General features: G+C 71.3%; 42 protein-coding genes and 5 tRNA genes. 29 read left to right on the top strand and 18 right to left on the bottom strand.

From position 1 onward, the window contains the following. Positions 1–2,234 (bottom strand): sensor histidine kinase (locus ACX6XY_RS24830; RefSeq protein WP_460334917.1); only part of this gene is annotated, 2,234 nt, incomplete at its 3' end. Positions 2,235–2,835: 601 nt separating this feature from the next. Between ACX6XY_RS24830 and ACX6XY_RS24825 the strand changes: the two genes are divergently transcribed. From ACX6XY_RS24825 to ACX6XY_RS24785, 9 genes are all read left to right on the top strand, one after another. Beyond that, positions 2,836–3,021: a hypothetical protein gene (locus ACX6XY_RS24825; protein WP_460334914.1), complete on the top strand. Its 186-nt coding sequence runs from the start codon at positions 2,836–2,838 to the stop codon at positions 3,019–3,021. A gap of 138 nt (positions 3,022–3,159) precedes the next feature. Further along, entirely contained in the window at positions 3,160–3,963 is an 804-nt protein-coding gene (locus tag ACX6XY_RS24820; RefSeq protein ID WP_460334911.1) for a fumarylacetoacetate hydrolase family protein, read from the top strand. After that, the gene (gene gltX / locus ACX6XY_RS24815) at positions 3,956–5,437 is read left to right on the top strand and encodes a glutamate--tRNA ligase (RefSeq protein WP_460334908.1); all 1,482 of its coding nucleotides are present in this window, start codon (positions 3,956–3,958) and stop codon (positions 5,435–5,437) included. The genes ACX6XY_RS24820 and gltX overlap by 8 nt, the downstream gene beginning before the upstream one ends. Positions 5,438–5,508: 71 nt before the next feature. Then, complete coding sequence (locus ACX6XY_RS24810; RefSeq protein WP_460334905.1) at positions 5,509–6,249, top strand: HAD family hydrolase; 741 nt, start codon at positions 5,509–5,511, stop codon at positions 6,247–6,249. 85 nt (positions 6,250–6,334) lie between these two features. Then, positions 6,335–6,406, top strand: a tRNA-Gln gene (locus tag ACX6XY_RS24805). Positions 6,407–6,427: 21 nt separating this feature from the next. Next, a tRNA-Glu gene (locus tag ACX6XY_RS24800) sits at positions 6,428–6,500 on the top strand. Positions 6,501–6,585: 85 nt separating this feature from the next. Further along, positions 6,586–6,658, top strand: a tRNA-Glu gene (locus ACX6XY_RS24795). An 18-nt stretch (positions 6,659–6,676) separates the two neighbouring features. Further along, positions 6,677–6,748, top strand: a tRNA-Gln gene (locus ACX6XY_RS24790). Positions 6,749–6,794: 46 nt separating this feature from the next. Further along, a tRNA-Glu gene (locus ACX6XY_RS24785) sits at positions 6,795–6,867 on the top strand. Positions 6,868–7,091: 224 nt separating this feature from the next. On the opposite strand, the gene ndgR is transcribed toward ACX6XY_RS24785, so the two are convergent. After that, positions 7,092–7,808, bottom strand: coding sequence for an IclR family transcriptional regulator NdgR (gene ndgR / locus ACX6XY_RS24780; protein ID WP_460334902.1), 717 nt, complete (start codon positions 7,806–7,808; stop codon positions 7,092–7,094). 185 nt (positions 7,809–7,993) lie between these two features. Between ndgR and leuC the strand changes: the two genes are divergently transcribed. From leuC to ACX6XY_RS24760, 4 genes are all read left to right on the top strand, one after another. Next, complete coding sequence (gene leuC / locus ACX6XY_RS24775; protein WP_460334899.1) at positions 7,994–9,421, top strand: 3-isopropylmalate dehydratase large subunit; 1,428 nt, start codon at positions 7,994–7,996, stop codon at positions 9,419–9,421. An 8-nt stretch (positions 9,422–9,429) separates the two neighbouring features. Then, complete coding sequence (gene leuD / locus ACX6XY_RS24770) at positions 9,430–10,023, top strand: 3-isopropylmalate dehydratase small subunit (protein WP_460334930.1); 594 nt, start codon at positions 9,430–9,432, stop codon at positions 10,021–10,023. 319 nt (positions 10,024–10,342) lie between these two features. Then, positions 10,343–10,588, top strand: coding sequence for an SCO5555 family protein (locus tag ACX6XY_RS24765; RefSeq protein WP_460334896.1), 246 nt, complete (start codon positions 10,343–10,345; stop codon positions 10,586–10,588). A 125-nt stretch (positions 10,589–10,713) separates the two neighbouring features. Further along, positions 10,714–11,355: an HU family DNA-binding protein gene (locus ACX6XY_RS24760; RefSeq protein ID WP_460334893.1), complete on the top strand. Its 642-nt coding sequence runs from the start codon at positions 10,714–10,716 to the stop codon at positions 11,353–11,355. A gap of 96 nt (positions 11,356–11,451) precedes the next feature. Here the strand turns inward: ACX6XY_RS24760 and ACX6XY_RS24755 are convergent, their stop codons facing one another. Together ACX6XY_RS24755 and cofC are read right to left on the bottom strand one after the other, a co-directional pair. Continuing rightward, a complete protein-coding gene (locus tag ACX6XY_RS24755) occupies positions 11,452–11,697 on the bottom strand; it encodes a hypothetical protein (protein ID WP_460334890.1) in 246 nt (81 codons plus the stop codon). A gap of 10 nt (positions 11,698–11,707) precedes the next feature. Then, the gene (cofC, locus tag ACX6XY_RS24750) at positions 11,708–12,385 is read right to left on the bottom strand and encodes a 2-phospho-L-lactate guanylyltransferase (RefSeq protein ID WP_460334887.1); all 678 of its coding nucleotides are present in this window, start codon (positions 12,383–12,385) and stop codon (positions 11,708–11,710) included. 179 nt (positions 12,386–12,564) lie between these two features. Between cofC and ACX6XY_RS24745 the strand changes: the two genes are divergently transcribed. From ACX6XY_RS24745 to ACX6XY_RS24735, 3 genes are read left to right on the top strand one after another with little or no spacing between them, the layout of a single operon-like run. Then, positions 12,565–13,353 (top strand): lysophospholipid acyltransferase family protein, encoded by a 789-nt coding sequence (locus tag ACX6XY_RS24745; RefSeq protein WP_460334884.1) that lies wholly within the window; start codon positions 12,565–12,567, stop codon positions 13,351–13,353. Beyond that, complete coding sequence (locus ACX6XY_RS24740) at positions 13,350–14,360, top strand: NAD(P)H-dependent glycerol-3-phosphate dehydrogenase (RefSeq protein ID WP_460334881.1); 1,011 nt, start codon at positions 13,350–13,352, stop codon at positions 14,358–14,360. The genes ACX6XY_RS24745 and ACX6XY_RS24740 overlap by 4 nt, the downstream gene beginning before the upstream one ends. Before the next feature lie 34 nt (positions 14,361–14,394). Continuing rightward, positions 14,395–15,567, top strand: a complete 1,173-nt coding sequence (locus tag ACX6XY_RS24735; protein ID WP_460334878.1) for a D-alanine--D-alanine ligase family protein — start codon at positions 14,395–14,397, stop codon at positions 15,565–15,567. 29 nt (positions 15,568–15,596) lie between these two features. Here ACX6XY_RS24735 and ACX6XY_RS24730 read toward each other — a convergent pair whose 3' ends face one another. Continuing rightward, entirely contained in the window at positions 15,597–16,085 is a 489-nt protein-coding gene (locus ACX6XY_RS24730; protein WP_460334875.1) for a DUF3515 domain-containing protein, read from the bottom strand. A 20-nt stretch (positions 16,086–16,105) separates the two neighbouring features. Next, positions 16,106–16,339 (bottom strand): Lrp/AsnC family transcriptional regulator, encoded by a 234-nt coding sequence (locus tag ACX6XY_RS24725; protein ID WP_161694282.1) that lies wholly within the window; start codon positions 16,337–16,339, stop codon positions 16,106–16,108. Positions 16,340–16,551: 212 nt separating this feature from the next. Between ACX6XY_RS24725 and ACX6XY_RS24720 the strand changes: the two genes are divergently transcribed. Both ACX6XY_RS24720 and thiD read left to right on the top strand, forming a co-directional pair. Continuing rightward, on the top strand, positions 16,552–17,517 hold the full coding sequence (locus ACX6XY_RS24720) for a thiamine-phosphate kinase (protein ID WP_460334871.1): 966 nt from the start codon (positions 16,552–16,554) through the stop codon (positions 17,515–17,517). Between the two features lie 11 nt (positions 17,518–17,528). Next, on the top strand, positions 17,529–18,329 hold the full coding sequence (gene thiD, locus ACX6XY_RS24715) for a bifunctional hydroxymethylpyrimidine kinase/phosphomethylpyrimidine kinase (RefSeq protein WP_460334868.1): 801 nt from the start codon (positions 17,529–17,531) through the stop codon (positions 18,327–18,329). A 243-nt stretch (positions 18,330–18,572) separates the two neighbouring features. Here thiD and rnc read toward each other — a convergent pair whose 3' ends face one another. From rnc to ACX6XY_RS24675, 8 genes are all read right to left on the bottom strand, one after another. After that, on the bottom strand, positions 18,573–19,391 hold the full coding sequence (rnc, locus tag ACX6XY_RS24710) for a ribonuclease III (protein WP_460334865.1): 819 nt from the start codon (positions 19,389–19,391) through the stop codon (positions 18,573–18,575). Positions 19,392–19,398: 7 nt separating this feature from the next. Next, positions 19,399–19,572, bottom strand: coding sequence for a 50S ribosomal protein L32 (gene rpmF / locus ACX6XY_RS24705; protein ID WP_381837144.1), 174 nt, complete (start codon positions 19,570–19,572; stop codon positions 19,399–19,401). Between the two features lie 2 nt (positions 19,573–19,574). Next, on the bottom strand, positions 19,575–20,213 hold the full coding sequence (locus tag ACX6XY_RS24700; RefSeq protein WP_460334925.1) for a YceD family protein: 639 nt from the start codon (positions 20,211–20,213) through the stop codon (positions 19,575–19,577). Between the two features lie 212 nt (positions 20,214–20,425). Beyond that, positions 20,426–21,478 carry an ATP synthase subunit B family protein gene (locus ACX6XY_RS24695; RefSeq protein ID WP_460334860.1) on the bottom strand — a complete coding sequence of 351 codons (1,053 nt, stop codon included), beginning with the start codon at positions 21,476–21,478 and terminating at the stop codon, positions 20,426–20,428. 75 nt (positions 21,479–21,553) lie between these two features. Beyond that, entirely contained in the window at positions 21,554–22,033 is a 480-nt protein-coding gene (coaD, locus tag ACX6XY_RS24690) for a pantetheine-phosphate adenylyltransferase (RefSeq protein WP_460334923.1), read from the bottom strand. A 26-nt stretch (positions 22,034–22,059) separates the two neighbouring features. Next, positions 22,060–22,656, bottom strand: coding sequence for a 16S rRNA (guanine(966)-N(2))-methyltransferase RsmD (gene rsmD / locus ACX6XY_RS24685; RefSeq protein WP_460334857.1), 597 nt, complete (start codon positions 22,654–22,656; stop codon positions 22,060–22,062). Positions 22,657–22,805: 149 nt separating this feature from the next. After that, complete coding sequence (gene recG / locus ACX6XY_RS24680) at positions 22,806–25,004, bottom strand: ATP-dependent DNA helicase RecG (RefSeq protein ID WP_460334854.1); 2,199 nt, start codon at positions 25,002–25,004, stop codon at positions 22,806–22,808. A gap of 44 nt (positions 25,005–25,048) precedes the next feature. Continuing rightward, positions 25,049–26,800 carry a DAK2 domain-containing protein gene (locus ACX6XY_RS24675; protein WP_460334851.1) on the bottom strand — a complete coding sequence of 584 codons (1,752 nt, stop codon included), beginning with the start codon at positions 26,798–26,800 and terminating at the stop codon, positions 25,049–25,051. A gap of 230 nt (positions 26,801–27,030) precedes the next feature. Here ACX6XY_RS24675 and rpmB point away from each other — a divergent pair, with 230 nt between their 5' ends. Together rpmB and mutM are read left to right on the top strand one after the other, a co-directional pair. Further along, a complete protein-coding gene (rpmB, locus tag ACX6XY_RS24670; protein ID WP_030195073.1) occupies positions 27,031–27,216 on the top strand; it encodes a 50S ribosomal protein L28 in 186 nt (61 codons plus the stop codon). Between the two features lie 105 nt (positions 27,217–27,321). Next, positions 27,322–28,191 carry a bifunctional DNA-formamidopyrimidine glycosylase/DNA-(apurinic or apyrimidinic site) lyase gene (gene mutM / locus ACX6XY_RS24665; protein WP_460334848.1) on the top strand — a complete coding sequence of 290 codons (870 nt, stop codon included), beginning with the start codon at positions 27,322–27,324 and terminating at the stop codon, positions 28,189–28,191. Between the two features lie 47 nt (positions 28,192–28,238). Here the strand turns inward: mutM and ACX6XY_RS24660 are convergent, their stop codons facing one another. Further along, positions 28,239–29,276 (bottom strand): CAP domain-containing protein, encoded by a 1,038-nt coding sequence (locus tag ACX6XY_RS24660; protein ID WP_460334845.1) that lies wholly within the window; start codon positions 29,274–29,276, stop codon positions 28,239–28,241. Between the two features lie 130 nt (positions 29,277–29,406). Here ACX6XY_RS24660 and ACX6XY_RS24655 point away from each other — a divergent pair, with 130 nt between their 5' ends. The 4 genes from ACX6XY_RS24655 (at position 29,407) to ACX6XY_RS24640 (ending at position 35,868) form a co-directional block, all read left to right on the top strand. Further along, positions 29,407–29,688 (top strand): acylphosphatase, encoded by a 282-nt coding sequence (locus tag ACX6XY_RS24655; RefSeq protein WP_460334842.1) that lies wholly within the window; start codon positions 29,407–29,409, stop codon positions 29,686–29,688. 384 nt (positions 29,689–30,072) lie between these two features. Beyond that, on the top strand, positions 30,073–30,273 hold the full coding sequence (locus ACX6XY_RS24650; protein WP_460334839.1) for a hypothetical protein: 201 nt from the start codon (positions 30,073–30,075) through the stop codon (positions 30,271–30,273). Between the two features lie 251 nt (positions 30,274–30,524). Then, the gene (locus ACX6XY_RS24645; RefSeq protein WP_460334836.1) at positions 30,525–34,202 is read left to right on the top strand and encodes an AAA family ATPase; all 3,678 of its coding nucleotides are present in this window, start codon (positions 30,525–30,527) and stop codon (positions 34,200–34,202) included. 238 nt (positions 34,203–34,440) lie between these two features. Then, the gene (locus ACX6XY_RS24640; RefSeq protein ID WP_460334833.1) at positions 34,441–35,868 is read left to right on the top strand and encodes a sugar porter family MFS transporter; all 1,428 of its coding nucleotides are present in this window, start codon (positions 34,441–34,443) and stop codon (positions 35,866–35,868) included. Between the two features lie 84 nt (positions 35,869–35,952). Here the strand turns inward: ACX6XY_RS24640 and ACX6XY_RS24635 are convergent, their stop codons facing one another. Both ACX6XY_RS24635 and ACX6XY_RS24630 read right to left on the bottom strand, forming a co-directional pair. Continuing rightward, complete coding sequence (locus ACX6XY_RS24635; RefSeq protein WP_460334830.1) at positions 35,953–36,948, bottom strand: LLM class flavin-dependent oxidoreductase; 996 nt, start codon at positions 36,946–36,948, stop codon at positions 35,953–35,955. Positions 36,949–37,042: 94 nt separating this feature from the next. Next, positions 37,043–38,536: a cytosine permease gene (locus tag ACX6XY_RS24630; protein ID WP_460334827.1), complete on the bottom strand. Its 1,494-nt coding sequence runs from the start codon at positions 38,534–38,536 to the stop codon at positions 37,043–37,045. 207 nt (positions 38,537–38,743) lie between these two features. On the opposite strand from ACX6XY_RS24630, the gene ftsY reads away from it, so the two are divergent. Beyond that, complete coding sequence (gene ftsY / locus ACX6XY_RS24625) at positions 38,744–39,976, top strand: signal recognition particle-docking protein FtsY (RefSeq protein WP_460334920.1); 1,233 nt, start codon at positions 38,744–38,746, stop codon at positions 39,974–39,976. A gap of 153 nt (positions 39,977–40,129) precedes the next feature. On the opposite strand, the gene ACX6XY_RS24620 is transcribed toward ftsY, so the two are convergent. Then, on the bottom strand, positions 40,130–40,795 hold the full coding sequence (locus ACX6XY_RS24620; RefSeq protein ID WP_460334824.1) for a bifunctional DNA primase/polymerase: 666 nt from the start codon (positions 40,793–40,795) through the stop codon (positions 40,130–40,132). A gap of 442 nt (positions 40,796–41,237) precedes the next feature. Here ACX6XY_RS24620 and nsdA point away from each other — a divergent pair, with 442 nt between their 5' ends. From nsdA to ACX6XY_RS24600, 4 genes are all read left to right on the top strand, one after another. Then, positions 41,238–42,722 (top strand): transcriptional repressor NsdA, encoded by a 1,485-nt coding sequence (gene nsdA, locus ACX6XY_RS24615; RefSeq protein ID WP_460334821.1) that lies wholly within the window; start codon positions 41,238–41,240, stop codon positions 42,720–42,722. A gap of 372 nt (positions 42,723–43,094) precedes the next feature. After that, positions 43,095–44,384 (top strand): ammonium transporter, encoded by a 1,290-nt coding sequence (locus ACX6XY_RS24610; RefSeq protein WP_460334818.1) that lies wholly within the window; start codon positions 43,095–43,097, stop codon positions 44,382–44,384. Next, positions 44,381–44,719 (top strand): P-II family nitrogen regulator, encoded by a 339-nt coding sequence (locus ACX6XY_RS24605; protein ID WP_460334815.1) that lies wholly within the window; start codon positions 44,381–44,383, stop codon positions 44,717–44,719. The genes ACX6XY_RS24610 and ACX6XY_RS24605 overlap by 4 nt, the downstream gene beginning before the upstream one ends. 103 nt (positions 44,720–44,822) lie before the next feature. Continuing rightward, a partial coding sequence (locus tag ACX6XY_RS24600; protein WP_460334812.1) for a [protein-PII] uridylyltransferase family protein occupies positions 44,823–45,901 on the top strand: 1,079 nt, incomplete at its 3' end.

The raw sequence follows: 45,901 nt of genomic DNA, 5'->3' as shown, positions 1-45,901 counted from the left end.
GCCGCGGCCTGCGCCACCGCCGGCCCGCCGGACGGCGCGGGCGCGCCGCCGGGGCCGCCCGGAGCCTTCTTGCCCTGGGCGACGTCGACGGGAAGCATGACCAGCGCGGTGGTGCCGCCGGCGTCGGACGGACGCAGCTGGATGCGGATGCCGTGCCGCTGCGAGAGACGGCCGACCACGAACAGACCCATCCGCCGGGACACCGAGACGTCCACGGTGGGCGGCGCGGCGAGCCGCTCGTTGATCGCCGCGAGGTCCTCGGGCGAGAGACCGATGCCGGTGTCGTGGATCTCCACGAGCACCCGGCCGTCGGGCAGCGCGTGACCGGTGACCTTGACCTTGGTCTGCGGCGAGGAGAAGGAGGTGGCGTTCTCGAGCAGCTCGGCGAGCAGGTGCACGAGGTCGTTGACGACGCGCCCGGCGACCTCGGTCGCCGGGACCGCGGCCAGCTCGATGCGCTCGTACTGCTCCACCTCGGACGCGGCGGCGCGGAGCACGTCGACCAGCGGGACCGGGCGGGTCCAGCGGCGGCCGGGCTCCTCGCCCGCGAGAACGAGGAGGTTCTCGCCGTTACGGCGCATACGCGTGGCGAGGTGGTCGAGCTTGAACAGCGAGGAGAGCTGGTCCGGGTCGGCCTCGCGGGACTCCAGCTCGGAGATCAGCGAGAGCTGGCGCTGGATGAGACCCTGCGAACGCCGCGAGAGGTTGGTGAACATCGCGTTGACGTTGCCTCGCAGCAGCGCCTGCTCGGCGGCGAGGCGGACCGCCTCGCGGTGCACGTCGTCGAAGGCCGTGGCCACCTGGCCGATCTCGTCCCTGGAGTGCACGCCGACCGACTCGACGGAGGTGTCGACGTCCTGCGGGTCGGACTCGGAGAGCTGCTTGACCAGCTCCGGCAGGCGGTCCTGGGCGACCTTGGTCGCGGTGTCCTGGAGGCGGCGCAGCGAGCGGATCATCGAGCGGGCCACCACGAAGGCGCCGACCAGCGAGACGCCGAGCACGAGCAGCAGCAGCGCACCGTTGAACAGCGCGGCCTGCTCCGACTCCTCCCGCAGCTTGCGGGCCTCCTGCTCCATGTCGTCCAGCAGCGTCAGCTCGATGAGCGACATCTGCTTCAGCTTGGTGGAGGCGGCGTCGCCCCAGTCGGGGTAGGAGCGCTTGTCCGCGTTCTCCAGCCCCTTGGGGTTGTCCAGGACGCGTTCGGCGAAGCTGTTCGCGTCCTTGATGACGGGGTTGCTGTCGTCGATCGACTTGAGCAGCTCCTCGGCGTTGCCGCCGGTACCCGCGTAGGACCGCTTGAAGTTGTTGAGGTCGGCGTCCTCGTTGCGCCAGGCGGCCAGCGCGTAGAGCCGGTCGGAGTCGGAGAGGTCGCCGTACTTCTCCCGGTTCTCCGGCAGCGCGGCCGCGATGACGGCACGCTGGATGGACGCGTTCTCCTTGGCGGAGGAGAAGGCCGACAGCGTACGGGTGCGCTGGATCATCTCCGGGTTGCTGGTCGCGAGGGCCATGTCGCGGGAGAGGCTGAGCAGCTGCTGGATCAGCTGGTTGTAGTTCGCGACCGTCTGCGAGGTCGGTATTTTCTCGTCGTAGGCGGTGCGCCGGATGTCCTTGAGCGTGTTCAGCTGGGTCGAGATGTTGAGGACGTTCGCGCGGATGCTGTCGATGGCCTGGTCGCCGCGGGCGTCGTCGATGTCCGCGGTGCCGGCGATGAACGCCTTCTGGGCGCGGTTGGTCTTGTCCCGCGGGCCCTTGACCGTGAAGTCCGACTCCGCGACGCCGTGCGCGAGCGGGCCGGCCGACTTGTCGCGCTCGTCCTGGAGCGCGGCGGCGAGCTCGGTCGCCTGCTTGGTCATCTCGGTGAGCAGCTTCATCCGGTCCAGCTGCTCGATCTCCTCCATCGAGTCGCTGATCCGGATCACACCGAGCGAGGTGGCCACGACGACGGGCAGGGCGAGCAGCGACACCAGACGCGTGGAGATACGCCAGTTGCGCAGCGCGAGCCGGGAGCCGGTGGCACTCGGCTTCTTGCCGCGGCCCTTCGCCGGAGCCTGGGCGCCGTCACCGGACTTGCCCGACTCCGTACCGGCCTTCGCGCCCGCGGGGCGGTCGTCGGCCGGCGCCGGGCCGGAGCTCGGGGCGCGCTGGGGCGAGGAACTGCCGGTCATGGGGCTGTTCCCACCGTGCGCCTCCGGCTCCGCCGCAGCGCTGCCATCCCTCTTGAAACGTCCCTGCACTAGCGTCGCAACCTCTGGACCAGGCGTCTGCCCGCGCGAGCGGACGAGACGGTGTCGGCGTCGTGGGGCCCGTAAGGCCCCGTGGGTGGTCGTGAGTGACCGGCGCGGCTCCCCGTTTCGCACCGCCGCTCGGCGCTGCGTTGCGCCCTTTGCGCGCCGGTTCATACCCGCGGCGGTCCCGCGAATTCCAGCACAGCACGGGATCTCCAACAAGGGCCGGGTACCCGACCGTGACCTCCGTGACGGCGTGTGAGTGCCGGGTCACGAGACGTGGAGCGGGATTCCCTGCATTCCGGACTATTGGGTACGAGCCGCTTGCGGAGCCGGGGTGTCCCAGTCGCCATGATCAGGAGCGGAATGATGTCTTCCATGGAGGAATGTCCGTTCCTGAGTGGCTGTTTGGCAGTCCGGTTTACCCCTTTCACCCCTCGGCTCGTGAGCAAACTCACATGAAGATCGTGCGGAGTTCGCTGCTTTGGCGGGAATTTGAATGTTTAGCCTGACGCTTTACAGCCACGGCCAGTCCGCCAACCGGCGAACCACCTGGCGAACCCATCGCAGACACACAGGCAACAACAGACAACAGGGGTCCGAACCGCCGATGAAGACGACGACGATGTTCCGCAACATAGCCAACCCGCGGCGCACCACGCTGGCGCACCTCACGGACGCCGACGAGCTGCGGACCGCGGCCGAACAGCCGGAGCACTCCGCCGACCTTCCGACGAGCACGGCCAACCCGCGCCGCACGATCCTGATGGACGCCCCGGTCGCCGCCGCGCAGTAGCCCGGCCGCCCCGCGCGGCAGGCCCGGAGCGGCAGCGCGCGATCGCCCGCCGCACGCGCGATAGCCTGGAGCGTCAGTCTCCAGCCAGCTCCCGGCCCACCGGCCCTGGGATACGTAAGTAGAGGGGCCCCGCATTCCGTGCGCATCGCCAGGTTCTCCATCGACGGCAATGTCGCCTTCGGCGCGGTCGAGGGCGACAACCCCGACGAGCTCGTCCTCGACATCATCAAGGGCATTCCGTTCGCCGACTTCGAGCTCTCCGGCACGAAGGTTCCGCTGAACCCCGCCGATTCCCAGGCCAGGGTCCGGCTGCTGCCGCCCGTGCTCCCCAACAAGGTCGTGGCCATCGGCCGCAACTACGCGGAGCACGCGGCGGAGCTCGGCCACGAGATCCCCGCGGCCACGGACGCCCCCATCACCTTCTTCAAGCCGTCCACCTCGGTGATCGGCCCCGGTGACGCGATCGCGTACCCCTCCTTCTCGCAGGAGCTGCACCACGAGGCCGAACTGGCCGTGGTCATCGGCCGGATGTGCCGCGAGGTACCCCGCGAGCGCGTCAAGGACGTGATCTTCGGCTACACCTGCGCCAACGACGTCACCGCGCGCGACGTCCAGCGGCGCGAGAAGCAGTGGGCCAGGGCCAAGGGCTTCGACACCTCGTGCCCGCTCGGCCCCTGGGTGGAGACCGAGGTCGACCCCGCCGACCTGACTGTCCAGTGCACGGTCAACGGCGAACAGCGCCAGCTCGGCCGCACCACCGACATGATCCGCTCCATCGAGGACCTGGTCGTCCACATCACCGAGGCCATGACGCTGCTTCCGGGCGACGTCATCCTCACCGGCACCCCCGCCGGGGTCGGCCCCCTCACCGTCGGCGACGAAGTCGCCGTCACCATCGAAGGCATCGGCACTCTCACCAACAAGGTGATCAAGCGTGGCTAACGCGACGAACGTCCGCGTACGTTTCTGTCCCTCCCCGACCGGCAACCCCCACGTGGGCCTGGTCCGCACCGCCCTGTTCAACTGGGCCTACGCCCGCCACACCGGCGGCGCCATGGTCTTCCGTATCGAGGACACCGACGCGGCCCGCGACTCCGAGGAGTCCTACCAGCAGCTCCTGGACTCGCTGCGCTGGCTCGGCCTGGACTGGGACGAGGGCCCCGAAGTCGGCGGCCCGCACGCCCCGTACCGCCAGTCGCAGCGCATGGACCTCTACCAGGAGATCGCGGGCAAACTCCTGGCAGGCGGCTACGCCTACCCCTGCTACTGCACCACCGAAGAGCTGGACGCCCGCCGCGAGGCCGCCCGCGCCGCGGGCAAGCCGTCCGGCTACGACGGCCAGTGCCGCTCGCTGAGCGCCGAGCAGAAGGCCGCCTACGAGGCCGAGGGACGCTCCCACATCATCCGCTTCCGGATGCCGGACGAGCCGATCACCTTCACCGACCTGGTACGCGGCGAGCTCACCTTCACCCCGGAGAACGTCCCGGACTTCGGTATCGTCCGGGCCAACGGCGCGCCCCTCTACACGCTCGTCAACCCCGTCGACGACGCTCTGATGGAGATCACCCACGTCCTGCGCGGCGAGGACCTGCTCTCCTCGACCCCGCGCCAGATCGCGCTCTACCGGGCGCTGATCGACCTGGGCGTCGCCAAGGAGGTCCCGGCCTTCGGCCACCTCCCGTATGTGATGGGCGAGGGCAACAAGAAGCTCTCCAAGCGCGACCCGCAGTCCTCGCTCAACCTCTACCGCGAGCGCGGCTTCCTCCCCGAGGGCCTGCTCAACTACCTGTCGCTGCTCGGCTGGTCCTTCTCCGCCGACCAGGACGTGTTCTCCGTCGCGGAACTGATCGAGAAGTTCGACGTCGCCGACGTCAACGCCAACCCGGCCCGCTTCGACCTGAAGAAGGCCGAGGCGATCAACGCCGACCACATCCGCCGCCTGGACCCGAAGGCCTTCGCCGAGGCCTGCACCCCGTGGCTGAAGGCCCCGCACGCCAACTGGGCGCCCGAGGACTTCGACCAGGCCGCCTGGGAGGCGATCGCCCCGCACGCCCAGACCCGCCTCCAGGTCCTGTCCGACATCACCGCCAACGTCGACTTCCTCTTCCTGAAGGAGCCGGTCGAGGACGAGGCGTCCTGGACCAAGGCGATGGGCAAGGGCGACCCGGCGGCCCTGCTGACGACGGCCCGCGCCAAGCTGGCCGACGCCGACTGGACCAGCCCCGAAGCCCTGAAGAACGCCGTCCTGGCGGCGGGCGAGGAGCACGGCCTCAAGCTCGGCAAGGCCCAGGCCCCGGTCCGCGTCGCCGTCACCGGCCGCACGGTCGGCCTCCCCCTCTTCGAGTCCCTCGAAGTCCTCGGCAAGGACCGCGCCCTCACCCGCATCGACGCGGCCCTGGCGAAGCTGGCCGGGTAGCGCGCCCGCCGCGACACCCAGAGGACCGGAAGCCGCCACGGCTTCCGGTCCCTTCGCGTAGCGTCGGCGTCATGCCGGTCAAAGCCGTGGTCTGGGACATCGATGACACGCTCTTCGACTACGCGCGGGCCGACCGCTCCGGGATGGGCGCGCATCTCGCCGCCGAGGGGCTGCTGGACCGCTTCGGCGGCGCGCGCCAGGCGCTCGACCGCTGGAAGGCGGTCGGCGACCGGCACTGGGCCCGCTTCGTCGCCGGCGAGACCGGGTTCCCGGAGCAGCGCCGGGACCGGGTACGGGACTTCGTCCGGGCACCGGAGCTGACCGACGCCGAGGCCGACGCCTGGTTCGACCGCTACCGCGGCCACTACGAGGCGGCCTGGTCGCTCTTCCCCGACGCCGTGCCCGCGCTCGACGCGCTCGCCGGCGACTACCGGCACGCCGTGCTCTCCAACGCCGCCACCGCACCCCAGGAGCGCAAACTGCGCGCCCTGGGCGTGCGGGACCGGTTCGAGGCGGTGCTGTGCGCGGCGGAGCTCGGCGTGGCCAAGCCGGACGCCGGGGCGTTCCTGGCCGCGTGCCAGGCGCTGGGTCTCGCGCCCGGCGAGATGGCGTACGTGGGGGACCAGCCCGAGACCGACGCGCGCGGCGCGCGCGACGCCGGGCTGTGGGGCGTCTGGCTCGACCGGAGCGGTGCGCCGCGGGACGGCCGGCGGGAAGTCCCGTGGGGCGTACACCGGATCGAGAGCCTCGCGGAGCTGCCCGCGGTATTGAGCGGCGATACCCGTTTTGGAGCGCCGTCCACCTTCGGGTAATGTTCTTTCTGCGCCGCCCACCGGGCCGACAGGCCGGGCAGGGGGCGCAAGCCGAACAAAATCTCCTCCGGGGGTTGCGTTTTGGTGGCCTATGGTGTAATTGGCAGCACGACTGATTCTGGTTCAGTTAGTCTAGGTTCGAGTCCTGGTAGGCCAGCTCGCAGAGCTCATCTGCAAAGCCCCCGTTGTGTAGCGGCCTAGCACGCTGCCCTCTCAAGGCAGTAGCGCCGGTTCAAATCCGGTCGGGGGTACAGATCCATCCTGCGGATCACCTGGGTCGCTCCCGGTGTGCCGCGGTGACATCCGTCCGGCTCCTGTCGGGCGGGGATCGCTAGGGCCCCCGTTGTGTAGCGGCCTAGCACGCCGCCCTCTCAAGGCGGTAGCGCCGGTTCAAATCCGGTCGGGGGTACTCACTGGTCTATACCAGTGGCCTATGGTGTAATTGGCAGCACGACTGATTCTGGTTCAGTTAGTCTAGGTTCGAGTCCTGGTAGGCCAGCGCAGTACAAGCAACACAAGCAGTACGGCAAGACAAGTGCAGACAAGCCCCCGTTGTGTAGCGGCCTAGCACGCCGCCCTCTCAAGGCGGTAGCGCCGGTTCGAATCCGGTCGGGGGTACGCATCCGAAGAGGCCCTTCCCGCATGGGGAGGGCCTCTTCGCTGTTACCTGTTCCCTGTTTCCTTGCCCGGAGCGGCGGTTGGGCCGCCGCTCCGGGCAACTGCGGATCGGATCTGGCGAGTTGCTGCGCCCTGTGGACGGGCAGGGCGCCCGACGGTCCCGCCGCGGCGTTGAGGCGGGCTCCGGTGTGCGGTGGTACGGATGGTCAGCCGGTAGGTACGGGTCAGCCGGTGCGGCGCAGGGCCTCGGAGAGCCTGCCCGCGGCGTCGATGATGGCCTGCGCGTGCATCCGGCCCGGATGCCGGGTCAGCCGCTCGATCGGCCCGGACACCGAGACGGCGGCGACCACGCGGTTCGACGGCCCGCGCACCGGCGCCGAGACCGAGGCCACCCCCGGCTCCCGCTCACCGATCGACTGCGCCCAGCCCCGGCGCCGTACGCCGGACAGCGCGGTGGCCGTGAAGCGGGCGCCCTGGAGACCGCGGTGCAGCCGCTCCGGCTCCTCCCAGGCCATCAGGATCTGCGCCGACGAACCGGCCTTCATGGTCAGCGTGGAGCCGACCGGCACGGTGTCCCGCAGTCCGGACAGGCGCTCCGCCGCGGCGACGCAGATGCGCATGTCGCCTTGGCGGCGGTAGAGCTGCGCGCTCTCGCCGGTCACGTCACGGAGATGGGTCAGCACCGGGCCCGCGGTCGCCAGCAGGCGGTCCTCGCCCGCCGCGGCGGCCAGCTCGGCCAGCCGGGGGCCGAGGATGAACCGGCCCTGCATGTCCCGCGCCACCATCCGGTGGTGTTCAAGTGCCACGGCGAGGCGATGTGCCGTGGGTCGAGCGAGTCCGGTGGCCGACACCAACCCGGCGAGGGTGGCGGGACCGGACTCCAGGGCGCTCAAGACAAGGGCTGCCTTGTCGAGAACGCCGACGCCGCTAGAGTTGTCCATGCAACGATATTCACGTCTCACTCTGTGAAACGCAAGTTCAATTTTCCGGTGATCTTGCCACCCTGTACGGACAGCGCCCGCAAACCAACGGGCCAGGCGTCGCACCTGCCCGGTACGAGGGGCACGGGCGCCGATGATCACCTCTCTAGCGGGGCCGAGGCATCACGTCGGCCGAAGGGAAAGCGATGGGTAGGACACTCGCGGAAAAGGTCTGGGACGACCACGTCGTCCGGCGCGCGGAGGGCGAGCCCGACCTTCTCTTCATCGATCTGCACCTGCTGCACGAGGTCACCAGCCCCCAGGCCTTCGACGGGCTGCGGCAGGCCGGACGCCAGGTGCGGCGGCTGGACCTGACCATCGCCACCGAGGATCACAACACCCCGACCCTCGACATCGACAAGCCGATCGCGGACCCGGTGTCCCGCGCCCAGCTGGAGACCCTGCGCAAGAACTGCGCGGAGTTCGGCGTACGACTGCACCCGCTCGGCGACGTGGAGCAGGGCGTCGTCCACGTGGTGGGACCGCAGCTGGGCCTGACCCAGCCCGGCACCACCGTGGTCTGCGGCGACTCGCACACCTCGACGCACGGCGCGTTCGGCGCGCTGGCGTTCGGCATCGGCACCTCGCAGGTCGAGCATGTGCTGGCCACTCAGACGCTGCCGATGGCCCGCCCCAAGACCATGGCCGTCACGGTCGAGGGCGAGCTGGCCGACGACGTCACCGCCAAGGACCTGATCCTGGCCGTCATCGCGAAGATCGGCACCGGCGGCGGCCAGGGCTACATCCTCGAATACCGCGGCTCCGCCATCGAGAAGCTCTCGATGGAAGCCCGGATGACCATCTGCAACATGTCGATCGAGGCCGGCGCCCGCGCGGGCATGATCGCGCCCGACGAGACTGCCTTCGCGTACCTCAAGGGCCGCCCGCACGCCCCCGAGGGCGCGGACTTCGATGCCGCGGTCGCCTACTGGAAGACCCTGAAGACCGACGACGACGCCGTCTTCGACGCCGAGGTCGTCATCGACGCCGCCGAACTCGCGCCGTTCGTCACCTGGGGCACCAACCCCGGCCAGGGCGCTCCGCTCTCCTCGTCCGTCCCCGACCCGGCTTCGTACGAAGACGCTTCGGAGCGACTGGCGGCCGAGAAGGCCCTGGAGTACATGGGCCTGGAAGCCGGTCAGCCGCTGCGGGACATCAAGGTCGACACCGTCTTCGTCGGCTCCTGCACCAACGGCCGCATCGAGGACCTGCGGGCCGCCGCCGCGCTCGTCGACGGCCGTAAAGTCGCCGACGGCGTACGGATGCTGGTGGTGCCCGGCTCGGTCCGGGTCGCCTTGCAGGCCGTAGAGGAGGGCCTGGACAAGGTCTTCACCTCGGCGGGGGCCGAATGGCGGCACGCGGGCTGCTCGATGTGCCTGGGCATGAACCCCGACCAGCTGGCGCCCGGTGAGCGCTCCGCCTCCACCTCCAACCGCAACTTCGAAGGCAGGCAGGGCAAGGGCGGCCGCACCCACCTGGTCTCGCCCCAGGTCGCCGCCGCCACCGCGGTCCTGGGCCACCTGGCGTCGCCGGCCGACCTGTCCGACACCCCCGCGACCGCCGGAGCCCGATAACCATGGCCATGGAAGCATTCACCACGCACACCGGGCGGGCCGTCCCGCTGCGCCGCTCGAACGTCGACACCGACCAGATCATCCCGGCGCACTGGCTGAAGAAGGTCACCCGCGACGGCTTCGAGGACGGACTCTTCGAGGCCTGGCGCAAGGATCCGGAGTTCGTGCTCAACCGCCCCGAGCGCAAAGGGGCCACGGTCCTGGTGGCGGGCCCCGACTTCGGCACCGGGTCGTCCCGTGAGCACGCCGTCTGGGCGCTGCAGAACTACGGCTTCAAGGCCGTCATCTCCTCGCGGTTCGCTGACATCTTCCGCGGCAACTCGCTGAAGAACGGCCTGCTGACCGTGGTTCTGCCGCAGGAGACCGTGGACCGGCTGTGGGAGCTCGCCGAGGCCGACCCGGCCGCCGAGATCACCGTCGACCTCCAGGACCGGCAGGTACGGGCCGCGGGCGTCACCGCCGACTTCGAGCTGGACGAGAACGCCCGGTGGCGGCTGCTGAACGGCCTTGACGACATCAGCATCACGCTGCGGAACGAGAGCGACATCGAGGCCTACGAGGCGTCGCGCCCGGCGTTCAAACCGAGCACCCTGCGGGCCTGACCCCCGTACCCCGCGGGCCTGACCCCGCACCCGCCCGAGCCGTCGCCCGCGACCCGCTTGGGCCATCCGAACCACCTGAGTTACCCGACTGATCCATCCGAACCGCGGTCTGCACGCAGACCGCGGTTCGTCGTTTTCCGCCCGACCCGATGCCCGGCAACGAGTCCTGGCCTACGATGAGTTGGGCGATTTTCAGCCACCCGGCACGCGCCGCCGCTCCGGGGTGACTTACCCGCGCCGGGTGGCCCGATCGCCCCATTTGGGCGGCGCGCTGAGGCCTCGTGGGGCGACAACTCGACTCAGATGGCACAATCGGTGCATGGACCGCGACAGCCAACTCGAGCTCTACGGCCTCGTCGCGGACCGGCTGAAAGAAGCGCACGCCGCCGTGCGCGCACTGCAAGTCCCGGAGGGCGTACGGATGGCGCTGACCCGGAAGCTGCTGGTCGTAACGGCCGCGGCCAAACACGATCTCCCTGACGCCGCAAGGCGCCTTGACCGGTTGATGAAGGACATCGACGAGGGTCGTTTTCCCGAAGATCCCTCCGCCGGTGGAACTGAGTGACGGCCGAGTCCGTTGCGGCACAAGGGTGATTAGCCCGTTTCGTGTTTGATTTGCGGTATACATCTGCCTAACGTGCGAAAAGGCTTGAACAGATACGTTCGGGCAATGTCTCCGAAGGGGAAGACGTGAACAAGGCGCAGCTCGTAGAAGCGATTGCCGACAAGCTTGGCGGGCGTCAGCAGGCCGCCGACGCGGTCGACGCCGTACTCGACGCCATCGTTCGTGCGGTCGTCGCCGGGGACCGGGTCTCGGTCACCGGCTTCGGCTCGTTCGAGAAGGTCGACCGGCCGGCCCGGTACGCCCGCAACCCGCAGACCGGCGAGCGCGTCCGGGTCAAGAAGACCTCGGTGCCCCGCTTCCGCGCCGGACAGGGCTTCAAGGACCTGGTGAGCGGCTCGAAGAAGCTCCCGAAGAACGACGTCGCGGTCAAGAAGGCGCCCAAGGGCAGCCTTACGGGCGGTACGAAGACCACCGTCAAGAAGGCCGCGGCGAAGAAGGCCACCGCCAAGAAGGCGGCTCCGGCCAAGAAGGCGACGGCCAAGAAGACCGCCGCGAAGAAGACCACGGCCAAGAAGACCGCCGCCAAGGCGACGACGGCGAAGAAGGCCACCGCGAAGAAGACGACCGCCAAGAAGGCGGCTCCGGCCAAGAAGGCGACGGCCAAGAAGACCGCCCCCGCCAAGAAGGCCACCGCGAAGAAGGCGCCCGCGAAGAAGTCCACGGCGCGCAAGACCACCGCCAAGAAGGCCACCGCCAGGAAGAAGTAGGCGGCCCCAGGGCTTACCGGGGACTACTCACGCGCCGGGCCGGACTCCCTCCGGGGAGCCCGGCCCGCGTGCGTTCAGCGGCCGGACGCGACCGCGTCAGAGCGTCTGAAGCGTCACTAGCGTGATCCGCGGACTCCCGCCCGCCTCCGCGCCCTCGCCGGTCTTGTCCGAGCCGCTCTCGTCGCCCTCGGCGACCTCGATACGGACCCGCTGTCCGACCCGCAGCAGCAACAGCCCGCCCGCGTCGAAGGCCGCGGCGTCGAACGGCACCGGAGTGCCGTCGTCGAGCAGCACACTGCCGCACCGGGTCTCGGAGTCGAAGGTGTACGCGGTCGCCTGCATGCCCCGAAGCCTACCGGGCGGGGCGCGGCGCGAGCATGGCCCGCGAGGTGTGCGGACCCAGGCCCAGGCGGCGGGCCACGGCCAGGTCGGCCCCGGTGTCCACGTCCTGGCGCACGGACGCCACATCCGGCGTCAGCAGCTCCGCCGCCCCGGACACCAGATGCCGGACCCGTGACGCCCCGCCGAAAGCGGGCCGCAACTCCACGCCGGGCGCGGCGGTCAGCAGGGTCGTGCCGATCCCCGCGGCGTCCGGGAGAAAGGCCCGGTCGAACGCGCCCGCCGCGTCCAGGACGCGGCGCAGGTCCGCGGGCCGCAGCGCGGGCAGATCGGCGTTCAGGGCCGCGACGGCCGCCCCCGGCCGCCGGGCCCGCGCGCTCCGCGCCCCGTGCGCCAGCGCCGCGTTCAGCCCCCCGGCGGGCTCGTCCCGCACGATCCCGGCGCCGAGCGCCGCCAGCGCGTCCCCGGCGCGCGCGTCGTCCGTGACGACCACCACATCCCGTACGACCGCGCAGGCCGCCGCCGCGGCCACGGTGTCCTGGGCGAAGGCGAGCGCCAGCGCGGGGCGCAGGGCGTCGTCGGCGGTGTCCGCGAGCCTGCTCTTGGCCCGGATCAAGGGCTTCAGGGGTATCACCAGGGTCCACGCGAGGGCCGCGGCCCGGTGATCGGCATGGGTGCGCATCGGGCCCATTCTCGCCTGCCGCGCGGGGAACGCGGTGGGGAGTGTGAGGGGAACGCGGGGGAGCGCGGAGAGATCGACAGGCGTACCGTGTTCTCCTTGTTCCCTCTGACGTTCTCGACAGACGGAGGGGCTGGGGCGACACTTGTGCGGCGCACCAGCGCAGTAGGCCCGTAGAGGAAGGTGTCCGAGTGTCCCGCCGCAGAATCGGCTTCTGGTACCGCCTGGCAGCGGTGATCGCAAAACCGCCGCTGGTGGTTCTGTTCAAGCGGGACTGGCGGGGAATGGAACACATTCCGGCCGACGGCGGATTTATCACCGCGGTCAATCACAACTCGTATCTCGACCCGCTCGCATACGCGCACTTCCAGTACAACACCGGACGCGTCCCGCGATTCCTGGCGAAAGACGGCCTTTTCAAGGGCGGTTTCGTCGGCACGATGATGCGCGGTACGGGCCAGATCCCGGTCTACCGCGAGAGCGTCAACGCGCTGGACTCCTTCCGCGCCGCACTCGACGCCATCGACCGCGGCGAGTGCGTCGCCTTCTACCCCGAGGGCACCCTCACCCGCGACCCCGAACTGTGGCCGATGTCCGCCAAGACCGGCGTCGCACGGGTCGCGCTGCGCACCAAGTGCCCCGTCGTGCCGGTGGCCCAGTGGGGCGCGCACGAGGCGATGCCGCCGTACGCCAAAGAGAAGAAGTTCCGGCTCTTCCCGCGCAAGACCTTCCGGGTGCGGGCCGGGGCGCCGGTCGACCTCTCGCGCTTCTACGACCAGGAGCCGACCCCGGAGGTCCTCAAGGAGGCGACCGAGGTCATCATGGCCGCCGTCACCGCGCAGCTGGAGGAGATCCGCGGCGAGAAGGCCCCGCCCCTGCCCTACGACCCGCGCCAGGCGCGCATCGAACAGCGGCGCAAGTCCGCGAAGTCCGCGAAGTCCGCGAAGCCCGCTGAGAAGTCCTTGGAGGACGAGAAGTGACACGGCCCGTGCAGGCAGCCGTCTTCGGCACAGGTTCCTGGGGTACGGCCTTCGGCATGGTGCTCGCCGACGCGGGCTGCGAGGTGACCCTGTGGGGCCGCCGCGCGGAGCTGGTCGACGCCGTCAACTCCACCCGGCAGAACCCCGACTATCTGCCGGGCGTCGAACTCCCGGAGCGGATGCGGGCGACCACGGACCCCGCCGAAGCCGCCCGCGGCGCGGACTTCACGGTGCTCGCCGTGCCCTCGCAGACGCTGCGCGGCAACCTGGCCGCCTGGGCGCCGCTGCTGGCGCCCGACACCGTCCTGGTCTCCCTGATGAAGGGCGTCGAACTGGGCTCCGCGATGCGGATGAGCGAGGTCATCGAGGACGTCACCAAGGCCGCCCCCGAGCGGGTCGCCGTGGTCACCGGGCCCAACCTGGCCCGCGAGATCGCCGCCCGGCAGCCCGCCGCCGCCGTGGTCGCCTGCCGCGACGAGGCCGTCGCCCAGCGCCTCCAGGCCGCCTGCCACACCCCGTACTTCCGCCCGTACACCAACACCGACGTGGTGGGCTGCGAACTCGGCGGCGCCGTCAAGAACGTCATCGGCCTCGCCGTGGGCATCGCCGACGGCATGGGCCTCGGCGACAACACCAAGGGCTCGCTGATCACCCGCGGCCTCGCCGAGACCACCCGGCTCGGCCTCGCCATGGGCGCCGACCCGCTGACCTTCTCCGGCCTCGCGGGTCTCGGCGACCTGGTGGCCACCTGCTCGTCGCCGCTGTCGCGCAACCACACCTTCGGCACCAACCTCGGCAAGGGCATGACCCTTCAGGAGACCATCGCGGTCACCAAGCAGACCGCCGAAGGCGTCAAGTCCTGTGAGTCCGTACGGGAGCTGGGCCGCCGCCACGGCGTCGACATGCCCATCACCGAGACGGTCGTGGACATCGTGCACGAGGGCAAACCGCCGGTGGTCGCGCTCAAGGAGCTGATGTCCCGCAGCGCCAAGCCCGAGCGCCGCTGACTCTCGTCCCACCAGCGGGTACGCTCGACCCGATATGAGCAGCGAGACCTCCCCCCAGAGCCCGGTCCCCTCCTCTCCCGGAGGAGAGCCCAGGAAGCCGCGTGTGGCCGTCGTGTTCGGCGGCCGCAGCTCCGAGCACGGCATCTCGGTCGTCACGGCCGGCGCCGTCATGCGGGCCATCGACCGCACGAAGTACGACGTCCTGCCGATCGGCATCACCGGCGACGGCCGCTGGGCCCTGACCGCCGACGACCCCGAGCGGATGGCCATCACCGACCGCGAGCTGCCGGACGTGGACCGGCTCGCCGAGTCCGCCGAAGGCGGCGTGGTGCTGCCCGTCGACCCCGGCAACCGCGAGGTGGTGTACGCCGCGCCGGGCTCGGTGCCCAAGGCGCTCGGCGAGGTCGACGTCGTCTTCCCCGTCCTGCACGGCCCGTACGGCGAGGACGGCACCCTCCAGGGCCTCCTGGAGCTGTCCGGGACGCCGTACGTCGGCTCGGGCGTGCTGGCCTCCGCGGTCGGCCAGGACAAGGAGTACATGAAGCGGGTGTTCACCTCCTTCGGGCTGCGGGTCGGCCCGTACGTGGTGATCCGTCCCCGCGAGTGGGCCGAGGACCGCGACCTGGCCCGTAAGAAGATCGTCGAGTTTGCCGGTGAGCACGGCTGGCCGCTCTTCGTGAAGCCCGCGCGGGCCGGTTCCTCGATCGGCATCACCAAGGTCGAGTCCTTCGACGGCCTCGACGAGGCGATCGAGGAGGCCCAGCGGCACGACCCGAAGATCCTGGTCGAGGCGCTGCTGCGGGGCCGCGAGATCGAGTGCGGCGTCCTGGAGTTCGAGGACGGGCCGCGGGCCAGCCTGCCGGCCGAGATCCCGCCGGTCTCCGACCACGACTTCTACGACTTCGAGGCCAAGTACATCGACTCGGCGTCCGGGATCGTGCCCGCGCCGCTCACCGACGAGCAGACCGCCGATGTTCAGCGGCTCGCCGTGGAGGCCTTCGAGGCCGCGGCCTGCGAGGGACTCGTCCGCGCGGACTTCTTCCTCACCGAGGACGGCCAGTTCGTGATCAACGAGATCAACACCATGCCGGGCTTCACGCCGATCTCGATGTACCCGCGGATGTGGCAGGAGAGCGGCGTCGGCTACGCGGAGCTGGTGGACCGCCTGATCCAGGCCGCCCTGCGCCGCCCCACCGGGCTGCGCTAGGGAGCCCCGAGTAGCGAGCCGCGCGGGGGTCAGCCCGCGATTCCCTCCGGCACCGTCTTCTTGATGGGCTCCGCGAGACCCGTGAGCGGGCCGAGGCCACTGTCCTCGGCCCGCTTCTCGTCGAGCGTGACCTCGACATACGCCGTGCGCAGCGCGCTGGTGACGCGGACCGCCCCGTCGCTCAGCCGCTCCACCAGCCAGCCGACGCCGTTCACGGTGGCGCCGTCCGCCTCCGGATCGTTCATCCGGTCGGGGCGCGGGACACCACAGCGCAGTATGATCGCCGAGCCTCCCCAGGCCGCGGTCAGCTCCGAGCGCGGTGTGGGGTCCGCCCGGTCGAGCCCGTCCAGCCGCCCCGGCAGCTCGCCGTGCAGGCTCCGGCAGGCCGCGGCGGCCCGCGCGTCAGGGGAGGGAACCACGGCCGACGCCCGGCCGTCCGACGGCGCGCAGCCCACGGCGGCGACCAGCACGCCGAGGGCGGACAGCGGCAGGCCGAGCCGGGACACGGAAATCTTCACCGGCCAAGCGTAGACGGGGGTTACAAGTGCACGACCGGGCAGGTCAGAGTACGAGTGATGCCGTCCACTTGCTGGACCTTGGCGACCACCATCCGGCCGAGTTCATCGACCGTGTCGGCCTGGGCGCGCACGATGACGTCGTAGGGTCCGGTCACGTCCTCGGCCTGGATCACTCCGGGAATCTTGCCGATGAGCTCGGCGACCACGGACGCCTTGCCCACCTCGGTCTGAATAAGGATGTACGCCTGTACCACGGAACCTCCAGGGCGGCCACGAGGATCATGTGGGGGAAAGAGACGCCACGGTATCGCGTCGCCGCGCGTCGCGGGGAGACCCACGGGGCCTGTGGCGTGGACATTATGGCGTGTGGACAACCGCAGTTGACGAAATCGACGTATCTGTTGACGGTACCCGTGGCCACAGCGGCCCGCGACCGCAAGCGGACTGGCGCAGAAGGGGTACACCAATGAAGGGCACCGTCGGCGAACTCGGGGAGTTCGGGCTGATCAGGGAGCTCACCTCCCGGCTCACCACCACTCCGGCGGTACGCATCGGCCCCGGCGACGACGCGGCGGTGGTGGCCGCACCCGACCGCAGGGTGGTGGCCAGCACGGACATCCTGCTCGAAGGACGGCACTTCCGCCGCGACTGGTCCACGGCGTACGACGTGGGGCGCAAGGCGGCCGCGCAGAACCTCGCGGACATCGCCGCGATGGGCGCCGTGCCGACCGCCCTGCTGCTCGGCCTGGTGGTCCCGGCCGACCTGCCGGTCACCTGGGCCACCGAGCTGATGGACGGGCTGCGCGACGAGTGCCAGGTCGCGGGCGCCGCCGTGGTCGGCGGCGACGTCGTACGCGGGGACACCATCACCGTGTCGATCACCGCGCTCGGCGATCTGCGCAACCACGACCCGGTGACCCGCGCGGGCGCCAAGCCGGGCGATGTCGTCGCGTACACCGGCTGGCTGGGCTGGTCGGCCGCGGGGCACGCGGTGCTCTCGCGGGGCTTCCGCTCGCCGCGCGCCTTCGTGGAGGCGCACCGCAGGCCGGAGCCGCCGTACCACGCGGGACCCGCGGCCGCCGGGCTCGGCGCGAGCGCGATGGCGGACGTCAGCGACGGCCTGATCGCCGACCTCGGGCATATCGCCGAGGCCAGCAAGGTCCGGATCGACGTGAAGTCCGGCAGCATCGACGTGCCCTCGCAGATGAACGACATCGGGCAGGCCGTCGGCGTCGACCCGATGCAGTGGGTGCTCACCGGGGGAGAGGACCACGCGATCGTGGCGACCTTCCCGCCGGATGTGAAGCTGCCCGCCCGCTGGAAGGTGATCGGCGAGGTGCTGCACCCCTCGGCGCTCCCGCAGGTGACCGTGGACGGGGCGCCGTGGACCAGCAAGAGCGGCTGGGACCACTTCGGCGAGATCGAGGACTGAGGAGGCCCGGCATGACCCACATGGCTCCGCCCCTGGTCCTCACCGTCGCCGGCTCCGACTCCGGCGGAGGCGCGGGCATCCAGGCCGACTTGAAGACCCTGCTGGCTCTCGGCGCCCACGGCATGAGTGTGCTCACCGCCGTGACCGCCCAGAACTCCCTTGGTGTGCAAGGCGCGTGGGAGCTGCCGGTGGCGGCGGTACGCGCCCAGTACCGGAGCGTCGTGGACGACATCGGGGTGCACGCGGTCAAGACCGGGATGCTGGCGTCGGCCGAACTGGTCGAGACCGTCGCGGAGTTGCTCGCCGGGACGGACGCGCCGACGGTGGTTGACCCGGTGGGCGTCTCCAAGCACGGAGACTCGCTGCTGGCCGTGTCCGCCCTCGATTCCGTACGGACCGCGCTGCTGCCCGCCGCGACCGTGGCGACGCCGAATCTGGACGAGGTCGCCCAGCTCACCGGCGTACGGGTCGAGACGGAAGCCGATCTGCGACGCGCGGCCGAGGCGCTGCTCGGGTACGGGCCGCGCTGGGCGCTGATCAAGGGCGGCCACCTGGCGGGCGACGCGGTGGACCTGCTCACCGACGGCTCCGAAGAGCACTGGCTGCGCGCGCCCCGCCACGACAACCGCCACACCCACGGCACGGGCTGCACCCTGGCCAGCGCGATCGCCGCGGGCCTGGCCAAGGGGCTGCCGGTCCCGGAGGCGGCCAGGGCGGCCAAGGAGTACGTCACCGGGGCGATCGCCGCCGGGTTCGCGCTCGGCGCGGGGATCGGCCCGGTGGACCACGGCTGGCGCTTCCGGGACGCGTGAGAGGCCGGGCCGGGGGCGCCCCGAAGGGGCGCGGGGCTGTGTCGGTTCGCGGCTTCGCCGCGTGGGCGCGACCAGCCACGACGGTGCCGCAGCCGACTCATGGCATGCCGTGCACTCTCAGTGGAGGGCGCTGAGCCGCGCGCGTGCGCGGTGGGCGCTGAGCGGTGCACGTGCGCCAGCGCGCGAGAAGGCCCGCCCGGTGGATACCGGGCGGGCCTTCGAGGCCATGCGGCGGCGAGCCGGTCAGGCGCTCGCCGGGTCGGAGGCGGTGTCGGCGTCCGCCCCCTCAGCCCCGGCGGCGCCCACCGTGGACTCCGCTCGCTCATCCGCCGCGGCACGGATCGCCCGCCACGCGGACTCCGCGGCCTGTTGCTCCGCTTCCTTCTTACTGCGGCCGGTGCCGGTGCCGTACGAGACGCCCCCGACGCGGGCGGCAGCGGTGAAGGTCTTCTCGTGGTCCGGACCGGTCTCCGTGACCAGGTACTCAGGAACCCCGAGCCCCTCGGTCGCGGTGAGCTCCTGGAGACTGGTCTTCCAGTCCAGGCCCGCTCCCAGGCTCGACGACTTCTCGATCAGCGGATCGAAGAGGCGATGCACCAGTTCGGAGGCCGCGTCGAGACCCTGGTCGAGATAGACCGCGCCGATCACCGCTTCAAGGGTGTCGGCGAGGATGGACGCCTTGTCCCTGCCGCCCGTGCCCTCTTCGCCCCGGCCGAGCCGGACGAAGGCGCCAAGGTCGAGCCCGCGGCCCACCTCCGCCAGCGCACGCGAGTTGACCACCGCGGCCCGCAGCTTGGCCAGCTGGCCTTCGGGCAGGTCGGGGTGGGCGCGGTACAGCGTGTCCGTGACCACCAGGCCGAGCACCGAGTCCCCGAGGAACTCCAGCCGCTCGTTGGTGGGCAGACCGCCGTTCTCGTACGCGTACGAACGATGGGTCAGCGCACGCACCAGAAGGGCGGACTCGAGGTGGTACCCGAGCCGCCCTTCCAGAAGCGTGTGGGACGAGGCCGTGTTGTCCGCCTGCTTTCCAGCGTTCGACGGTTCAGACATCGTGCCTCTCACCAGCCGCTCAGACCTCGAGGACCTGGCGCTTGTTGTAGGTGCCGCAAGCGGGGCACGCGATGTGCTGCTGCTTGGGCTCCTGGCACCGCTCACACGAAACCAGGGTGGGGACCGCAGCCTTCCACTGCGACCGGCGGTGGCGCGTGTTGCTGCGCGACATCTTCCGCTTCGGAACAGCCACGGCTACTTCTCCTGCTCTTCGTCGACGCCCGCTTCGGCGCCGCTCTTCTCGTCCTTCTCGCCGTCCCGGAGCGAACCGGCGAGTCCCTGCAGTGCCGCCCAACGGATGTCGACGGCGTCATGGTGGTGGTCCGGGTCGTCCGCGAGCCGCGCTCCGCACTGGGAGCACAGGCCCGGACAGTCGTCCTGGCACACCGGCTGCATCGGCAGTGCGAGCACCACCGCATCACGCAGCACGGGCTCGAGGTCGAACATGCCGTCCTCGAGGGGGGTCATGTCCTCGTCCTCGGCGTCGTCGCCCGGCTCCGCCTGCTTGCTGCGGCCCCGGTCATCGGCGTCAGGGTACGAGAACATCTCCTGGAAGTCCGCGACGAGCTCTCGCTCGAGCGGCTCCAGACACCTTACGCACTCCCCCTCGACCCGTGCACGGGCGGTGCCTGTGACAAGCACCCCTTCCATGACCGACTCAAGCCGCAGCTCAAGCTCCACGGGCTCGCCTTCCGGCGTCCCGATGACCCCCTGGAGACCGAAGTCCTTGGGGGCCTGGACGGTGCGGGTCAGCCGCTGGAGCGCACCAGGCCGCCGGCCCAGCTCGTGTGTGTCGAACACGAGGGGGTTGCGGTGGTCGAGATGCGTGCTCAGGGCGTTTCCTGCTTTCGGATCATGTAAGTCGAGAAGCGGCCGACCTCATGCTCGGATGAGGCCTCAGGGAGTCCTCGCGGTGAGCGGGCAGCCGTGATCGCGGGCGTATGCGCGACCGAAGAGCCAGGATACTGGACCTTTCGCCGTCGGCCCAATCCGGTGCCTGGCGGACGGGGACCGGTGTCCGGCGGGGCCGGGATCGCGGACCGGGATCAAGGGGTCTGGCGGTGGTCCTGCTCGTACTGGCGCAGCTGGTCCGCGCTGATCATGCTCGTGTCGAAGAGGCTGGCCTCGTCGAGCGCGGCGGCCGGGGCGTGGCTCGGCTGCGGGTAGCCGTAAACGGCCTGCTGCTCGCCGTAGGGGCCCTGCTGCGGGTAGGCGTAGGGGTCCGGCTGCTGCTCGTACTGCTCGTACTGCTCGTACTGCTGCTGGTGGTGGTGCTGTTGCCGCTGGTACGCGGAGGGGTCCTGCCGCTGATAGCCGTACGTGTCCTGCTGTGGCGCGTACGGCGGCTGGGCCTGCGCCGTGGGGGCGGGCGCGGTCGGCTCGGCGAGGTCGGCCAGATAGTCGGCGTCGCTGGTGTGCTCCTGGGCGAGCGCGTCGGCGGGCCGCTCGGCCAGGCCGTCGACGGCGATCCGGCCGTGCAGGGTCTGGCGGCCCCGGCCGACCGCCTCCAGGGTCTTGGCCAGCACCGCCTCGAACGCGCCGAGCTTGGCGTCCACGTAGGCGTCGGCCCGTTGCCGCAGCGTCTCCGGGTCGTGGCTGCGTTCCGGCGCCTCGGCGAAGTCCGGGTCCTCGTAACCCTGATCGGTCAGGCCCTGGCCGGTGCCCAGGAGCTTCTCGCGGCCGCGGCCGACCGAGCCGAGCGTCTTGGTGAGGACGACCTCGAAGTTCGCCAGCTTGGAGTCGACGTAGTCGTCGGCCTCGGCGCGGATCTCCTCGGCCTCTTTGCGGGACTGGGCCAGGATGCGCTCGCCCTCGTCCAGGGACTGCCGGGCGACTTCGGTGTCGGAGATCAGCGAGCCGCGCTCGGCGCGGGCCGTCTCGATGATCCGCTCGGCCTCCTGGCGGGCCTGCTCCACCAGCTGCTCCCGGCCGCCGATGACCTCTCTGGCCTGCGCGAGGGAGCCGGGCAGCGCCTGCCGCACCTCTTCGAGCAGCGACAGCAGCTCGGCGCGGTTGACCACGCAGGAGGCCGACATGGGCATGGACTTGGCGCTCTTGACCGTCTCGACGATGTCGTCGAGCTTCCTCTGCACGTCCACGGGGCGCTCGCCACTCTCTGCCTGGTTACCTGGAGCCGGACAAGGTGACTTTAGTCCCACGCGGCACGCCGTGGGTCAGCCTTGCGTCAGGCGCTCGGTGAGGGCCGCGAGGACCTGGGGCGGCACCAGGTGCGAGACGTCGCCGCCCCAGGCCGCGACCTCCTTCACCAGTGACGAGGAGAGGAAGCTGTAGGTGGGATTGGTCGGGACGAACAAGGTCTCGACGCCCGAGAGGCCGTTGTTCATCTGGGCCATCTGCAGCTCGTAGTCGAAGTCGCTGACCGCGCGCAGGCCCTTGACGATGGCCGGGATGTCGCGCTGCTTGCAGTAGTCGACCAGCAGGCCGTGGAACGGCTCGACCTCGACGTTGCCGTAGTCCGCGGTGACCTGGCGGAGCAGATCGATCCGCTCGTCGACCGTGAACAGGCCCTTCTTGGACTGGTTGATCATCACCACCACATGCACCACGTCGTAGAGCTTGGACGCGCGCGAGATGATGTCGAGGTGTCCATTGGTGACGGGGTCGTATGACCCCGGGCAGACGGCGCGGCGCAACTGAGGTTCCTCGCTCTCCGGTGCTGTCATGCTGCGGTTTCTGCGTCTTCGCAGGTAGAGGCGGCGTGACCGTACCAAAATGTGCCCTCGCCGTAGCGACGGGACCTGAGTGGTGCGAAGCCGTCCGGCCAGCGGAACTCGCCGCCTCTGGTGCTGCGTTCCACGGTGACGAGCGCCGCGTCGGCTAGCCACCCCTGAGTGCGGAGTGTGAGCAGGATCTCCCGAAGATCGTCATCGGTCACGGCGTAGGGAGGATCGAGGAAGACCAGGTCGTACGGGCCGCCGACGGCCGGGGTCGCGACGATCTGGGCCGCCTTGGCGGCCCGGACCTCGGCGCCGGGCAGACCGAGCGAGCGGACGTTCTCGCGGATCGTGCGGACCGCGCGGGCGTCCGCCTCGACCAGCAGGGCGTGGCCCGCGCCACGGGACAGCGCCTCCAGGCCGACAGCGCCCGAACCGGCGTACAGGTCGAGCACCCGCTCGCCGTCCAGTGGGCCGCCGAGCAGCGACTGCCAAGTGGAGAACAGGCCCTCGCGCGCGCGGTCGGAGGTGGGGCGGGTGCCGGTGCCCGGCGGTACGGACAGGCGGCGCCCGCCGGCGCGTCCGGCGATCACGCGGGTCATCTGCGTCCTTCGTTCGGCTCGGTGGTGCGGTGGTGCGGTGGTCACCCCACGATATGGCGTACGCGCCGATCGGTCTTGGCCGGTTCCGACGGCCCTGGCCGCTCCGACGGGGCGGGCGGTCCCGCGGGGCGGGCGGTTCGCGACCGGTGTCAGCCCTTCTCCAGGTAGTCCTCCCGGTCCTTGTCGAGGAGCGCGTCCAGCGCCGTGCGCAGCTCCGGGTACCGCTCAAGGCTCGGGTCGTCGGCGACGAGCGCCATCGCCTCCGCGCGCGCCTGGGCGATCACCTCCTCGTCCTCGATGACCGCGAGCACCCGCAGCGAGGACCGGACGCCGGACTGCGCCTGGCCCAGCACATCGCCCTCACGGCGCTGTTCGAGGTCGATACGGGACAGCTCGAAGCCGTCCAGCGTCGCGGCCACCGCGCCGAGCCTGGCCCGCGCCGGGCTGGCCTCCGGCATCTCGCTGACCAGCAGACACAGGCCAGGGGCCGCGCCGCGGCCGACCCGGCCGCGCAGCTGGTGCAGCTGGGACACCCCGAACCGGTCCGCGTCCATGATCACCATCGCGGTGGCGTTGGGGACGTTCACCCCGACCTCGATGACCGTCGTCGCCACCAGCACGTCGACCTCGCCCACGGCGAACCGGCGCATCACCGCGTCCTTGTCCTCGGGCGGCATCCTGCCGTGCAGCACCTCGACCCGCAGCCCCGCCAGCGGCCCCTGGGCGAGCTGCTCGGCCACCTCCAGCACAGCCAGCGGGGGACGCTTCTCGGCCTCGTCCTCGGCGGACTTCTTCTTCGGCTCCTCGTCGCCGTCACCGATCCGCGGGCACACCACATACGCCTGGTGCCCCTTGCCTACCTCCTCGCGTACCCGCTCCCAGGCGCGCGCCAGGAAGTGCGGCTTGTCCTGGACCGGTACGACATGGCTGGCGATCGGTGAGCGGCCCGCGGGCAGCTGGTCCAGGACCGAGGTCTCCAGGTCGCCGAAGACCGTCATGGCCACGGTGCGCGGGATCGGGGTCGCCGTCATGACCAGCAGGTGCGGAGGCTGCTTGCCCTTCGAGCGCAGCGCGTCGCGCTGTTCCACCCCGAAGCGGTGCTGTTCGTCGACGACGACCAGGCCCAGGTCGTGGAACTGGACCTTGTCCTCGATCAGCGCGTGCGTGCCGATGACGATCCCGGCCTCACCGGTGACCAGGTCAAGCAGCGCCTGACGGCGGGCGGCGGCCCCCATCGAGCCGGTCAGCAGCACCACCTTGGTGGCCTGCTCGGCCCCGCCCAGCATGCCCCCCTCGGCCAGCTCGCCCATCATCTCCACGATCGAGCGGTGGTGCTGCTGGGCGAGCACCTCGGTGGGCGCGAGCATCGCGGCCTGGCCGCCCGCGTCCACCACCGTGAGCATCGCACGCAGCGCCACCAGGGTTTTGCCGGAACCGACCTCGCCCTGGAGCAGCCGGTGCATCGGATGCTCGGTGGCGAGGTCGTCGAAGATCTCGCGGGATACCTTCCGCTGGCCGTCGGTGAGGGTGAAGGGCAGCTTGGCGTCGAAGGCGTCCAGCACGCCGTCTCGCCGGGCCGCGCGCGCCACGGCGGGCAGCTGGGTCTCCGCGAACCGGCGCCGGGCCAGCGCCACTTGCAGCACGAACGCCTCGTCCCACTTCAGGCGGGCTCTGGCGTCCGCGATGTCGGCCTTGGTGTGGGGCCGGTGGATTTTCAGCAGAGCCTCGGGGAGCGGAACCAGCCCCCGGCCGTCGCGGAGCGCCGACGGCAGCGGGTCGACGGCCTCCTGGGCGCTGGGCAGCACCGCGTCCACCGCCTTGGCGATCTTCCAGGACTCCAGCTTGGCGGTGGCCGGGTAGATCGGGATCAGCGCACCGGCCCAGGAGCCGACCGCCGCCGCGTCTCCGCTCTCCGCGCCGTCTCCGCCGCGCAGCAGCTCGTACGCGGGATGGGCGAGCTGGAGCTTGCGGTTGAAGGAGGACACCTTGCCCGCGAACATCGCGCGGGTGCCGGGCAGCAGATCCTTGTGCGGTTTGTGGATGCCCCGGCCGAAGAAGACGAGCTGCAGCTGACCGCTGCCGTCCGTGATCACGACCTCCAGGCGCTGGCCGCGACCGCCGTTGAACTTCAGCACCCGTGCGCTGGCGACCTGGGCGACCACGGTCACATGCTCGTCCAGCGGCAGTGCGGCGAGGCGGGTCAGTTCGCCGCGCTCCGCGTACCGCCGCGGGTAGTGGTGCAGCAGGTCACCGACGGTGTGCAGGTCGAGGTGCTCGGCCATCACCTTCGCGGTGGCGGGGCCGAGCGTCTTCTTCAGTGGTTCTTCCAGCGCGGGCACGCCATCCATTGGACACCACGGCACTGACAGTCACCGGTACCTGGGGAAAACGGTCACTCCACGCCGATGAGCAGCAGCGCGGACTGACGCCCGCCGCGATACGCCACTGTGTCCACCGCGAGATGGACCTCGCGCACATGATCCTCAAGCCGTGCCGTGACCGCGTCCGGAACCTCGTCGCCGAGCACCAGCGTCACCATCTCGCCGCCCGCCGCGAGCATCCGGTCGAGCACGGTGACGGCGGTGTCCGCGAGGTCCGCGCCGATCACGGCGACATCGCCCTCGATGAGCCCCAGGACGTCACCGGCCTGGCAGATCCCGGCCATGGTCCAGGACTGCCGTTCGGCGACGGCCAGTTCCGCGTAGCGCGTCGCACCGGCGGCGGAGGTCATCGCGACGACGTCCTCGTCGAAGCGGCGGTCCGGCTCGTGCACGGCGAGCGCCGCGATGCCCTGCACGGCGGAGCGGGTCGGGATCAGCGCGACCCGCACACCGTCCGCGCGAGCCTGCTCCGCGGCGGCGGCCGCGGTGTGCCGCAGGTCCCCGTCGTTGGGCAGCAGCACCACCTCGCGTGCGTGGGCGCGGCGGACGGCGTCGGCGAGTTCACCGCTGGCGGGCGGCTCGCCGGGGCGCGCGAGCACGGTGGTGGCCCCGGCCTCCGCGTACAGTCCGGCCAGCCCTTCCCCCGGCACCACGGCGACGACCGCGCGCCGCGCCCGCTCGCGCGGCCGTGGCGTGAAGCCCGCGCTGTGCGCGTCCCGCGCCCCGAAGTGCGTGATCCTGATGCGGTACGGCCGCCCGGCCTCGACGCCCGCCTCGACGGCGGCGCCCGCGTCGTCGACGTGCACGTGGACGTTCCACAGCCCGTCGCCGCCGACCACGACCAGTGAGTCGCCCAGCGCGTCCAGCCGGTCGCGCAGCCGGGCCACGGCCGGGTCGTCGGCCTCCAGCAGATAGATCACCTCGAAGGCGGGCCCGCCGCCCTCGGGGGGCGCGTCGGCCGCGCACTCCGCCGGGTGCGCCCCCGCGGCGTCGGCGGCGTCCCCGGCCGTGCCCTCCGCGGGCGCACCGGGCGCCACGCGCGCGTGGCCGCGTATCCGCCCTACGGACTCGGGCGGAGCCTGGCCCGACAGCGCCTCGACCAGGGCCCCGAGCACGGCCACCAGACCCTGGCCGCCCGCGTCCACGACACCCGCCCGCTCCAGCGCGGCCAGCTGCCCCTCAGTCCGTGCCAGCGCCGCGCACGCACCGTCGTACGCCGCACGCGCGGTCGTCGCGCAGCTGCCCGCGGCGGCCCCGGCGGCGTCGGCGGCGGCGGCGGCCACGGTCAGGACGGTCCCCTCGACGGGATGCGCGACCGCCTGGTAGCCGGCGTCCGCGGCCCGCCGCAGCGCGAGCCTGAGCAGGTCACCGCCCGAGCGGGGCAGCGACCCGGCACGGTGCGCCGCCGCACCCTCGGCGTCCGCGGTGTCTTCGGAGTCCACCGCCTGGGCCATGCCGCGGAGCAGCTGCGCCAGGATCGTGCCCGAGTTGCCGCGCGCCCCGATCAGCGCCCCGTGGGCCATCGCGCGCATCGCCTCCGCCGCCGAAGGCCCCGCGGCGGACCCGGCCGCCTCGTGCCCGGTGAACACCGCCTCCACCGCCTGGGCCGCCGACTCCACCGTCAGATAGAGGTTCGTGCCGGTGTCCGAGTCCGCGACCGGATAGACGTTGATCGCGTCGATCTCCTCGCGGGCCCGCCCCAGCGCGTCCAGCGCCAGACCGCACCAGGTGCGCACCACCACGGCGTCGAGCGACTGCGGCACCTATTGCCTCCTAGCTGCGGTTTCGTTCCGCAGGGTAGTGCGCGGCGGGCAGGACGCCCGGAGCGGGGGGCGGAGCGGCCATGGTAGTTTCGTTCTACCGAAGCGGTCGTTGTATGCTGCTCCGGTTGCCCGATCGATATCGGGCCATCCCCTGGCACCGCCACTTCAGATCACTGAACCCGGCATGCCGGGTTTAACCGTAAGTGCATCTGAAGTCTTTGGAGTGTCCCGTGGCTGCCAACTGCGACGTCTGCGGCAAGGGGCCGGGCTTCGGCAACAACATCTCGCACTCGCACCGCCGTACGCCCCGTCGCTGGAACCCGAACATCCAGCGCGTGCGTGCCGTGGTCGGTGGGACGCCGAAGCGGCTCAACGCCTGCACCTCGTGCATCAAGGCCGGCAAGGTCTCGCGCTGACGCAACGCTAAGCGCGGCCACCTAGCTGGTTGCCGAACAACCGGTCCACCCCTGGGTGGGCCGGTTGTTCTGTATCTCCGCACCCCGCTCCCGAGGAGAAGCCCCGTGCCCGAGCTGCCCGAGGTCGAGGTCGTACGCCGCGGACTGGAACGCTGGGTGAGCGGACGGACCGTCGCCGACGTCCGGGTGCTGCACCCGCGTGCCGTACGCCGGCACCCGGCGGGCGGCGCGGACTTCGCGGCCCGTCTCACCGGGCACCGCGTCGGCCCCGCCCAGCGCCGCGGCAAGTACCTGTGGCTGCCGCTCGCGGACGCCTCGTACTCCGTGCTCGCTCACCTCGGCATGAGCGGTCAGCTCCTGGTCCAGCCGACGGACGCGGCGGACGAGCGGCACCTGCGGATCAGGGTCGGCTTCGACGACGACCTCGGCACCGAGCTGCGCTTCGTCGACCAGCGCACCTTCGGCGGGCTCTCGCTCCACGAGACCGCCGCTGACAGCACCGTCGGCCTCCCGGACGCCATCGCGCACATCGCGCGCGACCCGCTCGATCCGCGGTTCGACGACGCCGCCTTCCACACGGCCCTGCGCCGTCGCCGTACGACGGTCAAGCGCGCTCTGCTGGACCAGACCCTGATCAGCGGGGTCGGCAACATCTACGCGGACGAGGCGCTGTGGCGCGCCAGGCTGCACTACGAGCGCGCCACGGCCACCCTCACACGCCCCAAGAGCGCGGAGCTTCTGCGCCACGTCCGGGAGGTGATGCGGGAGGCGCTCGCCGTCGGCGGCACCAGCTTCGACAGCCTCTACGTCAACGTGAACGGCGAATCCGGGTACTTCGAGCGCTCCCTGGACGCCTACGGGCGCGAGGACGAGCCCTGCCGCCGCTGCGGCACCGCGATGCGCCGCCGCCCGTGGATGAACCGCTCCAGCTACTACTGCCCGCGCTGCCAACGCCCGCCGCGCGCCCCGCGGTAAGGCGGTCAGGTGGTAGGGCGGTCAGGCCGGGTCTGCCCCGCCTGGGACTAGAACCCGAAGTTCTGGGTCCACCACGGCCCGCCGGACGCGAAGTGCGCCCCCACGCCGAGGGTCTTGTAGTCACAGTTGAGTATGTTCGCGCGATGGCCCGGACTGTTCATCCAGGACTCCATCACGGCCCGTGCGTCGGCCTGGCCCCTGGCGATGTTCTCGCCGCCCAGGTTGGAGATCCCGGCCTGGGCGGCGCGGTCCCAGGGGGTGTCGCCGTCCGGGTCGGTGTGGTCGAAGAAGCCGCGGGCGGCCATGTCCCGGCTGAAGTCCCCGGCGAGCGCCGCCAGCGGCGCGTCCGCGCGCACCGGGGCGCAGCCCGCCTTGGCCCGCTCCTGGTTCACCAGCGCGAGCACCTCGGCCTCGGCCGCCTGCGCCCCGTCAGTCACCTGGTCCGGCGTCGGCGCGGGCACGTCCGGCTTGGCGGGCTCGGTGCGGGCAGGGCCGCTCTTGTCCGTTTCCCGCGCCCGGTCCTTGGCCTCGGCCCGCTGCTCGGACTTGCCCGCGTCCCCGGCGTTGTCCTTGGCGCTGTCCCGCGCGCTGGAGCCGGGCTTCTCGGCGGACGGCTCCTTCGTGCCGTCCCCGTCCGCCGCTCCGCCCTTTCCGCCGTCCTTCGCGCTCTTGGCGTCCTTGGCCTCTGACGCGTCCTTCGACGGCGACGCCGACGGCTGCGCGGCCGACTTCGACGGGGCGGGCGCCGACGGCGTGGCACGGTCGGCGCCCCGGCTGGCGGGCGTCTCCCCGCGGCCTTCCGCCGTGGTGGCGCCGCCGTAGACCGTCGTGTCCGGCACGCCCTCGGATCGGACCGTACCGTCGTCGCTGCCGAGCCGGAACGCGTCACCGCCCGGAACGAGCCCGGAGGCGACGGCCATGGCGCCCACGGCCACGGCCGCGGAGACGCCGAGCAGACCGGTCCGCACGGGGGCCGCCGCCGCCTTCCCGCGCCGGTGCGAGCTCGTGGGGTGGGGGCTCGCGTCGTCTGCCTGGCGCTGCTCGCCGACAGCGTTTGCGGCGCCGGAGCGTCGGTGGCGTCCCATGTACGGGCCTCTCTCAGTCCTTACGGGCAACGGCCTCACCCATACGGGTGAGGCTCATCGGACGCGACTGTAGCCGATGCGGAATGGGGGCGACGTGCCTCGCGAGCAATTGGTCGGTTAGCTTGCACACATGGAAGAGGACGTGCGGTTCACCGCTTGGGTACGCGGCCGAGTACAGGGAGTGGGCTTTCGCTGGTTCACCAGGGCGACGGCCCTGGAGATCGGCGGACTCATCGGCTTCGCCCTCAATCTGGAGGACGGCCGGGTGCAGGTCGTGGCCGAGGGCCCGCGCGCGCGGTGTGAGCGTTTTCTCGACTGGCTGCGGTACGGCGACACGCCCGGCAGGGTCGACGGCGTCACGGAGATCTGGGACACCCCGCGCGGCGGCTACGACGGCTTCGCCATCCGCTGAGAGGGCGGAACAGAGGGCGGAGCGGGAGAAACGGCCTGGTGGTTGCCAACGACGGGTGCGCGTGCCAGGCTGCGCGGACAAGGGATGATCTCCACACCCCCGCGCTGTCCTATCATGGGATGTAGAGGACTAAAGAGGACAAACAGCCGCGCGGATGAGGCCACGGCGCAGGTTTTGCTGCCGTACGCCCCCCGGTTGCCCGCCAGTACGGGGTGTGATCGTGTTGACCGTCAAACTTTTTGGTGAGACGCTGAAAGCCCCGCGCACCCTAGCTGTTTGGCATGTGGGAACGCAGTAAGTCATCAGTAGTGCCAATCACCGCGGGTGCTTCCCTCACGACCCACACCGCTTCGGTCGGTCACTCAGTGTGGAGGACCATCCATCATGGCAAAGGCGCTTCTCGGTTACGTCGGCGGTTCTGACCCGCGACTCCTCGCCGAGATGCGACGGCTTCAGCAGCGCGTCCAGGACCTGGAATCCGAGCTTGTCCGCATCCAGGCCGAGAACGACGCGCTGGCTACTGCTGCCGCTTCTCACCCCGGAGAACTCCTCGACGTACCCCAGGCGGAGCCTGCGCTTACCTGACCCGGATATACAGAGCGACGGTCAGGCTGCTCACGTCAACCGCTTAGAAGAACCGCAAGGGGCGCCCCCGGCGTCCCTTCACTCTTTCCCTCCCCGTTCCCCCTCGTTCCCGCCCCCTCGGCCGGCTGTTCCGCTCGCGTTCCACCGGTGTGCACCCGAGCGCCTTACCGTCTGATGTGCCCTGCACCTTCCTCGGTGAAACCGGATGGCTCGCGGGGTGAGACGGCGCCCAGGCAGTAAAGTCCGGGGGCGTGCACCTCAAGGCCATGACCCTGCGTGGGTTCAAATCCTTCGCCTCCGCGACCACGCTGCGGTTTGAACCCGGCATCACCTGCGTCGTCGGGCCCAACGGCTCCGGCAAGTCCAACGTCGTGGACGCGCTGTCCTGGGTCATGGGCGAGCAGGGCGCCAAGTCGCTGCGAGGCGGCAAGATGGAAGACGTCATCTTCGCCGGAACCACCGGGCGGCCGCCGCTCGGGCGGGCCGAGGTGTCCCTCACCATCGACAACTCCGACGGCGTGCTGCCCATCGAGTACGCCGAGGTCACCATCACGCGGATCATGTTCCGCAACGGCGGCAGCGAGTACCAGATCAACGGGGACACCTGCCGCCTCCTGGACATCCAGGAACTGCTCTCCGACTCCGGCATCGGCCGTGAGATGCACGTCATCGTCGGGCAGGGGCAGCTGGACTCCGTCCTGCACGCCGACCCCATGGGGCGCCGCGCCTTCATCGAGGAGGCCGCGGGAGTCCTCAAGCACCGCAAGCGCAAGGAGAAGGCGCTGCGGAAACTCGACGCGATGCGGGCCAACCTGGCGCGGGTGCAGGACCTCACCGACGAGCTGCGGCGCCAGCTCAAGCCGCTCGGGCGGCAGGCCGCGGTGGCGCGGCGGGCCGCCGTCATCCAGGCCGATCTGCGCGACGCGCGGCTGCGGCTGCTCGCCGACGACCTGGTCAGGCTGCGCGAGGCGCTGCGCTCCGAGATCGCCGACGAGGCCGAGCTGAAGCGGCGCAAGGAGGCGACCGAGGCCGACCTGAAGGCGGCGCAGACGCGCGAGGCGACGCTGGAGGAGGAGGTACGGCGGCTGACGCCGAGGCTCCAGCGCGCCCAGCAGACCTGGTACGAGCTGTCCCAGCTCGCCGAGCGGGTGCGCGGCACGATCTCGCTGGCCGAGGCGCGCGTGAAGAGCGCGAACAGCGCCCCCGACGAGGAGCGCCGCGGCCGTGACCCGGAGGACATGGAGCGCGAGGCCGCGCGGATCAGGGAGCAGGAGGCCGAGCTTGAGGCGGCCCTCGAAGCGGCCCAGACGGCGCTGGAGGACACCGTCGCGCACCGGGCCGAGCTGGAGCGCGCGCTCACCGACGAGGAACGGCGGCTCAAGGACGCGGCCAGGGCCATCGCCGACCGCCGCGAGGGCCTGGCCAGGCTGCACGGCCAGGTCAACGCGGCCCGAGGCAGGGCCGCGTCGGCCCAGGCCGAGATCGGCCGCCTGGCCTCCGCTCGGGACGAGGCCCAGCAGCGGGCGGCCGCCGCGCAGCGCGAGTACGAGCAGCTCAAGGCCGAGGTGGACGGCCTGGACGCCGACGACCGCGCGCTCGGCGAACGGCACGACGCCGCGCGGCGCGCGCTCGCCGACGCCGAGGCCGCGCTGACCGCGGCCCGTGAGGCGGCCACGGGCGCCGAGCGCAAGCGCGCCGCGGTCGCCGCCCGGCACGAGGCGCTCGCCCTGGGCCTGCGCCGCAAGGACGGCACGGGCGCGCTGCTGGCCGCCCAGGACCGGCTGACGGGGCTCCTCGGCCCCGCCGCCGAACTGCTCACGGTCGCACCCGGCTTCGAGGTCCCGGTGGCGGCCGCGCTCGGCGCTGCGGCGGACGCCGTCGCGGTGGCCACCCCGGCAGCGGCGGCCGAAGCCATCCGCCTGCTCCGCAAACAGGACGCGGGCCGCGCGCCCCTGCTCCTGGCATCCCCCTCGCCAGACCCCACCCCGAACGCCGCTCCGCCCGCCGCGACGGTGGGCACGGCGCGCGGTGCCTTCGATCGTGTGTCCCCAGGGGCGTCGGAGCCCCAGGAGGCGCAGGAGCCTCAGGGAGCACAGAGGGCACAGGAGGCACAGGAGGCGCGCGTCGGCGTGCCGTTCGCCGCGGGTCTGGTGCGCGGGCCCGACGAGCTGATGCCCGCCGTGCGGCGGATGCTGCGCGGCGTCGTGGTCGTCGGCACCCTGGAGGACGCCGAGGACCTGGTGTACGCGCACCCGGAACTCACGGCCGTCACCCCCGAAGGCGACGTGCTCGGCGCGCACTTCGCGCAGGGCGGCTCCGCGGGCGCGCCCAGCCTGCTTGAAGTGCGGGCGTCGGTGGACGAGGCCGCCGCCGAGCTGGCGGAGCTGGCCGTACGGTGTGACGAGCTGGCCGGGGAGCAGCGCCTCGCGGGAGAGCGGCGCACCGAATGCGCCGCGCTGGTCGAGGAATTGGCGGAGCGGCGCCGCGCCGCCGACCGGGCCAAGTCGAGCGTGTCCCAGCAGCTCGGCGGGCTCGCCGGGCAGGCCCGCGCCGCCGCGGGCGAGGCCGAACGTACGACCGCGGCGGCGGCCAGGGCCCAGGAGGCCCTGGACCGGGCGACCCTGGAGGCCGAGGAACTCGCCGAGCGGCTGGCCGTCGCCGAGGAGGCCCCCGTCGACGAGGAGCCCGACACCGCGGTGCGCGACCGGCTCGCCGCCGACGGCGCCAACGCCCGGCAGACCGAGATGGAGGCCCGCCTCCAGGTGCGTACCCACGAGGAGCGGGTCAAGGGGCTCGCCGGACGCGCCGACGGCCTCGACCGCGCGGCCCGCGCCGAACGCGAGGCACGCGCGCGTGCCTCGCGACGCCGGGCCAGGCTGCGCCACGAGGCCGCCGTCGCCGACGCGGTGGCGTCGGGCGCCCGGCAGCTCCTCGCGCATGTCGAGGTCTCCCTCGTACGGGCCGAGCAGGAGCGCGCCGCGGCCGAGAGCGCCAAGGCCGGGCGCGAACGGGACCTGGTCGCCGAGCGGAACGCGGGCCGTGACCTGAAGGCGGAGCTGGACAAGCTGACCGACTCGGTGCACCGGGGCGAGGTACTCGGCGCCGAGAAGCGGCTGCGGATCGAGCAGCTGGAGGCCAAGGCACTGGAGGAGCTGGGCGTGGAGCCCGCGGGGCTGATCGCCGACTACGGCCCCGACCAGCCGGTGCCCCCGTCGCCGCCCGCCGAGGGCGAGGAGCTCCCCGAGGACCCAGAACACCCCCGCAACCAGCCCGTCCCGTTCGTCCGCGCCGAACAGGAGAAGCGGCTCAAGGCGGCCGAGCGGGCCTACCAGCAGCTAGGGAAGGTCAACCCGCTCGCCCTGGAGGAGTTCGCGGCGCTGGAGGAACGGCACAAGTTCCTCTCCGAGCAGCTCGAAGACCTGAAGAAGACCAGGACCGACCTGCTCCAGGTGGTCAAGGAGGTCGACGAGCGCGTGGAGCAGGTGTTCACGGAGGCCTACCGGGACACCGCTCGGGAGTTCGAGGGCGTCTTCTCGCGGCTCTTCCCCGGCGGCGAGGGACGGCTCGTACTGACCGATCCCGACAACATGCTGACCACGGGTGTGGACGTCGAGGCGCGGCCGCCGGGCAAGAAGGTCAAGCGGCTCTCGCTGCTCTCCGGCGGAGAGCGCTCGCTGACCGCGGTCGCCCTGCTGGTGTCCATCTTCAAGGCACGGCCCAGCCCGTTCTACGTGATGGACGAGGTCGAGGCGGCCCTGGACGACACCAACCTGCAACGGCTCATCCGGATCATGAAGGAGCTCCAGGAGTCCTCGCAGCTGATCGTCATCACGCACCAGAAGCGCACGATGGAGGTCGCCGACGCGCTCTACGGAGTCTCCATGCAGGGCGACGGCGTCTCCAAGGTGATCAGCCAGCGGCTCCGCTGAGACCGCGGCGGCCTCCCTTCACTCCTTCGCCACCCCATCTCTTCAAGAGTTGAATTCAATGGATCACTCTGCGCTGTCAAAGTTACAGCTGTTCCCCTATTGACTTCGGAACTTGAAGGCATAGTCTCTGCAGCGCAGTCTTTACCTTCAAGTGGTGGGTCGCCCCAAGGTGTGCGCCACTTGAAGGGCCCCACCCCACATGTCAGGACATCGCGGTCCTGACCCGGTAGGAGACACCGTGACCAGCACAGCGAAGCTGAAGCCGACGCCCGCGGGCGGCGGTCGGCCCGAACACCTCAGTCATGTCATCTTCATCGCCGCGACGGCGGCACTGGGCGGCTTCCTGTTCGGCTACGACAGCGCGGTCATCAACGGCGCGGTGGAAGGCATCCGCGGGAAGTTCGACGTCGACTCGGCCAGCCTGGGCACCGTGATCGCCATCGCCCTGCTCGGCGCGGCCATCGGCGCGATGGTCGCGGGCCGGCTCGCGGACCGCATCGGCCGCATCCGGGTGATGCAGATCGCCGCCGCCCTCTTCGCGATCAGCGGCCTCGGCTCGATGCTGCCGTTCGCCCTGTGGGACCTGGCGATGTGGCGGACGCTCGGCGGCGTCGCCATCGGCATGGCGTCGGTGATCGCCCCGGCCTATATCGCCGAGGTCGCGCCCGCCGAGTACCGCGGCCGTCTGGCCTCCTTCCAGCAGGCCGCGATCGTGCTCGGCATCGCCGTCTCGCAGCTGGTCAACTGGGTGGTGCTGCAGTTCGCCGACGGCGACCAGCGCGGCACGCTGTTCGGCCTGGAAGCCTGGCAGATCATGCTCGGCATCGAGATCGTCCCGGCCCTGCTGTACGGCCTGATGTCGCTGCGCATCCCCGAGTCCCCGCGTTACCTGATCGCCCAGGGCCGTACCGCCGAGGCCAGGACCGTGCTCGCCGACGTGGAGCCGAAGGGCGCCGACCTCGACGCGAAGATCACCGAGATCGACGCCAAGATGCGCAGGGAGCACAAGCCGCGCCTCAGCGACCTGATGGGCGGCCGGGCCGGGCTGCTGCCGATCGTCTGGGTGGGCATCGGGCTCTCGGTCTTCCAGCAGCTGGTCGGCATCAACGTGATCTTCTACTACAGCTCCTCGCTGTGGCAGTCCGTCGGCATCGACCCGTCGAGCTCCTTCTTCTACTCCTTCACCACATCGATCATCAACATCATCGGCACCGTGATCGCGATGGTCTTCGTCGACCGGCTGGGGCGCAAGCCGCTCGCGCTGATCGGCTCGGCCGGTATGGCCGTCTCGCTGGGGCTTGCCGCCTGGGCCTTCTCGTACAAGGAGGGCACCGGGGACGACATCACGCTGCCCGACGCGCAGGGCACCGTGGCGCTGCTCGCGGCCCACTCCTTCGTGCTGTTCTTCGCGCTCTCCTGGGGCGTGGTGGTCTGGGTCATGCTCGGTGAGATGTTCCCCAACCGCATCCGCGCCGCCGCGCTCGGTGTGGCCGCGGCCGCCCAGTGGCTCGCCAACTTCGCGATCACCAAGACCTTCCCGAGCATGTCGGACTGGAATCTGTCCGGCTCTTACATGATCTACACGGCGTTCGCGCTGCTCTCGATTCCCTTCATCCTCAGGTTCGTCCCCGAGACGAAGGGCAAGACCCTGGAGCAGATGGGCTAAAACCCCGCTGCCCCCCGCTCCAGGAGGCCGCCCCTGCCCGGTTCGCCGGGCGGGGGCGGTCTTGTGCGTAACGTGGCCTTGGCGTCAGTCCGCGAGGCGTGGCAGCACCCGCTCGGCGAACAGGTGCAGGCTGCGCCAGCCCTCGTCGACCGGCATGCCGCCGCACAGCGGATGCAGGACCAGGGTGCCGCCGCCCGGCTCGTCCTGGCGGCTCTCGGCCAGAGTCGCGCACGCGTCGGGCGTGAGAACCCGGTACACGCCCTCGGCGCGCAGCTCGTCGACGGTCGTGGCGCGCGAGCGGACCGCGGAGCGGATGCCCTTGGACTGCCACGAGGCGTATGTCCGCGCCTCGTGCAGGAAGTGCCGCCCGTACGTGGCCCAGGTCCGGTCGGGGTCGTCGGAGAGGTGCAGCAGCGGGGTCTCGGCCGAGGGCATCATCACCCAGCCCTCGGTCCCGTACGCCGCCCGCCGCTCGTCGTAGTACGCCGCGAGCTCCGGCAGATGCGCGCTCGGGAAGAACGGCAGCCCGAGCCGGGCCGCACGGCGCGCCGCGGCCCGCGACGAGCCGCCGACGAGCAGCAGAGGGTGCGGCCGGGTGAGGGGGCGCGGGGTGACCTGGACGGTGCGGCCCCGGTAGGCGAAGGGCTCGCCGGTCCACGCCGCGAGCAGGGTCTCGAGAAGTTCGTCCTGGAGCTTGCCGCGGCCGCCCCACTCGACGCCGAACGCCTCGTACTCCGCTGGCCGGTAGCCGATCCCCGCCACCGTGACCAGCCGTCCGCCGCTCAGCAGGTCCAGTACGGCGATGTCCTCGGCCAGCCGCAGCGGGTCGTGCAGCGGACCGATGGCCGCCGACACGGTCACCGCGATCCGGCGGGTGGCCCCGAAGACCGCGCCCGCGAAGGTGAAGGGCGAGGGCAGCCAGTTGTCGGCGACGCCGTGGTGCTCCTCGGCCTGGACCGTGCCGATGTCGTGGTCGTCGGCGTACGCGGCCATCTCGACGGCGGCGCGATAGCGGGCGGACAGCGAATCGGGTGTCGCGGCGGGGTCGACGAGGTTGAAGCGTACGACCGTGACGGGCATGGCCGAGTCCCCCTTCGCCGGGTGGTTCCCAGGAAGGGGGACAGTAGCTGACGGGGTGTCAGATGGCCAGGGCTGGTGGCGGGGGCGGCCGGGATCAGGCGGGCACCGGCTCGCCGTCTTCGGAGTTCTCAGCGCTCTCGGAGTTCTCGGCGTCCGTCGCCGGGGACGACTGGGGCTCCTGGGGCGCTTCGACCGCGGGCTTCGGCAGGGCGAGGTACAGCAGACCGGAGAGCACGATGGTCGCGATCCAGCCGAGGCCGTACTCGCCGATCGGGTTGTTCGTGGCCAGCGGTCCGGTGAACCAGTCCGAGGTGGTGAACAGCAGGCCCACCACCAGCGACACGCCCCAGGCGATCACCGCGGCCGGGGCGAAGCCGCCCTTGTACCAGTAGGCGCTGGTGCGCGTGGTGTCGAGCAGGGCCTCGCCGTCGTACGTCGTACGCCGCAGCATGTCCGCGCCGAAGACGCCGATCCAGGCCGAGAAGGCCACCGCGAGCAGCGACAGGAAGGCGATGAAGGAGCCCATGAAGCTGGTGGCGACCAGCATCAGGACGCCGCCGAACACCAGCGAGATGACGGCGTTCACCGACACCGCCCAGTGCCGGGCGATGGTGAAGCCGAGGGTCTGCGCGGTGAACCCGGCCGAGTACATCGACATCGAGTTGATCAGCAGCATGCCGACCAGCGCGATCAGCAGATAGGGCACCGCGATCCACTGCGGCAGGATCTCGCCGAGGAAGGAGACCGGGTCGGCGGCCGAGGCCAGGTCCGGAGTCGAGACCGCCATCACCGCGCCCATCAGCACCATCGGCAGGACGACGATCCCGGCGCCGCCGATGGAGTGGCCGACCATGGCCCTGGCGGACGTCGTGCGCGGCAGGTAGCGGGTGAAGTCGGGCGCGGAGGGAATCCAGCTGACGCCGCCCGCGGCGATCATGCCGATGCCCGCCACCATCATCGCCGTCGAGCCCGCCGGACGGTCGAAGACCGCGCCCCAGTCGGAGTCGGCGATCAGATAGACCAGGACCAGCACCGAGAACCCGCCGAACAGGTAGGTCGCGTACTTGTTGCACTTCTGGACGGCGTGGATGCCGAGGCCGGAGATCGCGAAGGTCGCGACCACGAAGAGCAGCAGCGTGACGATGACCAGCGGGGTGTTCTGCTGGATGCCGAAGACGATGTCGAGCACCGTGAGCACGGCGTACGCGCCGACCACCGCGTTGATCGTCTCCCAGCCCCAGCGGGCGATCCAGATGAGCGAGCCGGGCAGCAGATTGCCGCGCTGCCCGAAGACCGCGCGGGACAGGGCCATGCCGGGGGCGCCGCCCCGCTTGCCCGCGATGCCGAACAGCCCGACCAGGCCGTACGACAGGCAGGGCGCGGCGACCGCCACGACGATGGCCTGCCAGAAGTTGAGGTGGAAGGCCACCACCAGGCTCGCGCCCATGGTGAGCAACAGCACGCTGATGTTGGCGGCCACCCAGGTGGGGAACAGTTCGCGGACCTTGCCGGTGCGCTCATGATCCGGCACCGGCTCAAGACCGCGGGTCTCCAGGGCGGTGCCTTCGGCTTCGGCGGAATGGCTCATGCGCAGGGGTTTCCAGACCTCGTACGTGACTCGACGGTGAGTCGGCTGGGGCGGGGGGAGGGGCAGCGCAGACTCTACGCGCGTTGATGCCACCCTCACCATCGTACTTTGATCTGACTAGTGCCTCGTAGGGTCTTTTGTCCTTTGGTGGAAGCCACAAGTGGCGGGGGAGTGCGGGCGATGACTGATACTGGGGCTGTTATGGGAATCGAATTCGTCATCCTTGCTGTAGTCATCGCCCTGGTCGCGGTCGGCGCCGTCAGCGGGCTGGTGGTCGGCAGCCGCAGGAAGAAGCAGCTGCCCCCCACCGCGCCCCCGGCCACGCCGACTGTCACCGCGCCTCCGGCCGAGCCGCATGTCGGCGAAGAGGCCGAGGAGCCGCGCGAAGAGCCACGCCGTACGGTCGAGGAGGTCGAACTCCCCGAGGCGGAGACCGCCCCCGAGGCCGAGGCCCCGGTCGGCGCCGAGGAGCCGGAGGCGCCCGCCGTCCCCGCCGCTCCCGAGATCGAGGTCCCCGAACCCACCGCGGGCCGACTGGTCCGGCTGCGGGCGCGGCTGTCCCGCTCCCAGAACGCGCTCGGCAAGGGGCTGCTCACGCTCCTGTCGCGCGAGCACCTCGACGAGGACACCTGGGAGGAGATCGAGGACACCCTGATCACCGCCGACGTCGGCGTCGCCCCGACCCAGGAGCTCGTCGAGCGGCTGCGCGAGCGCGTGAAGGTCCTCGGCACCCGCACGCCCGACGACCTGCGCGCCCTGCTGCGCGATGAGCTGCTCCAGCTCGTCGGCCCCGACCTGGACCGGACGGTGCACACCGAGTCCGACACCGAGGCCCCCGGCATCGTGATGGTCGTCGGGGTCAACGGCACCGGCAAGACCACCACCACCGGCAAGCTCGCCCGTGTCCTGGTCGCCGACGGCCGCTCGGTGGTGCTCGGCGCGGCCGACACCTTCCGTGCCGCCGCCGCCGACCAGCTGCAGACCTGGGGCGAGCGGGTCGGCGCTCGCACGGTGCGCGGCCCCGAGGGCGGCGACCCGGCGTCGATCGCCTTCGACGCGGTCAAGGAGGGCATCGACGAGGGCGCGGACGTCGTCCTGATCGACACCGCGGGCCGACTGCACACCAAGACCGGCCTGATGGACGAGCTCGGGAAGGTCAAGCGGGTCGTCGAGAAGCACGCGCCGCTGGACGAGGTGCTGCTGGTGCTCGACGCCACCACCGGGCAGAACGGCCTGGTGCAGGCTCGGGTGTTCGCCGAGGTCGTGGACATCACCGGCATCGTGCTCACCAAGCTCGACGGCACGGCCAAGGGCGGCATCGTGGTCGCGGTCCAGCGGGAGCTGGGCGTGCCCGTCAAGCTGGTCGGCCTCGGCGAGGGCGCGGACGACCTGGCGCCGTTCGAGCCGGAGGCGTTCGTGGACGCGCTCATCGGCGAGTGAACCCCCAGGCGCTGAGTGCTGAGGCGCTGAGCGCCGCACGGAGCGACCCGCCCCAGGATCCACTGGGGCGGGTCGCTTCATGCTGTGAGACGGCTGGCGGGAGCCCGGCCGCGCGGTCGCGCGGATGTATGCCGGGACGGGGCGGACGTACGCCTAAACCGGAGGGTGCCGGTGGGACGCGTACGCCAACGCGCCCAGCAGCAGCCGCGCCTGCGGCGGCCGGGTCGCCGAGTCCAGCGCGGGCGCGCGCAGCCAGCGGACGGGGCCGAGGCCGCCGCGGTCCGACGGCGGGGCCGTGACGTACTCGCCCGCGCCGAGGCCGCGCAGGTCGAGCGCGGCGTCGTCCCAGCCCATCCGGTAGAGCAGCCTGGGCAGTTCGGCCGTGGCGCCGGGGGCGACGAAGAACTGGGCGCGCCCCTGCGGGGTCACCGCGACCGGACCGAGCGGCAGGCCCATGCGCTCCAGGCGGACCAGGGCGCGGCGTCCAGCGGCCTCGGAGACCTCCAGGACGTCGAACGCCCGGCCGGTCGGCAGCAGTACCGCCGCGCCGGGGAACTCCGCCCAGACCAGCGTGACTTCGTCGAGCGTGGCCCCGGCCCGGATCTCCGCGCCGCGGTCCAGCGGGTGGGCGCCCGGCGCCGTACAGCCTGGGTCGCCGCAGGAGCACACGCCGTCGGCGGCGCGCGCGCCCGGAACCGCGTCCCAGCCCCACAGGCCGGTGAACTCCGCCACCGCGGTGCACTCCAGGGTGCGCCCGCGGCGGCGTGCGCCGGGCCTGATCTCCCGCAGTGCGCGGCTGCCGCCGATCGTGAAGCCCATGCCCCCTCCAACGGGTCGAGCACGCCGGTGGTTACGAGCCGGAATGGAGCCATGACTCACGGTGTCAATCCCCTGTCCCTCTGGCGCGCCGGAGCGTGCTGGGTGGTGCGCTCGAACACGTGCGCCCTGGTCCGCTTCGTTCCGCCCGCCTGTGACCGTGCCGTGTCAAGTGAATCGTGAGACGCCGCTGCTGAGTTCATCCAAAGGGGTGGCGAATGGTGGCGTTTCCGGGAACCCCCTCGCCGGAGGGGTGATCGTAGGATTACTTTCGGTGTACGAGCCCTGGAGATATGCGGGCTCACGGGTATGCCGGAGGCAAGTCGTTTTCTTGTTCGACGAGTGACAAGCGGCGGACGGGGCACCACACGACACGGCATTCTGTTAGGACTTCGCGTATCAGCGCGCGGGTGGCTTCGCGGGCTTGAGGAATGGGGGTGTTCCAGTGGGCGGCACCGGCGACAGCGCGGGAAGCGCTGACAAGCGCCCCAACGAGCAGCTGACGTCGTGGTTCGTGCGCAGCGGCTGGTCCAAGGGCGAGCTGGCTCGCCAGGTGAACCGCAGAGCGCGCCAGATGGGCGCCAGCCACATCTCCACCGACACCTCGCGGGTACGCCGCTGGCTCGACGGCGAGCAGCCGCGGGAGCCGATCCCGCGGATCCTCTCCGAGCTGTTCTCGGAGCGGTTCGGCGCCGTCGTCGCCGTCGAGGACCTCGGGCTGCGCACCGTGCACCAGTCGCCCTCGCTCTCCGGCGTCGACCTGCCCTGGACCGCGCCCCAGACCGTGGAACTCATCAGCGAGTTCTCCCGCAGCGATCTGATGCTGGCGCGGCGCGGCTTCCTGGGGACCTCGCTGGGGCTCGCCGCGGGCCCCGGACTGATCGAGCCCATGCAGCGCTGGCTGGTACCCAGCCCGGTCGCGCACACCGCGGCTCAGGAGCCACGAGCCAAGGGGCGGCGCGGCGCGCGGCTCTCGGAACCCGAACTCGAACTCCTCGAAGCCACCACCGTCATGTTCCGCACCTGGGACGCCCAGTGCGGCGGCGGCCTGCGCCGCAAGGCCGTCGTCGGCCAGCTCCACGAAGTCACGGACCTGCTCCAGGAGTCACAGCCGGAGGCCACCGCCAAGCGCCTGTTCAAAATCGCGGCCGAACTGGCCGAGCTGGCCGGATGGATGAGTTACGACGTGGGCCTGCAGCCCACCGCGCAGAAGTACTTCGTCCTCGCCCTGCACGCCGCCAAAGAGGCCGGGGACAAGCCGCTCGGCTCGTACATCCTGTCCGGCATGAGCCGCCAGATGATCCATCTCGGACGCCCCGAGGACGCGCTGGAACTCGTCCACCTCGCGCAGTACGGCAGCCGGGACTGCGCCACCTCGCGCACCCAGGCGATGCTGTATGCGATGGAGGCGCGCGCGTACGCCAACATGGGCCAGCCCAGCAAGACCAAACGGGCCGTCCGGATGGCCGAGGACACCTTCGCCGACGCGGACGACGCCGCCGAACGGGAACCCGACTGGATCCGCTTCTTCTCCGAAGCCGAACTCAACGGCGAGAACTCCCACTCCTACCGCGACCTCGCCTATGTGGCGGGCCGCAGCCCCACCTACGCCTCGCTCGCCCGCCCCGTGATGGAACGCGCCGTCGAACTCTTCCGCGAGGACGGAGAACACCAGCGGTCATACGCGCTGAACCTGATCGGAATGGCCACCGTGCACCTGCTCCAGCGGGAACCCGAGCAGAGCACCGTCCTGGTCGGACAGGCCCTCGACATCGCCGGGAAGGTCCGCTCCGAGCGGGTCAACACCCGGCTGCGCAAGACCGCAGCCACCGCGCTGCGGGACTTCGGCGAGGTGGCCGAGGTCGCCGACCTCACCGACCGGCTCGCCGTACAGATGCCCGAGACCACCGAGATCGCCGAGGCGGTCTAGGACCGGCCCAGGCCCCAGACGACCGCCCGCGGCTCGCCGTCCCGAACAGCCCGACTCGGCTCCCCCGCCAAGTCACCGGACGGCCAGCCGCGGGCGGTCCCCCCTTTGCGCCTCAGCCGGCGCCGCTCTCGCGGGCGTGGTTGATCGCCGTGGGGGCTGCTCAATCGATGGCTGAGGTTTGGGAGGATATGCCCTGGGTGTCGTCCGCTGCGGGGTGTTCACGGTGACGTAACACGCGGGCCCCCTTCGTCACTGGCCCGAAACACCGAGGGGCATCGGCGGAAACGGCGCTGCGCCAGTCTCCTCAGCACAGTCGGCCCACCCCTCCAGGAGCATCCGCACGGGCCGTTCGCGATCACGAGGAGACCGGCCTTGAATGGCGCAGATACCGCATTCGTCCTGATCAGTGCCGCGCTCGTCATGCTGATGACGCCCGGCCTGGCCTTCTTCTACGGCGGCATGGTGCGGGTGAAGAGCGCCCTCAACATGCTCATGATGTCCTTCATCTCCCTCGGCATCGTCGGCATCCTGTGGGTGCTCTACGGATACTCGCTCGCCTTCGGCGACGACATCGGCGGCGGCCTGCTGGGCAACTTCGACCACATCGGCCTCAAGGGCATCGACGCCACGACGCTGACCGGCGGCGACGAGGGCATCCCGGTCCTCGCCTTCGCGCTCTTCCAGCTGATGTTCGCGATCATCACCCCGGCGCTGATGAGCGGCGCGCTCGCCGACCGGGTCAAGTTCACCGGCTGGGCGCTGTTCATCGCCCTGTGGGTGACGATCGTGTACTTCCCGGTCGCGCACTGGGTGTGGCAGTCCGACGGCTGGCTGTACAAGCTCGAAGTGATCGACTTCGCGGGCGGCACGGCGGTCCACATCAACGCCGGTGTCGGCGCGCTCGCCGCCGTCCTGGTCGTCGGCAAGCGGATCGGCTTCAAGAAGGACCCGATGCGCCCGCACAGCCTGCCGCTGGTGGTCCTGGGCACGGCCCTGCTCTGGTTCGGCTGGTTCGGCTTCAACGCGGGCTCCGAGCTGGCCGCCGACGGCGTCGCCGCCCTGATGGCCTTCAACACCCAGATCGCCACCGGCGCCGCGATGCTCGGCTGGCTGGTCTACGAGCGCATCCGGCATGGCGCGTTCACCACGCTGGGCGCCGCGTCCGGCGCGGTGGCCGGTCTGGTCGCGATCACCCCGTCCGGCGCCCACGTCAACGCCTTCGGCGCGATCCTGATCGGTCTCGTCGCCGGCGCCGTCTGCTCCTGGGCCGTCAGCCTCAAGTACAAGCTGGGCTATGACGACTCGCTCGACGTGGTCGGCGTGCACCTGGTCGGCGGCGTCATCGGCACCCTGCTCGTCGGCTTCCTCGCCATCGACGGCGTCGGCGGCGCCAGCCAGTTCGGCAAGCAGGCCGTCGGCGCTTTCTCGGTGATGGCGTACTCCTTCGTCGTCTCCTGGATCCTCGCCAAGATCGTCGACTCCACGATCGGCTTCCGGGCCTCCGAAGACGACGAGACCAGCGGTGTCGACCAGGCCTTCCACGCCGAGACGGCCTACGACTTCAGCGCCGTGGGCGGCAGCCCGACCGGCCGTACGGTACCCGCACCCAGCAATGACGAGAACACGGCGGCCGCGCCGCGGAACAAGAAGGTGGAAGCGTGAAGCTCATCACGGCAGTAGTGAAGCCGCACCGGCTCGACGAGATCAAGGAGGCCCTGGGGGCCTTCGGAGTCCAGGGCCTGACGGTGACCGAGGCCAGCGGCTACGGACGCCAGCGCGGACACACCGAGGTCTACCGCGGCGCCGAGTACACCGTGGACCTCGTGCCGAAGATCCGGATCGAGGTGCTGGTCGAGGACGATGACGCCGAACAGCTCATCGAGGTCGTGGTCAAGGCCGCCCGCACCGGAAAGATCGGCGACGGCAAGGTCTGGAGCGTCCCCGTCGAGACGGCCGTCAGGGTGCGCACCGGCGAACGCGGCCCCGACGCGCTCTGACCGACCCTCACCGCACGCGGACCGAACACGGATCGCACGCGGATCGCACGCGGATCGAACACGGATCGACGCAGACCGACGCAGATCGACAAGGAGCTGCTGGGTGACGAGCGTGGACGTACCCACCGGAACAGAAGATTCAGGCAGCCCGGAACCCAGCGGCTACGCGGCGGCCCGGCTGCGCCTCCTCCAGACGGAGGCGCGGTCCGGGCCGCCGCGCCGTACCGCCCTGGCCGAGCTCACCGACGCCTGGCTCACCCGGCTCTTCACGGCCGCCGCCGAGACACGGGGCATGGCACTCGTCGCCGTCGGCGGCTACGGACGCGGCGAGCTGTCACCGCGCAGCGACCTGGACCTGCTCCTGCTGCACGACGGCAGCGCGGACCCCGGCACGGTCGCCGCCGTCGCGGACCGCGTCTGGTACCCCGTCTGGGACCAGGGGCTCGCCCTGGACCACTCGGTACGCACCCCCGCCGAGGCGCGCAAGACCGCGAACGACGACCTCAAGGTGCAGCTCGGCCTCCTGGACGCCCGGCATCTCGCCGGAGACCTCGGCCTGACCGCGGGACTGCGCACCGCGGTACTCGCCGACTGGCGCAACCTCGCCCCCAGACGACTGCCCGCCCTGAAGGAACTCTGCGAGGAACGCGCCGCGCGCCAAGGCGAGCTGCAGTTCCTGCTCGAACCCGACCTCAAGGAGGCCGGCGGCGGACTGCGGGACGTCACCGCGCTACGGGCCGTCGCCGCGTCCTGGCTGGCCGACGCGCCGCGCGCCGGGCTCGCCGACGCGACCAGGCGGCTGCTCGACGTACGCGACGCCCTGCACCTGGCGACCGGGCGCGCCACCGACCGGCTCGCGCTCCAGGAACAGGACCAGGTCGCCGCCGACCTCGGCCTCCTGGACGCCGACGCGCTGTTGCGCCAGGTGTACGAGGTCGCCCGCACCGTGTCGTACGCGAGCGACGTCACCTGGCGTGAGGTCGGCCGGGTACTGCGCTCGCGCGCCGCCCGGCCGCGGCTGCGGAAACTCCTGGGCTCGGCCAAGGCGGCGCCCGAGCGGACCCCGCTGGCCGAAGGCGTCGTGGAGCAGGACGGCGAGGCGGTGCTGGCCCGCACCGCCCGGCCCGAGCGCGACCCGGTGCTGCCGCTGCGGGCCGCGGCCGCCGCCGCGCAGGCCGGTCT

Source organism: Streptomyces sp. O3 (assembly GCF_054788135.1).
Note: the sequence above shows the minus strand (reverse complement) of the source record. Positions and strands in the feature narration are given on the sequence as shown.

Excerpts from the sequence above, each read along its gene's own strand:
- ACX6XY_RS24825 (WP_460334914.1), top strand. The coding sequence starts at position 2,836 with ATGAAGACGACGACGATGTTCCGCAACATAGCCAACCCGCGGCGCACC.
- ACX6XY_RS24810 (WP_460334905.1), top strand. The coding sequence starts at position 5,509 with ATGCCGGTCAAAGCCGTGGTCTGGGACATCGATGACACGCTCTTCGAC.
- ndgR (WP_460334902.1), bottom strand. The coding sequence starts at position 7,808 with ATGGACAACTCTAGCGGCGTCGGCGTTCTCGACAAGGCAGCCCTTGTC.
- leuC (WP_460334899.1), top strand. The coding sequence starts at position 7,994 with ATGGGTAGGACACTCGCGGAAAAGGTCTGGGACGACCACGTCGTCCGG.
- leuD (WP_460334930.1), top strand. The coding sequence starts at position 9,430 with ATGGAAGCATTCACCACGCACACCGGGCGGGCCGTCCCGCTGCGCCGC.
- ACX6XY_RS24765 (WP_460334896.1), top strand. The coding sequence starts at position 10,343 with ATGGACCGCGACAGCCAACTCGAGCTCTACGGCCTCGTCGCGGACCGG.
- ACX6XY_RS24755 (WP_460334890.1), bottom strand. The coding sequence starts at position 11,697 with ATGCAGGCGACCGCGTACACCTTCGACTCCGAGACCCGGTGCGGCAGT.
- cofC (WP_460334887.1), bottom strand. The coding sequence starts at position 12,385 with ATGGGCCCGATGCGCACCCATGCCGATCACCGGGCCGCGGCCCTCGCG.
- ACX6XY_RS24735 (WP_460334878.1), top strand. The coding sequence starts at position 14,395 with ATGAGCAGCGAGACCTCCCCCCAGAGCCCGGTCCCCTCCTCTCCCGGA.
- ACX6XY_RS24720 (WP_460334871.1), top strand. The coding sequence starts at position 16,552 with ATGAAGGGCACCGTCGGCGAACTCGGGGAGTTCGGGCTGATCAGGGAG.
- thiD (WP_460334868.1), top strand. The coding sequence starts at position 17,529 with ATGACCCACATGGCTCCGCCCCTGGTCCTCACCGTCGCCGGCTCCGAC.
- rsmD (WP_460334857.1), bottom strand. The coding sequence starts at position 22,656 with ATGACCCGCGTGATCGCCGGACGCGCCGGCGGGCGCCGCCTGTCCGTA.
- recG (WP_460334854.1), bottom strand. The coding sequence starts at position 25,004 with ATGGATGGCGTGCCCGCGCTGGAAGAACCACTGAAGAAGACGCTCGGC.
- ACX6XY_RS24660 (WP_460334845.1), bottom strand. The coding sequence starts at position 29,276 with ATGGGACGCCACCGACGCTCCGGCGCCGCAAACGCTGTCGGCGAGCAG.
- ACX6XY_RS24655 (WP_460334842.1), top strand. The coding sequence starts at position 29,407 with ATGGAAGAGGACGTGCGGTTCACCGCTTGGGTACGCGGCCGAGTACAG.
- ACX6XY_RS24650 (WP_460334839.1), top strand. The coding sequence starts at position 30,073 with ATGGCAAAGGCGCTTCTCGGTTACGTCGGCGGTTCTGACCCGCGACTC.
- ACX6XY_RS24635 (WP_460334830.1), bottom strand. The coding sequence starts at position 36,948 with ATGCCCGTCACGGTCGTACGCTTCAACCTCGTCGACCCCGCCGCGACA.
- ACX6XY_RS24630 (WP_460334827.1), bottom strand. The coding sequence starts at position 38,536 with ATGAGCCATTCCGCCGAAGCCGAAGGCACCGCCCTGGAGACCCGCGGT.
- ACX6XY_RS24620 (WP_460334824.1), bottom strand. The coding sequence starts at position 40,795 with ATGGGCTTCACGATCGGCGGCAGCCGCGCACTGCGGGAGATCAGGCCC.